Annotated in this window: 50 protein-coding genes (2 of these 50 cut by a window edge); 7 read left to right on the top strand and 43 right to left on the bottom strand. The window is 38.3% G+C overall.

All coding sequences use genetic code 11. The features are described from left to right. The 16 genes in view from ACJJVX_RS19360 to ACJJVX_RS19435 are tightly spaced (at most 23 nt apart) and all read right to left on the bottom strand, a layout consistent with a single transcriptional unit that may run on beyond the window. Positions 1-767 carry the 5' end (the start) of an H-type lectin domain-containing protein gene (locus tag ACJJVX_RS19360; RefSeq protein ID WP_064435810.1) on the bottom strand. 2,977 nt of this gene lie to the left of the window's left edge, so the window shows 767 of its 3,744 coding nt (coding positions 1-767); it begins with the start codon at positions 765-767; the stop codon falls past the left edge of the window. Then, positions 764-1,258, bottom strand: a complete 495-nt coding sequence (locus tag ACJJVX_RS19365) for a hypothetical protein (protein ID WP_054204839.1) — start codon at positions 1,256-1,258, stop codon at positions 764-766. Before ACJJVX_RS19365 ends, ACJJVX_RS19360 begins: the two co-directional genes overlap by 4 nt. After that, complete coding sequence (locus tag ACJJVX_RS19370; RefSeq protein WP_405633072.1) at positions 1,248-2,078, bottom strand: type II secretion system protein J; 831 nt, start codon at positions 2,076-2,078, stop codon at positions 1,248-1,250. The genes ACJJVX_RS19365 and ACJJVX_RS19370 overlap by 11 nt, the downstream gene beginning before the upstream one ends. Continuing rightward, positions 2,078-2,614, bottom strand: coding sequence for a prepilin-type N-terminal cleavage/methylation domain-containing protein (locus tag ACJJVX_RS19375; RefSeq protein WP_342883529.1), 537 nt, complete (start codon positions 2,612-2,614; stop codon positions 2,078-2,080). Before ACJJVX_RS19375 ends, ACJJVX_RS19370 begins: the two co-directional genes overlap by 1 nt. Beyond that, on the bottom strand, positions 2,601-3,092 hold the full coding sequence (locus tag ACJJVX_RS19380) for a type II secretion system protein (protein ID WP_054204842.1): 492 nt from the start codon (positions 3,090-3,092) through the stop codon (positions 2,601-2,603). Before ACJJVX_RS19380 ends, ACJJVX_RS19375 begins: the two co-directional genes overlap by 14 nt. Before the next feature lie 8 nt (positions 3,093-3,100). Beyond that, positions 3,101-3,637 (bottom strand): prepilin-type N-terminal cleavage/methylation domain-containing protein, encoded by a 537-nt coding sequence (locus tag ACJJVX_RS19385; RefSeq protein WP_054204843.1) that lies wholly within the window; start codon positions 3,635-3,637, stop codon positions 3,101-3,103. Between the two features lie 23 nt (positions 3,638-3,660). After that, a complete protein-coding gene (locus ACJJVX_RS19390) occupies positions 3,661-4,254 on the bottom strand; it encodes a prepilin-type N-terminal cleavage/methylation domain-containing protein (protein ID WP_169326870.1) in 594 nt (197 codons plus the stop codon). A 2-nt stretch (positions 4,255-4,256) separates the two neighbouring features. After that, complete coding sequence (locus ACJJVX_RS19395; protein WP_054204845.1) at positions 4,257-5,480, bottom strand: type II secretion system F family protein; 1,224 nt, start codon at positions 5,478-5,480, stop codon at positions 4,257-4,259. Then, positions 5,467-7,194, bottom strand: coding sequence for a GspE/PulE family protein (locus ACJJVX_RS19400; protein WP_054204846.1), 1,728 nt, complete (start codon positions 7,192-7,194; stop codon positions 5,467-5,469). Before ACJJVX_RS19400 ends, ACJJVX_RS19395 begins: the two co-directional genes overlap by 14 nt. Further along, on the bottom strand, positions 7,191-8,333 hold the full coding sequence (locus ACJJVX_RS19405) for a tetratricopeptide repeat protein (protein WP_405633076.1): 1,143 nt from the start codon (positions 8,331-8,333) through the stop codon (positions 7,191-7,193). The genes ACJJVX_RS19400 and ACJJVX_RS19405 overlap by 4 nt, the downstream gene beginning before the upstream one ends. Beyond that, positions 8,330-9,232 carry an ExeA family protein gene (locus ACJJVX_RS19410; RefSeq protein ID WP_405633078.1) on the bottom strand — a complete coding sequence of 301 codons (903 nt, stop codon included), beginning with the start codon at positions 9,230-9,232 and terminating at the stop codon, positions 8,330-8,332. The genes ACJJVX_RS19405 and ACJJVX_RS19410 overlap by 4 nt, the downstream gene beginning before the upstream one ends. 2 nt (positions 9,233-9,234) lie before the next feature. After that, a complete protein-coding gene (mshL, locus tag ACJJVX_RS19415; RefSeq protein WP_054454796.1) occupies positions 9,235-10,893 on the bottom strand; it encodes a pilus (MSHA type) biogenesis protein MshL in 1,659 nt (552 codons plus the stop codon). After that, positions 10,877-11,200: a hypothetical protein gene (locus tag ACJJVX_RS19420; RefSeq protein ID WP_064435812.1), complete on the bottom strand. Its 324-nt coding sequence runs from the start codon at positions 11,198-11,200 to the stop codon at positions 10,877-10,879. Before ACJJVX_RS19420 ends, mshL begins: the two co-directional genes overlap by 17 nt. Then, positions 11,178-11,864, bottom strand: a complete 687-nt coding sequence (locus ACJJVX_RS19425) for a type II secretion system protein M (RefSeq protein WP_054454794.1) — start codon at positions 11,862-11,864, stop codon at positions 11,178-11,180. Before ACJJVX_RS19425 ends, ACJJVX_RS19420 begins: the two co-directional genes overlap by 23 nt. After that, entirely contained in the window at positions 11,861-12,463 is a 603-nt protein-coding gene (locus tag ACJJVX_RS19430) for a PilN domain-containing protein (protein WP_152960621.1), read from the bottom strand. Before ACJJVX_RS19430 ends, ACJJVX_RS19425 begins: the two co-directional genes overlap by 4 nt. A gap of 4 nt (positions 12,464-12,467) precedes the next feature. After that, positions 12,468-13,385, bottom strand: a complete 918-nt coding sequence (locus ACJJVX_RS19435; protein ID WP_054204852.1) for a hypothetical protein — start codon at positions 13,383-13,385, stop codon at positions 12,468-12,470. A gap of 86 nt (positions 13,386-13,471) precedes the next feature. Here ACJJVX_RS19435 and ACJJVX_RS19440 point away from each other — a divergent pair, with 86 nt between their 5' ends. Further along, on the top strand, positions 13,472-14,380 hold the full coding sequence (locus tag ACJJVX_RS19440) for a 1-aminocyclopropane-1-carboxylate deaminase/D-cysteine desulfhydrase (protein WP_169326863.1): 909 nt from the start codon (positions 13,472-13,474) through the stop codon (positions 14,378-14,380). Positions 14,381-14,428: 48 nt separating this feature from the next. Here ACJJVX_RS19440 and ACJJVX_RS19445 read toward each other — a convergent pair whose 3' ends face one another. The 8 genes from ACJJVX_RS19445 to ACJJVX_RS19480 all read right to left on the bottom strand — a co-directional run bounded on the left by ACJJVX_RS19445 (position 14,429) and on the right by ACJJVX_RS19480 (position 30,419). Further along, positions 14,429-16,201, bottom strand: a complete 1,773-nt coding sequence (locus tag ACJJVX_RS19445) for an EAL domain-containing protein (protein ID WP_152960620.1) — start codon at positions 16,199-16,201, stop codon at positions 14,429-14,431. 372 nt (positions 16,202-16,573) lie between these two features. Further along, positions 16,574-17,344 (bottom strand): hypothetical protein, encoded by a 771-nt coding sequence (locus tag ACJJVX_RS19450; RefSeq protein WP_405633083.1) that lies wholly within the window; start codon positions 17,342-17,344, stop codon positions 16,574-16,576. 43 nt (positions 17,345-17,387) lie between these two features. Further along, positions 17,388-17,750 (bottom strand): hypothetical protein, encoded by a 363-nt coding sequence (locus tag ACJJVX_RS19455; RefSeq protein ID WP_405633086.1) that lies wholly within the window; start codon positions 17,748-17,750, stop codon positions 17,388-17,390. Positions 17,751-17,905: 155 nt separating this feature from the next. Next, on the bottom strand, positions 17,906-21,718 hold the full coding sequence (locus ACJJVX_RS19460) for an RNA-directed DNA polymerase (RefSeq protein WP_405633088.1): 3,813 nt from the start codon (positions 21,716-21,718) through the stop codon (positions 17,906-17,908). An 83-nt stretch (positions 21,719-21,801) separates the two neighbouring features. Beyond that, positions 21,802-25,620, bottom strand: a complete 3,819-nt coding sequence (locus ACJJVX_RS19465; RefSeq protein ID WP_405633091.1) for a type I restriction endonuclease subunit R, EcoR124 family — start codon at positions 25,618-25,620, stop codon at positions 21,802-21,804. A 19-nt stretch (positions 25,621-25,639) separates the two neighbouring features. Further along, complete coding sequence (locus tag ACJJVX_RS19470; protein ID WP_405633092.1) at positions 25,640-26,851, bottom strand: restriction endonuclease subunit S; 1,212 nt, start codon at positions 26,849-26,851, stop codon at positions 25,640-25,642. A 1-nt stretch (position 26,852) separates the two neighbouring features. Then, a complete protein-coding gene (locus ACJJVX_RS19475) occupies positions 26,853-29,471 on the bottom strand; it encodes a type I restriction-modification system subunit M (RefSeq protein ID WP_405633095.1) in 2,619 nt (872 codons plus the stop codon). Between the two features lie 84 nt (positions 29,472-29,555). After that, positions 29,556-30,419, bottom strand: a complete 864-nt coding sequence (locus ACJJVX_RS19480) for a WYL domain-containing protein (RefSeq protein ID WP_405633097.1) — start codon at positions 30,417-30,419, stop codon at positions 29,556-29,558. Between the two features lie 129 nt (positions 30,420-30,548). Here ACJJVX_RS19480 and ACJJVX_RS19485 point away from each other — a divergent pair, with 129 nt between their 5' ends. Next, positions 30,549-30,803, top strand: a complete 255-nt coding sequence (locus ACJJVX_RS19485) for an MbcA/ParS/Xre antitoxin family protein (protein ID WP_405633100.1) — start codon at positions 30,549-30,551, stop codon at positions 30,801-30,803. Positions 30,804-30,846: 43 nt separating this feature from the next. Here the strand turns inward: ACJJVX_RS19485 and ACJJVX_RS19490 are convergent, their stop codons facing one another. The 6 genes from ACJJVX_RS19490 to ACJJVX_RS19515 all read right to left on the bottom strand — a co-directional run bounded on the left by ACJJVX_RS19490 (position 30,847) and on the right by ACJJVX_RS19515 (position 38,704). Further along, positions 30,847-31,254, bottom strand: coding sequence for a hypothetical protein (locus tag ACJJVX_RS19490; RefSeq protein WP_405633102.1), 408 nt, complete (start codon positions 31,252-31,254; stop codon positions 30,847-30,849). Beyond that, positions 31,254-33,533 carry an integrase gene (locus ACJJVX_RS19495; protein WP_405633105.1) on the bottom strand — a complete coding sequence of 760 codons (2,280 nt, stop codon included), beginning with the start codon at positions 33,531-33,533 and terminating at the stop codon, positions 31,254-31,256. The genes ACJJVX_RS19490 and ACJJVX_RS19495 overlap by 1 nt, the downstream gene beginning before the upstream one ends. After that, positions 33,526-35,115 (bottom strand): site-specific integrase, encoded by a 1,590-nt coding sequence (locus ACJJVX_RS19500; RefSeq protein WP_405633107.1) that lies wholly within the window; start codon positions 35,113-35,115, stop codon positions 33,526-33,528. Before ACJJVX_RS19500 ends, ACJJVX_RS19495 begins: the two co-directional genes overlap by 8 nt. A gap of 16 nt (positions 35,116-35,131) precedes the next feature. Beyond that, the gene (locus tag ACJJVX_RS19505) at positions 35,132-36,442 is read right to left on the bottom strand and encodes a tyrosine-type recombinase/integrase (protein WP_405633109.1); all 1,311 of its coding nucleotides are present in this window, start codon (positions 36,440-36,442) and stop codon (positions 35,132-35,134) included. 154 nt (positions 36,443-36,596) lie between these two features. Next, positions 36,597-37,316, bottom strand: coding sequence for a single-stranded DNA-binding protein (gene ssb, locus ACJJVX_RS19510; protein ID WP_064435813.1), 720 nt, complete (start codon positions 37,314-37,316; stop codon positions 36,597-36,599). A gap of 20 nt (positions 37,317-37,336) precedes the next feature. After that, positions 37,337-38,704 (bottom strand): MFS transporter, encoded by a 1,368-nt coding sequence (locus tag ACJJVX_RS19515; protein WP_405633112.1) that lies wholly within the window; start codon positions 38,702-38,704, stop codon positions 37,337-37,339. A 164-nt stretch (positions 38,705-38,868) separates the two neighbouring features. On the opposite strand from ACJJVX_RS19515, the gene uvrA reads away from it, so the two are divergent. After that, positions 38,869-41,694 carry an excinuclease ABC subunit UvrA gene (gene uvrA / locus ACJJVX_RS19520; RefSeq protein ID WP_054204865.1) on the top strand — a complete coding sequence of 942 codons (2,826 nt, stop codon included), beginning with the start codon at positions 38,869-38,871 and terminating at the stop codon, positions 41,692-41,694. Positions 41,695-42,260: 566 nt separating this feature from the next. Here the strand turns inward: uvrA and ACJJVX_RS19525 are convergent. Next, positions 42,261-44,447 (bottom strand): winged helix-turn-helix domain-containing protein, encoded by a 2,187-nt coding sequence (locus ACJJVX_RS19525; RefSeq protein WP_405633115.1) that lies wholly within the window; start codon positions 44,445-44,447, stop codon positions 42,261-42,263. A gap of 274 nt (positions 44,448-44,721) precedes the next feature. Here ACJJVX_RS19525 and ACJJVX_RS19530 point away from each other — a divergent pair, with 274 nt between their 5' ends. Beyond that, positions 44,722-44,994, top strand: coding sequence for a hypothetical protein (locus ACJJVX_RS19530; protein WP_054204868.1), 273 nt, complete (start codon positions 44,722-44,724; stop codon positions 44,992-44,994). Between the two features lie 121 nt (positions 44,995-45,115). Here the strand turns inward: ACJJVX_RS19530 and trpS are convergent, their stop codons facing one another. From trpS to rpe, 3 genes are read right to left on the bottom strand one after another with little or no spacing between them, the layout of a single operon-like run. Next, positions 45,116-46,120: a tryptophan--tRNA ligase gene (gene trpS, locus ACJJVX_RS19535; RefSeq protein WP_405633117.1), complete on the bottom strand. Its 1,005-nt coding sequence runs from the start codon at positions 46,118-46,120 to the stop codon at positions 45,116-45,118. 48 nt (positions 46,121-46,168) lie between these two features. Next, complete coding sequence (locus ACJJVX_RS19540; protein WP_405633120.1) at positions 46,169-46,834, bottom strand: phosphoglycolate phosphatase; 666 nt, start codon at positions 46,832-46,834, stop codon at positions 46,169-46,171. Continuing rightward, a complete protein-coding gene (gene rpe / locus ACJJVX_RS19545) occupies positions 46,834-47,517 on the bottom strand; it encodes a ribulose-phosphate 3-epimerase (protein ID WP_054204950.1) in 684 nt (227 codons plus the stop codon). The genes ACJJVX_RS19540 and rpe overlap by 1 nt, the downstream gene beginning before the upstream one ends. 296 nt (positions 47,518-47,813) lie before the next feature. Here rpe and ACJJVX_RS19550 point away from each other — a divergent pair, with 296 nt between their 5' ends. Both ACJJVX_RS19550 and ACJJVX_RS19555 read left to right on the top strand, forming a co-directional pair. Continuing rightward, on the top strand, positions 47,814-48,104 hold the full coding sequence (locus ACJJVX_RS19550) for a hypothetical protein (protein ID WP_054204951.1): 291 nt from the start codon (positions 47,814-47,816) through the stop codon (positions 48,102-48,104). Positions 48,105-48,108: 4 nt separating this feature from the next. After that, positions 48,109-48,294 (top strand): DUF2970 domain-containing protein, encoded by a 186-nt coding sequence (locus ACJJVX_RS19555; protein WP_082355688.1) that lies wholly within the window; start codon positions 48,109-48,111, stop codon positions 48,292-48,294. On the opposite strand, the gene ACJJVX_RS19560 is transcribed toward ACJJVX_RS19555, so the two are convergent. From ACJJVX_RS19560 to ACJJVX_RS19600, 9 genes are all read right to left on the bottom strand, one after another. Then, the gene (locus ACJJVX_RS19560; RefSeq protein ID WP_054204871.1) at positions 48,257-49,108 is read right to left on the bottom strand and encodes a Dam family site-specific DNA-(adenine-N6)-methyltransferase; all 852 of its coding nucleotides are present in this window, start codon (positions 49,106-49,108) and stop codon (positions 48,257-48,259) included. The two genes, ACJJVX_RS19555 and ACJJVX_RS19560, sit on opposite strands and share 38 nt — an antisense overlap. Before the next feature lie 53 nt (positions 49,109-49,161). Then, positions 49,162-50,541 carry an AAA family ATPase gene (locus ACJJVX_RS19565; RefSeq protein WP_405633123.1) on the bottom strand — a complete coding sequence of 460 codons (1,380 nt, stop codon included), beginning with the start codon at positions 50,539-50,541 and terminating at the stop codon, positions 49,162-49,164. Next, positions 50,541-51,611, bottom strand: coding sequence for a 3-dehydroquinate synthase (gene aroB / locus ACJJVX_RS19570; RefSeq protein WP_405633125.1), 1,071 nt, complete (start codon positions 51,609-51,611; stop codon positions 50,541-50,543). The genes ACJJVX_RS19565 and aroB overlap by 1 nt, the downstream gene beginning before the upstream one ends. A 25-nt stretch (positions 51,612-51,636) precedes the next feature. Beyond that, positions 51,637-52,155, bottom strand: a complete 519-nt coding sequence (gene aroK / locus ACJJVX_RS19575) for a shikimate kinase AroK (protein ID WP_054204874.1) — start codon at positions 52,153-52,155, stop codon at positions 51,637-51,639. A gap of 454 nt (positions 52,156-52,609) precedes the next feature. Next, entirely contained in the window at positions 52,610-54,661 is a 2,052-nt protein-coding gene (locus ACJJVX_RS19580) for a type IV pilus secretin PilQ (RefSeq protein ID WP_405633184.1), read from the bottom strand. 22 nt (positions 54,662-54,683) lie between these two features. Beyond that, positions 54,684-55,220, bottom strand: coding sequence for a pilus assembly protein PilP (locus tag ACJJVX_RS19585; protein WP_054204876.1), 537 nt, complete (start codon positions 55,218-55,220; stop codon positions 54,684-54,686). Beyond that, positions 55,217-55,837, bottom strand: coding sequence for a type 4a pilus biogenesis protein PilO (locus ACJJVX_RS19590; protein WP_054204877.1), 621 nt, complete (start codon positions 55,835-55,837; stop codon positions 55,217-55,219). Before ACJJVX_RS19590 ends, ACJJVX_RS19585 begins: the two co-directional genes overlap by 4 nt. Further along, positions 55,834-56,400 carry a PilN domain-containing protein gene (locus ACJJVX_RS19595; protein ID WP_054204878.1) on the bottom strand — a complete coding sequence of 189 codons (567 nt, stop codon included), beginning with the start codon at positions 56,398-56,400 and terminating at the stop codon, positions 55,834-55,836. Before ACJJVX_RS19595 ends, ACJJVX_RS19590 begins: the two co-directional genes overlap by 4 nt. Further along, positions 56,388-57,467, bottom strand: coding sequence for a pilus assembly protein PilM (locus tag ACJJVX_RS19600; protein ID WP_405633129.1), 1,080 nt, complete (start codon positions 57,465-57,467; stop codon positions 56,388-56,390). The genes ACJJVX_RS19595 and ACJJVX_RS19600 overlap by 13 nt, the downstream gene beginning before the upstream one ends. A gap of 132 nt (positions 57,468-57,599) precedes the next feature. Here ACJJVX_RS19600 and ACJJVX_RS19605 point away from each other — a divergent pair, with 132 nt between their 5' ends. Continuing rightward, on the top strand, positions 57,600-57,671 hold the 5' portion of the coding sequence (locus ACJJVX_RS19605) for a PBP1A family penicillin-binding protein (protein WP_169326849.1). Its footprint extends 2,445 nt past the window's final position; the window shows 72 of its 2,517 coding nt (coding positions 1-72); it begins with the start codon at positions 57,600-57,602; its stop codon lies off the right edge, out of view.

The raw sequence follows: 57,671 nt of genomic DNA on the forward strand, positions 1-57,671 counted from the left end.
AAGTAATTACAACCATCACTCCAACCATCCACTTTATACCCAGTGAAAAAACTCTCCCATAACACTTCGACTTGATTATCATCCACAAAAGTACGGTTACTTCCTGGCTCCACAACAAGGTAGGCAATTGTCTCGCTTTTGATTAAGCCACTACTTGTCTCTGATGCTTCAAGCGCTATATTTACTCCCACTGATGTTAATGAATTAGTTTCAACAGCCACGGTTAAAAATGGTCTTAACGCATCTCTCGGAGGAGTTGTTTCCAAGCTATTGATTGTTTGTAGTGAATGAAAAAAATTTGGCCGTGTAGTAAATGGCATCGAGAAGGTAACGCCTTTATAGCTCTTCGGCAAAACATAATTAGATTGAGGCCCATATTGAATTTCAAGCAATATATCTGTGCTACCAACTTCCATGATTGTGCCATCAGGGAATTCATGTACGCCATATTCAACCGCTAAATAATGCGCCCCCATGGTAATATGCTCACCATCTTCTCCTGTAGGTTCAAGTGGTAGAGCTTCAAAGCCAGTTGTAGTCACATTGCGTATGCGTACTATTGCAGGGTTACCGCCTTGATTGGTCGAAAGCATAAACACCGCAGGCGGAACATCATATTCTTGTTGAAAATTTATTTTGGTCCAAATAGGTGAAACATACGTGTCTTGCAGTTCAATAAAGCGGCCTTCTATTTTTGGCGTTGCGGCTACACACACACAACTACAGCATAGCAATCCTAATAGTATTAATGTACGGTAAATCATCATGGTAAGGTCTTCGCTTCAACGCTCAATGTACGTTGTGTTTGCCAATAATCTTTTCGACAAGCCTCACCAATGGCGCATGCAATAGGGGCGCAAATAGCCGTACTTTGCAGATAAAAAATACTAACAGTACCAGCACTATTACTACTATCTGGCACAGCCAAGTATTGCTTGCAACTGAGTGTAACCACACAGTTTTCAAGATAAGTTACTTGCAAAGCTAGCGTCGTTGATACTGCCGCGCAATTCTGTGCAGGGTTATTTAACGGGAAAAGCTCTGTTAAAGCATTTTCTAACCCACTTTGGGCAGCCATATAAGCACGAGCGCCATAATACTCAATAATATTTTGTTGTGCTGATGCAGAAAGTATTTTCACTAGCGCTAAGCCCAACATCAAAAATACAACAATAATCACCAGTGTAACAACGAGTAAATTACCTTTTTGACGAGCGGCATTTTGACTTGCTTGATTCCTATTATTTTTAAGGTACATTGGGTATATGCACCTCATGATTAAACATCATTGCTTCACTATCATTAAACGTCATAATTGCATGAATATTTAATACAGAATTACGTGTTAACGCTGCATCATCTAAATTGAAAAACTCATTGCTAACTAAGTTGTTGCTTATATGAAGCGCAAGTAAATCTCGTTTTACCCCACTGCTTGCCTGTAGCTGTACTGCATTTAATTGGTTTACATTAAAACCATAATCTTGGTATCGATATAAGGCATTACCTTCAACACAAAAGCTCACAGGCTCAGCCAGTAAATAGATACGCTTTGATGACGACTCTTGCATAAATGCTTGGCTAAATTGCCATTGATCCAGCTCGCTCGTTGTTGAGCTTACAAACCCTGTTACTTGTAATCGTTTATTGTTTGCTACATCGTATAAATCACTGTGGTGTAATGGGTATACAGTGGCCCAATTTCCAATTGTTGGCTGTGCTAAATTATTTAATTCGAAGTCTACCGCTGTAACATTAAAAGGGGCTGACGTTGGTAGATAGTCGGTATAATGAGTCGCTGATTGGAAAGGAATAAACTCAAGACACTGATCAAATGTGCACCCTCCTTCACACTGTAACCGAAGAGAGTTTGGTGTGGCGTGCCGTAGCTCTTTAGCTAAGCGTGTTAGCATAAATCGTGCTTGTGCAACGGCTTCTTGACGCTCAACACCTTGGCTGTAGATATTTACCCCCGCATTAATATAAGCAACCGAAGTAACCCCTAATATCCCCACAATCACCATGACTATTAATAACTCTATAAGGGTAAACCCGCATTGTTTTATAAAGCTAAACATCAGTAATTACCTTTATAAGCACTAAACCCATATTGCTCTCCATTTGGAGCACTAACAATAAGTGTGATGAGCTTTAATGTTGTTCCATCATTTACGGTTGTACTATTACGGTCACTGTCATAAACCACAGTAACGGCAACACTAAAATCTTGATACTGCGTTAACTGCTCACCTAAGCTATTTGTTATAGGCTGAGCATTGAGTGCTAAATAATCATCCACATCATCATACGTAGTCCGGGTTTCTCCGCTATCGGCACCTAAATCGGCTACAACGGTGCAATTTGGTGCAGCCAAACCACTCTCTGAGCATCGTCTAAACGGCGGCGCACGTTCACTATGCTCATCAAATGCCTTACTTTGGATCTCATTCATTAATGATTGACCCAATTCATTAGCACGTAACTGTAAAATAGGATCCGCACTTTGACGCGCCTGCGGCGCAATTAAACCGGTAATAATTGTCAGGGCTATCGCAAAAATAACAATGCTAATGATTAGCTCAATAAGGGTAAAACCCGTATTAAGGACACGCATAAATCAGCCCCTCACCACTAATACATACACCAGCTAACCCCACATCTATTCGACATGTATTGTTGCAATTTCGATCACTTCGCCCCAATGGGTCAAAATTAATTTCAGTAAATAGCGATCCTTGACCATCTAACGCAGTAAATACTATTTCGCTACGTTGCGTGTCTATCTTCACTACCAAATCGTCTTGGTTGTTAGGATCCGCTCCTCCATTGCATGTATCTGTTGTTGGCCCAGCAATTAACACTGCGCTTATGTATAACTTATGGCAACTCGCTATTGCACTGTTTTGCATCGCTCGTAATTGAGTTGTGCGTAGTGCGGCCAATACGCGATCACGATATGAATAGGCGTCTTCGGTTGAACTACCTAAGAATTTGGGCCCTGCCGTTACCGACAGGATACCCAAAATAACCAAAGTAATTATCAGTTCAACTAAAGTAAAGCCACGCAATCGTTGCTTAGTCGAGCTTCCCATCTATATGATTAACATCCTGTAAGTATAATTGTTAATACTGGCGCCACAACTTTGACTGGCGGGGTACCATCGTTAGAGTCTTTAGCTTGTGTATATTCAATACGACAATCATCTGTGCTTACATAGCTGTTAGGAAAAATAATTGCAGTTCCAGTAGCGGCTTTAGTCGTGTCGTCTAAGTTAAAGTCACCCGCATCACCAGTTGCAAAGTCAACATCTAAGAAAGCTTCAAATGCAGCAGTACTCGCAGCAGGATAACCATAAATAGTATCAACTGCAGCGCCTGTATCAACCGTTACTGTTGCGGTTGGTTTTTTATGATCACTTGAGATTATTGATTTACCATTAACGATGTTCATACCGCTGCGAATAGAGCCCTGCAAACCTTCAAGTGTTGATGCATTTGCATCGCCTTGTAAGTTCAAAAAGCGCGGAGCAGCCGTTACCGCAAGTATGCCAAGGATCACGATCACAATGATCAATTCTACTAGGGTAAAACCTGCTTGGTTGTTCATTTCATTGCTATTCATTGATTGCGTTTTCATAAGTAAGCCTCTTTTGTTATTACTTAAGATTTAAAAATTTGCACTTTGCCTATTTTAGGAAAGTACGAAAACCCTTTGGTATCAATTAATTGCTTACCATTCTTAGGGATATTTTCAGCATCTAAAGAATGACTAAGATAGTAGATACACTGCAACGCATCTGCGTCGTACCTTACTAAAAAACGTACATCTTTAACCTCTGACACTGTACTACTTAGGGTACTGCTTGGCGCATCTTGTAAAATCACATTCAGCACCTGTTGGCATCTTGCACTACTCATTGCTAATGCCCGTGTGTCTTTTTGCTCTGTTTCATCACTAGTAGGAGTACCTGTTTCACCATCAACTCCTACAACCACACCTCCATAATTAATATAAGTAACAAACCGTGAAGCAGCGCTACCTTTAGGTCGTGCTTCTAATTCCCATTGCCCTCTGACAAACCCGACTGCGCTGGCAAAACCACCCGCTACAGCATCAATGTTTGCACTATGAGCCTGCTCTTTAACATTCATAAATTGTGGTACAGCTACACTCATAACTACGGCCAACAAAATCACAACTAAAACCATTTCAAACAGTGAAAAACCATTATTGTGTTGCGCCATATTGAGCATTATCACCCCCCCTTTATTGCTGACATCATATTCCACATCGGCATAAATATACCCAACGCTAAAATAAGGACCATAATGGCAACAAATACAGTTAAAATAGGTTCTATCTTCGCAGTTAAACTACGTAAATCGTAATCAACTTCTCGCTCATAATAATCAGCAGCCTCTTGTAGCATTTCATCAACACGGCCTGTTTCTTCACCCACTGCAACCATTTGTAATACCAGCTGCGAAAACAGCTCACTACTACGCGAAGCTCGCAATAAGCTATCGCCCTTTTCTATTTCCTGACGAATAGATAAAATAGCTTTTTCCATGTAACTATTATCAACGGCTTGTGCTGTAAGCGATAAGCCTGTAGTCATCGGTACACCTGAGCGCAGTACCATAGCCAAGCTTTGGCTATAACGAGCAAGAAGTGAGCGATGAATAATATGGCCTACAAAAGGGATTTTTAACTTGTAGTGATCCCAGTTATACAAACCTTGTTCAGTCGCTAAGTAGCGCTTCCAGAAAAAAATAGTCATTGCAATTATCAATAATAGTAACCACCAGTAGTTAACAAAAAAGTGGCTGGTTCCTATTAATATCTGCGTCATCAAAGGCAACTCAGCATTAAATCGAGCAAACATAGTGGCAAATGTGGGGATTACAAAAATGTTTAAAATCACCATGGCTATCACTAAAGCTGCGATAACAAAAATAGGGTAACGCATCGCTGTTTTAATACGTTTTCGTGTGTCTTGTTCTTTTTCAAAATAATTAGCAAGTTGTAAAAAAGCATCTTCTAAACGCCCTGAACCTTCGCCCACCAACACCATCGAAATAGTCAAACGACTAAACACTTTATTATGCATGCTCATTGCACTAGATAAATCTCGACCTTGCTCTAGCTGCTTAATAACCTCAGTTAAAACCGCTTTAAACTCTTTATTTTGTGTAGTATCTGCTAACCCAACAATGGCACGAATTATAGGTATGCCTGCTTTGAGTAATGAATACATTTGCCGAGAAAACATAATCATGTCGTCAAGGCCTACTTTTTGTTTAAATAGTTGTAAACCTGGAAATTGAATATCATTTTCACGCTCGATCAGTGTGATCGTTATTGGTATAAATTGACGACGCATTAAGTTATCAGCTACGCCGGCTTGATTGACCGCTTCAAGCTTGCCTTTTACTAATGTTCCTTTATGATCTTTAGCTTGGTAGCTATAAAGTTGCATCGTCATCTCCTATTATCTCAGGGATATATTCAGCAACTTTAAACACTTCATCCAATGTGGTTAGGCCCTGTTTTGCATACTCTAGTGCCATGCTTGATAAAGGTGTGAATTGAGCGCTATTTTTAGCCGCGTCAGAAAAACCTTGCGTATCATCTTGGCGTAATGCATCCATCATGGCATCATCCATTTCCAGTAGCTCAAACACCCCAACACGACCTTTATAGCCCGTATGGTTACACGCAGTACATCCTTTCCCACACCAAAACTGACTATTAGCAACATCAACTTTCAAATACTTTAACCAACTCGTTTCTTGATGATCAGGGTGGTATTGCGTTTTGCAGTTTTCACATACTCGCCTTACTAGCCGTTGAGCTATAATGGCACGTAATGAGCTGGCAACCAGATAGGCTGGCGCGCCCATATCAATTAAACGCATTGCACTGGTGATCGCATCATTGGTATGTAGCGTTGATAAGACTAAGTGCCCTGTTAATGCACCTCTTAAGCCAATTTCTACGGTTTCCTGATCTCGCATTTCACCAACCATCAAAATATCAGGATCTTGGCGTAATGCAGTGCGTAGAATACTGGCAAAACTGAGCCCTATTTTGTTTTTTATTTGCACCTGATTAATACGGCCAATTCGATACTCAACAGGATCTTCAACTGTAATAATTTTCTTTTCAGGCTGATTAAGCTCACTTAGCGCCCCATAAAGAGTGGTCGTTTTCCCGGACCCTGTCGGCCCTGTAACTAAAATCATCCCATGGGGGCGCTTTAAAATACTGCGCAAGCGTTTCAAAATATGCGTCGGCATACCTGTTTCATCTAAAGTTAGTAATCCAGCTGATTGATCAAGTAACCGCATAACTACCGATTCACCATACTGCACCGGCATCGTGGATAACCTCACATCAATACTATGTGTATGAACTTTAATATTAAATCGGCCATCTTGTGGTAGACGTTTTTCTGATATATCTAAGCCAGACATCAACTTAAGACGTAATACTAATGCAGAGGCAATTTTCACCTGATGTAATATGTGCTCTTGTAATACACCGTCAACACGCTGGCGAATACGCAACATACTTTCATCTGGCTCGATATGGATATCCGATGCCCTTACTTGTACTGCATCTTCAAAAATAGACTGTAGTAATTTAACAACAGTTGCATCTGAAGAATCATCACCGAGAGAGTTTAAGTCAAATTCTTCAACATCCTCGTACTCTTCATGTAACTGTTCCGCAAAGCTGGTTATCTCTTCCGTACGACGATAGACATTATCGAATGCAACCATAATTTGGCTTTCTTGCACTACCGCCAAATCAATTCTTTTTGGTGCAAATATTGGCCCTAGTTGATCTAACCCTCTTAAATCAGCCGGATCACTCATACCTATAAGTACTGAGTCGCCATTATCTTCAATTACAAGTGCACGGTAACGCCTAGCCATAACCTCTGATAGCAACTTAGACACTTCTGGGGATATTTTGCGTTGTGAAATATCTAAAAATGGCACTTTAAGTTGCTGGGCTAAAAATCGTAGTAACTGAGGTTCACTAATAAACTCAAGTGCGATTAACGTTGCACCGAGTTTACGCCCCGTTGCAGCTTGCGCATTAAGAGCCTCACTTAGTTGCGCTTCTGTGATCATCTGCTCATCAACTAAAAGATCCCCCAAACGCATTCTTAAACTAGGTCTCATGATACCTCCTTGATCGCTAACAAGCGTTGCTCTGCATGGCTTTGTATTACCGGACTCAACCCTCCCATTTTAAGAGCTGTTTGATAATAACGCTTTGCGTTTTGGTAATCCCCAAGCGCATCTTTAGAGGTTGCCAGTGCTAACCACCACTTACTTTCTTGCGGCTGTAATCGAGTTAGTTTTTCAAAACATCGCAATGCAACATCATGTTCCTCTAGTTGCTGCGCAGCAGTGCCTTTTAAAGTCCAAAATTGATTATCTGCTTGCGGTTCAAACTCATCGCCGAGAAGCTGTAAAACCATACTGTACTGACGTCGAGTAATGTAAATTTTGCTGAGCAATACGCGCCAGTGCAACACGTTAGGATCATACCCTATGCCTTCTTCTAGAATACTCTGCGCAGCAAGAATGTCCTGCTGTAAAAAGTAACTTGCCGCCAATAAATTACGCGCTTCAATATGCTCAGGGTCACGCTGTAAAATAAGTACCAGATCATCCGTAGCCTCTTGTTGTAAACCAAACTCTAGCGCATTTCTGGCTTGTGCCAACAAGGCTGAATTTTGCTGATCCATGGTCGTTATTACTGAAGCCTTTTTGATGCTAAAGGTATCTTCAGAGCTATTAATCATCGGTTTACTGATTGCAGCATTCACTATTTCAGGTGCACTGCTTTTCAATACTACGGCTGCAACAGCCCCCCCTGACTCACTATTACTTTTCATCATTGGCTGTTGGTTTATTGCTGGCTTTTGAAAACGTGTAACCTGATTAGCCCCACTATCATTAACTAATGCTTTTTCCTCTACATAAGATGCCGAATTCATAAGCTTATTTTTACCAGCGGTGACTAACGTGTTAGGTTTATCTAATACCTCACTCTTAATTAATGGATCGATAGCTACTTTGGTTGCTGATCTCTCTACAATTGAATCTACACGCTTAATTTTTTTATCAGCCGTTGGTAGATAAATATAAGCCAATACAATTGCTGTGATTGCGATTAAAACGACCCCACACTTCAGTGCAATTGTTTGGTAATCATAAATGGGGGCAACGACAATACTTTTTTGCGCAAACGGCAGTGTTGCACCACTTTCACGCTGCTCTATGCTTTTAAGCATCGAATTAATTACACTCATAGCCATTGCCTCCAAAACCAAATACCAGCAATCACTAACACACTGCAGCTGGCAACTATGTAACTCCAATAATTTATTAAGTGCGTATTTTGGCAATCTTCAGTGTCTTTTACCGCACTGTAAATGTGCAGCATCTTTATTTCATTCACCCCTTCACCGTAGGCTTGCAACAGTACTTTATGGCAAAGCACATTAACCAAACGCGGGACCCCACGGCTAGCTTTTGCTATGCGTAACCCTAACTGCTGCGTAAATAGTTGCGGCCCATTAAAACCTGCAACTTGTAGCCTATGATTTATGTAATACACAACTTCAGCAGGTGTCATTGCACGTAATTGATAGGAAAAACCAATCCGTTGACGCAACTGACGAACACGGCTATTCGCTAGTTTTTCATCCAACTCAGGTTGCCCAAATAGTACAACCTGAATTAGCTTCTCACTCTCGGTTTCTAAATTAGTAAATAAACGCAATGCTTCTAGCGTATCCCAGCTCAAGCACTGCGCTTCGTCGATCAATAACACCACTTTTTTCCCGGCCTGTTGCAGACTTAATAAATGATGATTAATTAATTGACTTAGGGCTTGCTGATCGAGCTCTTTATTTAGATCCATCCCTAACTCAACAGCTAATGCCCAGCGTAGTTCATCAGGGTTTAAGTAAGAGTTTGGTAAATAGGCTACCGTAAAGTCTTGCTCTATTTGATTTAACAATTTACGACATAAAAGCGTTTTCCCAGTGCCTACCTCGCCCGTTACTTTAATAAACCCCTCCCCCATTTCTAGCGCCGTAAGCAACACTTGCATCGCTTCATTATGCGGTGCAAGTGCACAGAAGAACTCGGTGTTTGGGGTTAAGGTGAAAGGCATTTCACTTAGATTGAAAAAGCTCAAATACATGATTAATTCTCATACCAAGTATTAAGTAATTGGCGACTGCGAGCTTGTTGCTTCTTCCACGTATCAGGCATTACAACAGTTGGCTTTAATAAAATAACTAGCTCTTTCTTCTCTTGACGCTTACGCACACTTCTAAAAAGATTACCAAATAATGGTATGTCGCCTAGTAGCGGTGTTTTTGATTCTTCATCCGTTGTGATCGTTTGCATTAAACCACCGATCACCACAATTTCACCACTTTGAGCACGGATCACCGTATCAGATTCACGAATATTACTTTGCGCCAGCGGTAGGATAAATTCGTCATTATTCAAAGTAATTACTTTTTGCTGTTCCTCTGTTTGTGTTACAGACGGATGAACATGTAAAATGACTGAGCCGTATTTATCAATCTGTGGTGTAACATCTAATGCAATCCCTGAGAAAAATGGTGTTAAATCAATTTCTGGTGTTGTTGTTGTTGCATTACCTGTAACCGTCGTACTTGAAACATTAGTAACAAAGTACTCATCCTGACCGACTTTAATTACTGCTTTTTGATTATTAGTTGCTGTTACCCTTGGGTTTGATAGCATTTGTACATCGCCTTGGGTTTCTAATAAGCTAATCACACCTGTAAAATCAGCATTATTGATAACTAAATTTGAAACGCCACCAAGCGTGGCTGAAATGCTGTTACTAATTTGCCCTGCGGCCGTTGTTGCAAATGACAAACTCGTACTACCTATAGAGCTTGCAATTTCATTCCAATTAACCCCCTGTTGATACTCATCTTTCAAAGTTACTTCGACAATCTTCGCTTCTAAAATAACTTGTCGTTGCAAGTTTTCTTGGCTTTGGCGTAAAAAATCTTTCAATTGCATAATTTCACTTGGCAAAGCATTTACAGTCACTAAACTTGCCTGAGGGCTGGCAATAACATAACGCCCCTCTCCAGTACCAACCAGTGTTTTTAAAGCGATCTCTAAGTCTTTCCAAAAATCATTTTGATTTGTGGTTTGTATACGAGAACCATTCAATTCAATATTCTGATTATTGCTGGATTGGCCATTTTGCTGGTCACTATCACTTGAGTTGTTACTTGATCTTGAGCTACTATTTCCCGCCATTTGACTCACACCACCAGCAACAACACTGACTGTAGATTGGCCACTTCGCTTCATCATTAAATAATTAACAGGAATAGTTTCTGTACGCATTTTTGCGGGAAGTACCTGTACAATTCGCCCTTCGTTAATAATATCAAGCGGATACATTCGTTTAATAACGGTAATAACCTCATCAAATGTTACGCTTTTTAAGGTTAAGCTAATTGTTCCACTTACCTCTGGGTGTACTGCAACACTGTAAGGTGTATCGTCCGTAAGACCTGCAAAAAAGGCTCGTATATCAACATTATTAGCAGATACTTCAAAACGCTTCACCGAAAGCTCGTTATTTAAACTCTGCTGAGGGCCCACTGAAGATAATAGGCTTTGAGCTAGCTCCTCAGGTACATTTAACGGTGCAACTGTAGGCGTATTATTTGGAAGTGCTTTTAACTCTTGCTCGATATGAGGCTTGATCCCTTTACCTGGTGAAAAGCTGTGACAACCATTTAAAATAATAGGTAACAGCAATAAAACAGCCAACTTGTGGGGAAAATTAATTTTTAATGTCATAGTCATATAAATCTAATTTTATTTGCTTGTTATCATTCGCTAGTACGACTCTTTTAGAGTTTATTGCTAGCACTTTGTAGCCATCTATCTGATCGCCAATGGCATATAATTGCCCAGAAATAATTGCTTTATACCCTTGCTGTTTCTTTATTATTGACTGCAATATCAAATTTCCAGTCAACACATTCCCGCTTCCCTTTGTTGTAATGGTTTGCGGTCTAGTCGGATCTTTTAAAGTTTGTGCAACCGCAGCTACACTGGCGCATATTGATATCAGCCATAAACTACAGTGAAAGAAATTTTTCATTCGCGCTTACCGTTGCTAACTGTATGGTTAATTGAGCATTTGGATATACTGTCACTTGATAATTAAACTCTTGGATCAACAACTTTTCTTGGTTTTTTTTAAGTGATTCAAGATAGTTTTGCAGGCCAAAGTACTCGCCCTCTAACGTCAAAATCATTTGATGTTCAAAAAATAAAACTTGCGCATCTTGCTCACCTAGCTTTGCAACATCAATCCCTTTTGCCGGTAGCACTTTAAAGCTCAATACTTTGACATTCGGATGACTTTTTAATAATCCTCTTAACATGTCAGGCACACTCTCAGCAGCTACAAAGCCTTGGCTAAACGCACTCAACCTCTCATCAGTATCTATTAATGCTTGTTCTGCATTGATTATTTGTTGACGAAGCGCTTTTGTATAGTCGGTATTTAACGCCTCCTCTAACATTGCAAACTGAACTTGAGACTGCTGTAACTCAACCTTAATGGCCTTTAACGAGTCTTGCTGTAATTTTGCCGACTCTTGCTGTGGAAGCACTAAAAACCAACAACCTAAATAAATAATCAAAAATAAACCAACAGCTAATACGGCATATTTTTCGCGTAACTGTAGTGCTTCAAATCGTGTTTGATATTTCACCCATAAAGGCCAACTACGTAGACTTTTTTTACTATTCGTCTTCATAGCGAATTCCCTTTAACAACTAACTCAGATGAAACATTAAATTCATTAATGCCATCCTCTTTTTTATTAAACTCCAATACTGAGAATTCTTTCCCTGCAAAGTAAGGTGATTGCTTTAAATTACTTAGCCAAATAGGTAGTTGACTTGATTCGGAGGTTTGTCCTTTGAGGGTAATTTTTTTCCCTGCAAATATCAGTTCAGTTAACCAAATGCTCGGCTCATGGTGACGCGCTAAATCAATCATTATTCGGCTATAATCAGTGCCCGATAATTCGTTAACTACTTTTAAATAACTGAATATTTGCTGCTTATGAGCTATTTCTTGCTCGATTAACTTTAACTTTGTAACTAACCGGTCTTTATTTTGTTTTTCTGCCAGCTTAATTTTTATTGCCTCAAGCTCTACATACAGACTATCTAATCGTTGCTGGCTTCCATCTTTTTCAGTTTTATTATGTTGTGTTTGTAATGTGAAGCCTCCCCAACTAGCTGTCACTATAAAAGCAACAATAGTCCATATAACTAAAACACCTTGGAGTGGCATCAAGTCACGACGCTTTCTTAATGATTTATGATAAAAATTAATCCTATTCTTCACCTGATTAATCCTTATTAGTCATCAATAGAGCCGCACCTAAAGCATAATAGAACTGCTTTTCAACACCTTTAGCCATATCTGAATTAGGTTGAAAGTCGACGACTTTAGTTTGTAATAACTCAGCAAGCTCTGCACGCACCGCTAATGAAGACAAACTGTCACACTGTAATTGCACACTACGGATCGGAGGTTGTTTTAATTGCGATTCAAAGAAATCCATTGAACGCTGTATTTCTAAAGCTAATGCATCAACAACTGCACTATCTTTATCTGTAATACCAATAAAGCCATTTAAGCGCCTAACCAAAACTAACTGACCATCTCGTACAATGAGTATTCTTGGTTCAGTATCTGCGTGTTGAACCACCAACATATGTGCATCTTTGTTTTTACCAAATAAAGCAAGCAGTACCATTTCTTCAGAAGTGAGCGAACGTAATACGGCGTCTGTATCTATAAAACAATTGATAAGCGGTATTATTTGCTGCTTATCAGTTATAAACACATTCATTTTTTTACTTTGCATCGGTAAAGCAATTGGATAATCAATAAAATCGGCGACAATATTTTCTGGGGCGATATTAACTAGATCTTTACTCGTCCACGGCAGTGACTGAATAATCTCTTCATCTGTCAGGTTAGGCTTTTCCATCTGCAAGATTTGATAAAAATAATGTGGTACTACTAAATTAACAGCACATGTTTGGCGACTTACTTCGTTTGTACAGGTAGTAATCGCCGTTGTATAATCACGAAGGTCTGTCACGTATTCTGTATGTGTTTTCTCAATTTGCCACAAGCCTTGTATTTGCTTCAAACAAACTGCATTCACGGTTTTAGCATATGTAGCAACACCTATTATGCAGTTAGGATCTATCCCTTGCTGCAACCATGGAAATAATGAAAAAAGCCTTTTTTTCATATAGCTACTTAAATATTAGTACGATTTTCTAAGTATTGTATATATTTCCTAGGTCGCAAGTATTGCAAAGAAATAAAGAGGCAATAATGTTAAAACTCAGCACGATAAATGAAAACTCACCGTTAAAACAAATAGATGGAGATAACTTAAAAAAAAGAAATTTATTTTTAAGTATTAAGCGTGACGATCTGCTGCACCATTCTATAAATGGCAATAAATGGCGTAAATTAAAATATAATTTATCTGCTATGCAGGCTCAAAAGAAAAACGAATTACTTACATTTGGAGGGGCTTTCTCAAATCATATCCATGCATGCGCAGCAGCTGGGAAGCTTCTAAACTTTAAGACACGCGGAATTATTCGTGGTCCTGAACTCGATCTAAATAACCCTACATTGCAGTTTGCTCAACACTGCGGCATGCAATTACATGCAGTTACCCGCTTAGAATATAAAGAGCGTAATAACACAGATTATATTACCCAACTTCAAAAACAGTTCCCAAACGCCTACATCCTACCGGAAGGAGGAACAAACAAAGCAGCCCTTCAAGGAGGAAAAGAATTGGCACAATCCCTACCAGTGGCCGACTATATTATTTGCCCTACGGGCAGTGGCGGCACTCTAGCGGGGCTCATTGAAGGCAGTAATAAAACCACTAAAGTATTAGGTATTGCGGTGCTAAAACAAGCGGAATATTTAATAAATGAGATAAAAATACTCAGCCAAGCCGCACGAGAACAAAATAACTGGCAATTACTAACTGAGTTTCATGGTGGTGGTTATGGAAAATTCACGCCTGAACTTTGGCAGTTTTGCCAGGCGATGCAAGTGCGGTATCAGCTACCTTTAGAACCAATTTACTCAGGTAAAATGATGTATGCGCTTTGGCAATTAATAGAACAAGATTTTTTCCCCGCAGGCAGTCGAATTATTGCTATACATACTGGTGGACTTCAGGGGTTAAACGGTTTGCGCTATCGAAAACTCATTTAAATCATTTTTCGAATTGATGTACTTTTAAGGGTGTTCTATAAGTAACACCTAACTAGATGTTACTTGATTAAATTCTTGCAGTGGTTCAGTAAAATAAAAGCCTTGCGCCGCCACTACGCCTAATTTTTTTAATGTATTGAGCTCCAATTGTGTCTCAACTCCCACTCCATATACGGGTAGATTAATACGTGTACTTTGCAAAACAATTTGGCGAACAGCTTTTTGCTGTTTTAGATTACTATCTATATTATGGATCAGCTCAAAACTAAGCTTTAAGCCTTTCACTATTTTATAAGGCTCCAGTAAACCTATTTTATTACTGGTGGTCACATTATCAATTAATACAGTACCACTGATGGCTTTAATAGCGCTCAATGCAGACGTTAGTTTAGGGAGATGTTGGTAAAAATCATCTTCTAAAATCTCGAATTGAAGCTTATTCGAGCCTTTAAAGCTACGCATTTTTTTATCAAACCATAACCAAAATTGACGACTAAACCAATTAAGTGGGTGCACGTTAATACTCACCGTTAACGAGCTAGGCTCAGCTTCTAATAATTTAATTACCTGCTCAACAACCGCCTGATCCAATTGCACTATCGCTGTCTCATTCGTTAACTGTGGGATAAACTGTCGAGCAGATAGCATTCCTAAAGACTTATGTCTAATGCGTATTAAAGCCTCATGCTGTAACATTTCGCCTGTTGCCAAATCAAACAAAGGTTGAAAAAACAACATAAACTTTTTCTTCGTTATGTAATCAGGTAATGTATCCGCACCTTCAGCTAACTCGATTGAACGAGTATAATTAAATGGAATTCGTTGAATATGCTGCCACGCACTTTGTTTAGCCTGCACTAATGCAGATTTAGTTAATTGATAAACAATCGTTTGATCAGCACCATCACGGTAATTACACACACCTACTTTTACATCTTTACGGGACAAGTCACCACGGTATACCAGCGCAGCTTGGAATATTATTTGATGTAAGCGCTTCATATAATTATCAACATCTGTCTGGGAAATATTCTCTAAGGTAATAGCCAAACCGCCTGAAGGCAGAAGTTTTACTGAAATTTTAGACAGTTCTTTAAAGCCTTTTACAATAACGAGCTTAAAGTGGTTTTCTAAATCAATATTATGTGGAAATGGCTGACCACAGTAAAATAACGCAAAAAGATGATTATAATTATTCTGTATAGCATACAAGGTCGTGAGCGCGTTCTCTGGCGGAAGTTGTTTAAGCTCTTGATTACTTTTATCTATATGCGGTTCTTCAATTTTATCTTCAACAGACTTAGCTAATGTAAATGGTAAATCATCTTGAGGTGCACTCAAAACAGGCTTAAGCTTACTTTTAAATAAAACACACCACCAGCGATAACTCCATACAGCGACTCCTATTAATATTAGATTCAATAAGATAAATAAATAACTTTCAACAATCCATGAAGGCCAATGGTATAGCTTTAAGCTCACTGATTTATAACTGAACACCTCGCTTTCCTCTGCCATGAATGCAGAAAAGTGCAGTGGTGCCTCGTGTGGTTCGAGCATAAACCCATGATTTTCAGCAAGCGCTGCTATTACATCTCGTTCAGTAATAACATCTATTTTTAAATCATAAACTTGCTTTGCCAACTGCCCACCTGTGTGGTGAACTTTTTGATGTAAAACTTCCCCTAGCATAATATTAAATATGCCAAGTAACAGCGTAAAAGCAATCACATAGATGCTCAGCATACGCATTTGTGCATTCCTCGATTCAATCACTTTTATTATTTCGCTATTATTTTTAATAGCTAAAGTGTTGTTCAAGATCCTTATTAACACAAGGCTACAGCTGGATTTAAAGAAATTTCCTAGCAGATACTGTGGCAGGTTTATATTGCGGGGTTAAACCACAGTCATGTATTTGGGTTTACGCAAAGCGGAGCTCATACGGTATGACTACTTTCTAATAAAACAAAAAAAGCCGCTTAATAGCGGCTTTCAATAAAACTTTTCAAGTTAACCATGATTTAGAACGGTTTCCCTTACTAGAAACATAAAATAAAAGTGTAAACTTTAATGTAGAATGCTGTTTTATATGAAAATAATTACAAAAAAAACAATAAAAAATAATATGTATGTAACGATTTCCGTTAAATATACTATATTTAATGATGCTTTTTAGTAAAAACAGACCTATTACCATGTAGCATTTGCTAATTCACAAGCATCATATCCATAGTATAAAGGTCGTTGCTCCTTATACTTTATACCTACTTCAGAATCTTTCATTCTTCTGATTAGCTCATCATAAAAATCCACTTTGGGCAGTTCTGCAAATAACTCAACATCAATTTTAAAGTAATCTTCCACTAATGTGTTGAAGTCTTTAATACTAATGTCTGTATCATTTAATAGTTCATTCACAGTACTGCAATGGCTGAAATCATATGACTCTAATAATGCATTAGCCCTTAAAGTATCTAATTGGCTTTTTATATTCAAGTATGACAACGAAAAATGATGAATAGGAACTGTTTCATAATTATGGGAAGACTTAATCTTACGTCTAGATTGCTCTGGGTTATCCTCTAAAGCTGAAATAGCATCCACAACGCAAGAGCTACAAAGCTCAGCATATATTGAAATATCTTTAATTGATTCATCTCGATAGGAAAAGCCAAACTTATTCAGATAACTAATTAAATCATCCAACCTTGAATCAAATATTAACTCACTATCGAATTCTTGGTTACTACTTAAAAAATTAGAAGTTGAACTTTCAAATATGTATTTGAAGTTTTCTTTAATGAAATTCGGCGTATCACTGCTATTACAGATAGGGCAATTCATAATAATCCTCAAACAAATAAGGCCTACTAAACGCTTATTTGAATTAAATATTATAAATTGTTCGGGTGCATCGACTTTGCCGCTGTTTAAAGTAGGCGCAGGCTGCCCGACAGCCAAGTTTTGATTCTATATCTTTTTGGAAGAAAATACTTTTGATTATTTAATTTTGATTGATGGCACTTTCAAATTCGTTTTTAGGCATATTTAAGATACAAGCTATGACCTCTGTACGATCAAAACTTTCGAGGTACTCAACTTTATCTAAGGCATCATTAATTTTTTCCCAATTACGCTGAAGGCTAATTAAACACTCTGGCGATGAAGAGAATTCTAATAGGTTTATTGTATCTCGTTGAGCTGCGCCATTTTCCAAGCTCAATTTTAAGTCCTTTAAGGACTTATACCCGTAGAAATCAATCGCAATGGTTCTCTGTGCCTGATTCAATTTACATTCAGTAAAATTAGCTAAACGGCGAGCTTGTCGTTTAAGTATTTTTTCATATTGTGATTTTTCTTCAGGCACTAAAAGTCTCCATAAGTACCGAAGCATCCACAGCATATTCGTTACTTAAGAAGTCTTTTAAATTTTAATAATGGGCTTTCGCTTCGTTTTTGTGGTCACAGGCCGCCATTACAGCCTTATATGCATATATAAAAGTAGTTTAATATACTTCTTTATCATCCAGCAGGTTTAGTTTTAACTTTCTTCCCACTCTTAAAAGAGGCTCCCCCATTTCTAAAATCAAACATATTCATTTTAAAGCTTGAAATAGAAACTTGCTGAGCTCCGTGGACATGAGTAATTAGCTTTTCATGTCTCTCTTTATATGGTGCTTTAGCGACAGAACCACCAAATTCACCTGTGTTAACCAAAATCACATGTTGGTACATATGATAAAAAAGAGCATCAACCATAGAATCAAAGGTACTAACATCCATGTTTAATGCTGGAATTAAATAAGCGTTAGACTTGTTCTTTAAATCAGCACTCATTGCAATGTCAGTTGAATCAAAGCAAATAGAGCCTGTTAATCGGAACCCATCTTCATTTTCAAATGCAGGGTGAAGTAATTCAATAAATAGCTGATAAGGTCTCCAAGGTTTTATATGTTTTACCTCGTCCTTCATCATATGATACTTCCCTTGAAGCCTTTCTATAAACGATCTACCACTGGCTAGTTTATTAGGAATTATCCATTTAGCTACGTTATTCGGCCCGTCTACATTAGGAATATTAGTAAAATTTAATCCTGTAAATATTATTGCCCCAGTTTTATCAGAGAGTCTTTTCAAAATATCAATATCTTCAGTATTTACTGCTAGTTCAGGCCAAACAATTAAGTCTATCTTTCCTGAAGTATCATTATTTAGAGATTCATGGCTATATTTTTTGTGCAAAATTAACTCTGCGACCGATGCTACATGGCGTCTATGCTTAACACGGTACTCCTCTGTATCTAAATGTAAACCGTGTTCAACAAAATCGGACTTCTGAGGCAAAAGCGACTGCACCATCACAACATCAAGATCTTGTTTGTTCTTGTCCCATCCAAGGTTTATTTTTTCTACGTAACCTGGGATGCCTGATAGTTGGCAGAACATATCTTTTTGTTGCTCAATTCTAGCTTCAATTAACTTTTTAAGGGAAGTTAAGTCCCAATTAGTCGGCCATATACGCTCTTTATCAAATACCTCTAAGCCTGGCCATTGAAGTAGGTTAAATAGTAAACCAGATAACCAGCTGCTCATAGGTGCGACTTCACCATTAATACTTTCAGGAGAATGCATCATTCCGAACTGGCGTTTTAAATACCCTGACTTAATACCACTATATTGCCCTTGCTTATTGCTATATGAATTACCCAGTGACCAATCTAATGAGCCAGTTAGACAATTACGAATAAACATACCGATATGATATAAAGGTTTATGCTCTTTTGAGACCCAATCAGGAGCTTCAAACAGTGGAAATTCATCACTGATAATATTCACTTCTAGCCGTATTTCTGATGCTAGGCTTTGAATTGAGGACCAGTTTGAACATTTTACCTGAGAGTTAATTAAGTCTATCGGCTTTTCAAAATCAAAACCTTTTAGGCATTCATGGATTAGTAACAGAACAGCGTTTTCATGCTTAAATGGGTTCGAGTTATGCTTGATCACCCCCATTATTGGGTATAGTCTGTCAGGGGTTTTGTTACTAACTAGAACTTCTTTTTGGTATAGGCCTGCTTGCTTGCAGATTGAATTATCAGCCTTATGCCAACTAAAGTCATTTTTATTACTATACTCGATTAAGTCTGAAAATAAGGATGGTGACTCCCTAGCAATTTCAGTCATTAAGTCTGTAATATTTCGCTTATTTAATTGTTTGACACCTTTTTTAATAGCTCCTTTTTTACCGATTTTTTCTAAGAAGTTCGATAGAGATCTAATAACATTTTCATTACTCTTTGAAAGTTGATGCGCAATAAGAGCATTCGAAATATACTCTTCATGGTTCATGTCATTCGCTATAGTTCTATGACCTTTGATCATCTTAGATACAATATTGAAGTCCTGATCATCCTTATCTTCATATGACAGTAAACTATCGTTTCTAACTAGTAGTAAGAAGCGAGCCTGCTCCTTTACTCCTTCAGAATAACTTCCAACCCCTTGGAGAATATCAACGGCTAAGCATTGGAGATATTCGAAAAAATCCTGATGATTTGAATGAGCAGGAAAAGACCATTTTGATTTACTATGGATAACTGTAGCACTATGCCTAAACACTTCGCCTAAACAATACTCCATGACAAAAGACTGCCTGCAATCCTTTCTATTCCTTACAAAATTAAACTGTGAAATCAAAGCCTTGATGATTTTCACATCAGGATAAAGCTCTAAACCTTTTTTGAGTAATAGAACTAAAGATGGATCTTTAGTCCAACAAGCAATGAACTTTCGTGCCATTCTTTCTTGTAAAAAATCCCAACTACCAGGAACCAATTCACTTTTTTCATTTAACTCTTGAGTATAAAAGCTTCGTTTCTGTTTTAGTAAATTATGAATTTTATTAGCAGCAAACCTAACCAATGTGTCTTCTCTTACATCATGATTTGGAGCTTCAATAAGAGCGAGAGGGTTTGTACTTAATAAGTTGGTTGGCACAGCACGAATATAATCAGCTAAATTAATTAATCCTTCTAAATGACCTAACTGTTCATCTACTTCACTGTTAGAAATTGGACCGCTTACTTTCCCTTGAATGGTTTTTAACTTTTGGGATATACCTGTTCTTTTTAATTGAAAGGGTTCAACTTTAGTTTTCTTTTTATTTAGCTTCAACCCTAGTTCTTTCAGCTCATTATCAATAAAAGACTCTAGTTCGTCTTTAATTGACTGGCTTTCATTGGTTTCAGAAACTATTACCAAACGCATATCATCAACGTAGCGACTGTAATCAACTAATCGGTATTTATCGGCAATTGTACTACCAATTAAGTCTGCAAACTTTTCATCAAAGTCTAATAAATAAATATTGGCAAAAAAACCTCCGGACACTAAACCTTGTGGAATACCCATTGGAATGGTCTCTTGATCTTTTTGGCAAACATCTTCATATAACTTTGAAGAATTTGAGTCCCATGACCAACGTTCAAAAGAACTAAGTAAATAACTAAGTATTGGAGATTTTTCCTTATCAAAATCCTCTATAAGTTTAGTTATTCTCTCTGTTAGTTTTTCACGATCAATGTAGTCATAAAAACTTTTTAGATCCAAATGAACTTCAAAAACGTTTTCTTTATCTACTTTTGATTCGATAGCCTGCTTTGCAAAATAGTAAGGGCGCTCTAAGAACCTCTGGTAATCAGTAAAATACTTACTATATATGGTGCTATTTCCCCATGGGAAAACAGCTTGTTCGTTTATAAAACGACAAAATAATCGATTACCATAATTAACTATTCTTCTTTCATGAACATCATCTAATTTCGTTGAAGTGTCACCTTGCATTGTTTCAACTTGATTTGCTAGACACATCATTAATGCTGTAAATAATGTTTGCTCTTTAATTGGAACATGTGCGAGAGGTCTAAGGGGAGGAACAGTTCGCTCTATTTCTTCACTTTCGTCCTTTTTTATTCCTATCGGTTGCCAAGTTTGATTTAATCCTTCTACAGCTTCTGCTTGTCCTAATATTTTTGTAGGTTCATTAACTGGTGGAAAAAGTATAGATTCAACAAACTCCCATTTGGTAGATTTTGGCGCTGGTACTAGCCTTAAAGGGGTCAAATTATAACTTGTCGACTCTAGTTCCTTTTTCCAGCGTTCCAAATTAGAGGAGAGTGATAAAGTCGATTGATCTAACTCAAAAGTATTTGCATACCAGTTTGTAGAACGAATATAACTTTGCGCTTTCTTCCATGCCTGCGCTAAAACAATTTTGTCGCATAAATACGAGTCTGTAGGTTTTAAGACTCGATATTTTTTATCTAATAATCCCATAAATATCCTAAGTTAATTCGTTATTTTTCTACTAATCCTGATGTAAAAAATCAAATACGTAGTTGCTTCAAGCCACCAGTTTATTAATCGTTATGCTTTTTTTGCTTGTCCACTAACCTAGAGGCTAACCGAAAATCAACAACATTTGGTGAATTTTCAATTTGATCTTTTTCAGCATTATTTTCTTTAACTTCTTTTCGTTTCTTTTTGAGTTTTTCTGCTAAAAGCTTAGGTAATGAAATGAAAGCAGCACCAAAAGCCATTTTCCCTACATCATAAATGGCACTTTCAACGTAAGTTCTAAAGCCTTCATCTCCTGCAATTTGAACGGCATAGGCTACAAACTCATCAAGCCGGCTACCTTCGCTAGTCTCTTTTAAAGCCCAAACAATGCCACTTTGGCCATCTTGGTATAAAGGGATGTCTAATTCTTTGGTTATTTGTTCAAGTTCAATTAAAGCAATGATAGTGGTATCTAATACGCTATTTGAAACAATACCTAGTTCTCTTAGTTCGGCATAATAGCCACTGCTCATCAATGAAGCTGGGTTATCTTCATATGGTAAGTCCGTTTTTAAAATAACCGATCCAACTTCTTCAGTATTTTCAAGCTTTGAAATTTGAGATGCCCGATATAACTTCTTATCACCAAGCACCAAAGGAGATGGAAGCGTTGTCTGAGTTTCGTCAATTAACTCAGCTGATACATCACTAAATAATTCTTCAGATTGTTCAAGAATAAATTGCTCTAGAAACTTATCTATACGGATGTTTAGTTTAAATGGAGGAATTGTGCTGCCGTCTTTCTCTTCAAAATAAGCTTTAGCTTTTGCTTTATCTACACTATTTTTAAGCGCATTGAATCGCCCAAAGTCACCGATGTTTTTCTCGTTAATATCGCTTTTAATTAACTCTATAAGCAACTCTTTATCAAGCCCAAGCACTTCCACAACAGCGTTAATTCGAGCATTTTCCGCATTGTCTTGGTAATCATTAATATAGTCTCTAAAGCTTTTTTCTTCAGATAACTGCGCATCACCACGCTGTAAATCATGTAAAAACAATTTAGCGTATTTTTGCTCGCTTTGAGTAAGTGATGAAAATGATTTATGCAACTCGTTAAGTGTAAGTTCAGTAGAGGCTTTATCGTAACCTTGGTCTAATTCTTTTAAATATTTATCAAAGCGACTATTCATGTAGTCGGCATCAATTTTACCGGTATAAAACTCGGTCAAATAGCCACTAATATCAAAGGCAACTTCAGCTCCACCAGTGCTAACATTTTCTGCTTTACTTGCTAACTCTTTGTAACGTTGTACAAGGCTAATGTATGTTTGCTCATTTAGTGCAAGCGTTACCTCGCGTTCATTATTTTCACCACATGGATATGTCAGCTTATCCCAGCGCAAACCTTGCACCTTTGCCGACTCTAAGTGTTGGTTAAATGTTTTGAATAATTTGGCAAATTTAGCACAAGCTGCTGTGTCTTCAGGTAATTGTTCGAAGTTTTCAATACCAGTACTTTCAAACAGCTCAGCAATGTCAGCCGATAAATCATTCATGGCTTCAAGATTGCTTTCTATACGGTCTACAAATAAACCAATAGGTCGGTCACCAGAATAGAGTTTTACAGCATCATTTATGTGCTGTTCCATAGTGTGTGGGTAGCGGTAATAACGAATAATGCCATGTGGCTTATCGGGGCCAAATAAGCGGTTGGTACGTGAAAATGCTTGAATAATATTTTGGTATTCCATTACCTTGTCCAAATACAAGGTATTGAGCCACTTGGAGTCAAAACCGGTTAGCATTTGGTTGACTACTATCAGCAAATCCAATTGCTGTTCAGGCTCAGTATGAATACGTTCGTAAGGCTTTTTATGAGCAAGGCGTGCGGCTAAATCCTTTTTAAAGGCTGCATGGCGAGCAAAGTCAAACTTCTTCCCGTAACGTTCATTATAGTCGGCCATTATTTCGTCTAGGCCATCACCTTTAAACGTTGGGCTGCGATCGTTTCCACCATCATTATCAATATTAGGGTCAAATAAAGCTGATACTTTCAGTTCGGGCTTCGCTACCTTCAGCCTACGGTAGTAATCAATCGCCTCACTAATACTGTTAGTGGCTAAAATCGCGTGAAATTTATTACCTTGGCTGAGTACACCCCATTGTTCTAAAATATCACTCACCACTTTTTCTTGGTGGGCATCAGTTAAATATTGGCTTTTAGGAATATAGTCTTCAATGCCTTTATGATATTTACCCATGGCGTCTTTGAAGCCAGCCATAGGCACGTCATTGATAAATTCGTTAAACTTTTTTGTTTTTGCAGGAACAGCCCAAACCTCATCTTCCGAGGCAGCTTTAGCTTGTGCTAAAGCAACCGCTTTTCTTAAGTCACTATCTTTAAAGGTTGGCACTTTATAAGGGTCAAAACCTAATACGTTGCCATCGCGAATTCCATCAGCAATGCTATAACGATGTAGCTCGTCACCAAAAACATCTGCGGTAGTGTTTTTATTGACTTGGTTTTCATCATGAATTGGTGTGCCAGTAAAGCCAAAAAATAAAGCGTTAGGAAATGTCTTTTTAATCCTAATTAACATACCTTCGTTATCTTCTTTACCCGCACTCATGGTAGAGCGATGCGCTTCATCAATAATGAATACAATGCGTTTTGCACGCATTATTTCAAGATCTGCTGAGTTAGTAACTGTGCCCTCATCATCAACGGCGTCAGAAATGTTACTTACTTTTTGAATCGAGCTAACAATTAAGGTATCAGATGGTTTAGAGCTTTTTAGTTTAGTCACTAATACATCTGTATTTTCAGTAGCTTGCACCTCTTCACCATCACCAGCAAAGTTGCGATACTCTTCTAGCGACTGGGTACCTAGCTCAATCCTGTCCATTAAAAACAGAACTTTATCAGCGTCTTTAGACTGTGCAATGAGTTGGGCTGATTTAAAGCTGGTCATGGTTTTACCTGAACCCGTGGTATGCCATACAAAACCGCCTAATCGGTCACTATTAGAGCCTATTTGCTTCCATTTTGTTTTAGCCACTTTATCGGAGATAGCTTTGGCGGCTGCTATTTGGTAACTGCGCATTACCTTTAGCACGCCATCAGTATCATCGGCCACGGTATAAAAGCCTATTAATTCATGTGCCATAGGAATCGACAACAGATCAGATGTAACATCTTTCCAGTTGTTTTTGGGCTCGTTCATAAAATCAGCCCAGTTAAATTGATAATCAGGGTTAAACTTACCGTCTAGTCCCGGGTTAGCAAAGTATTTGGCTTCGTTTGGTTCCATCGCCACAAACACTTGAATAAGTGAAAACAGACCGCTAAAAATGCCTTCTTTGCTGTATTTTTCAATTTGATTTACCGCTTGGCTTACCGGCACACCGCTACGCTTAAGCTCAACATGAATCACCGGCATACCGTTAATCAATAACAATACATCGCCACGCCTGTCGTTACGAAGTGGACTACCACGTTCAAACTTAGGTTGCTGCACTATTTGATAGCGGCTTTGGCCTGCTGCTATTTCTTGGCGGTCATATATTTTTAAGCTGACTTCTTTACCTAAGTGGTCAGGATCGGCAGGGTTATCACGTTTAATAGCGACCGTTTTACCATTAATTAAACCATTGAGCTTGAGCGGCGTTTTCAGCTCTTTTATTTGCTCAATAATTTTCTGCATTTCGCTCATCGTAAGCGGTACATCATTTAAACGGTCACGTTGGCGATTATTTTCAAATAAAATGGTCGCCCAGTTTTGAAGTAAATCAGCCTCAGTTTTGTTTTTTAGAACAGGATACTCACCCCAGCCCTTTTGCCTAAGAATTTCAATAAAAGCCTGTTCAAATTGTGCTTCGGTTTTAAACGTGATCATGTTTTTTTACTGCTCCCTGCTAAACAAACATTTTTTTCAAGCAGGCCTGCTTGACGTTATTCAGTTTGGTAATTTGTTGTTTCTGTTGATTGATAAGGGTATCTAGTTGTTTGAGATAGCTACCAATTTTAGCTTGCTCATCTATATCTTTTGGAACCTGCAAGATATAGCTACCGATTTCTGATAGAGAGATATGTTTGATTGTTCCACCGTGTGAGATGGTGGTCATAGTTTCTAAGAAATCGCCTGTATTTAATGACTGATAGAGAAATTCGGTATTCTTTTTAGCAACTAAACGCCCAACCCGTTGAGCAAGTATTTGGTTTCGTTCTATAACTTTAGCTGTTCGCCCAACAGAACCATCCATGGTGACTAAAATGTCTCCAAGATTGAGCTTGTATTGGATTAAGGATGGAACTTTATCGCTCGATATTCTGTTACCCACTTTTCCGGCAACAGCCGAGGAATTGTTTTGAATATTACCGTTTGTAATAACTAATAAGTCACCATCTTCAGAAAAATCAGCACTATCGAAGGGGTAACCTGTATTTACAACGGCCTCTTCCGCTAATGAGCTTTCCACCCACTCTCCACTAAAGCCTTTAAAACGAATTTCCGGAATCGTTTCGCCTTGTTTAGGGAACATTTTTTCCAGCATCGCTTTTTTAATGTTGCTGAGCTTGTCATGCTTTTGTTGATGTTGGTTAATTAGGCTGTCGAGCTTTTGGAAGGTGTTGCCTATTTGGGTTTGTTCTTCTTTGGAAGGCTTCTGAATTTTTGTCCCTAGGATAGTTCGGTTATATAGGTGCTTAATTGTGCTTCCTTCTATCCCTTCCCATTCCACGATAGAATAAAATTGTTTTAAAAATGAATTTACAATAGCGCCATCATGCTTAAGCCATACAACATTTGAATCTTGAAAATATTCGTCTTCACCCGTATATTCGACAACTCTACCTATGCTACCTATCACTGAAAATAATAGGTCTCCTTTTTCAGGAAACGGATATCGCTTTTTATAATTATCAAAAAGTTCTTGAGAGATAAACAGTTTTGGCTCCCTGCCAAAAGTACCAATCTTATAAAAAGGTACATCGCCGATTAACGAAGTTTCATGAATAAAAATACGCTTATTTGTTGCAACTGAACCAAGTTCTCCTAATGTGAAACGCTTCCATTCGTCATCGAAACCTTTAAATCGTATTTCAGGAATTTTCTTTTCTACATTCATATTATTCGCCCTTCAACAAGTTGGTCAGTTCTACCAAGCCTTGCTGATCAAACTCATTACCCGTCAGTTCGTCCATCATTTCGGCTAACTCTTGTTCGGTGCTTTTAATTTCACTCGCTACTTGTGAATAAGTTGTCGCATACTTATCGGCAAGGGCTTGCACTTGAAGGGTAAGTTGGCGAATAAGATTGCTTGGTATAGCGTCTAGTTCTCGACTAAGTGGCTCTATCCACTTTAGGTGTAGCAGCTCATTCACTTGTTCATCGGTTAAACTTTCGATGGTGTTTTTTGTTTTAAGGTGCAAGGCCATTGCTGCTTCTTTAACTGCTTTTTTAACTGCTTTTTCTTCGTTAATTAGTTTATTAGCTGAAATTATCTTTGCTTCGTAGCTTTCCTGTTCAAACTTAACTTTGCTGTCTTTTTGCTCTTTTAAGAATGCTTTAGCTGCTTTACCAACTTCAGCATTCACAAAACCGTCCTTGCTTTCTTTGACAGTATCTTGCCCTTTATCTTCTTCGCTTAGAGACTCTAAAGTTTCTTCCAATGCACTGGCTATTTCGCTTAAACGAGTTTCTTGTCTTGCCAAGGCTTGTAATTCTTCGCTTAGGTGGGTCTGTTGTACTAAGTCAAAAGGTAGTATGTGGCCTTTCCAAGGAGTGTTAGGCTCTTGCACCTCGGTATCTTTACCTGCCTTCTTCTTTATCACCATGTTGGCATCCACTTGTTTAGTGGCGGCAAAGCTTTCGGTTTGCATCATTTCTAAGTCAGCGCTAATGATTTGCCATTGGTTATTTTGATATTGGTAAGCTTGGTATTTATCAACAAGGGCAATAGGTGCCAGGCGGCTGAACAACTCTTCACTAAGGTCTGCTTCGATTTGGTTACGGTTAACTGTTTGCCACCCTTGAATAAGGGTAGTATTTAAATAGTCATCATAGCCGCCCTTTTCATTAATCGTAGAAAACGCTTGATTATAAGTGGTAATAAACTCCAGCACCTGCGGGTGTTGGCTAATAGTAGTGTTTACCGATTCTTTGGTAACACTAAGCTCACTGTAAGCGGCAGACTTAGGCTTAAATAAAGCAGCGTGTAGTTGGGGTAATGCTTGCCAATAGTTTTGTAGACTATCGATTTCACTGTTAGGGATACCGCCCAACATGGTGGCGTGTAAATCCCAACTTTCTGCTTCAGCAGAAGAATCAACATAACGCGGTATATTTAAGTTATATCCGTTGTCACAAATGGTTTTCTTGCTTACTACTTTTGAGAATTTGTCATTACTTTCACGATTAATTACAACATCGGTAATGCGCTTGATATCAGACGCTTGTAACTTGTTATTTTTACCTTCTTTAACAAAGTGTTTAGAGGCATCAACAATCAGTACATCGGTGTTTTGTCGCTCCTGTTTAAGCACAATAATAACGGTTGGAATACCCGTGCCAAAAAAGATGTTAGCTGGTAAACCGATAATCGTATCAATGTGGTTTTGCTCAATTAACTGTTCTCGAATTTTGCCTTCTTCACCGCCACGGAATAATACGCCGTGTGGTAATACAATAGTCATAATACCATCAGGTTTAAGGTGGTATAGGTCGTGTAATAAAAAGGCAAAATCAGCTTTGGTTTTAGGCGCTAAACCAAAACGTGAGTAACGAGGATCACTGTCTTTAAAGCTTGGATCCCAGCTTTGTGAATAAGGCGGGTTTGAAACTACCGCGTCTACATACAAAGGTTCGTAAGTTGCTAGTGGGTCGCTTTCATCAAAATATGGCCAATCATCTTCTAAGGTGTCACCATTTCGGGTGGTGATGTTGTTTGGTTTAATACCACGCATGATTAGGTTCATACGGGTTAAGTTGTAGGTAGGTTCTTTTAGTTCTTGCGCGAAATATTGAATATCGTCTTTACTTTTTGCGTATTTAGCTACAGAGCTACCTATATTTATCAGTAATGAACCTGAGCCAGAAGTTGGATCGTAAATTTTAATTTTGTCTTTATGTTTTAACTCATGAGCGGTGATTTCGGACATAAGTAGTGACACTTCGTGTGGCGTGTAAAATTCGCCTGCTTTTTTACCTGCATTTGAGGCAAACTTTTCAATTAAGTATTCGTAGATATAACCCAACACATCGTAGCCAAGCTTACTATCCATAGGAATGCTTTTAATTAGGTGTAATAGGTCACTTATGGCTTTAGTACGTTTACCTGCACTTTCACCTAACTTACTCAGGCCTGTTTCAAGAGTGGTGAAAATTCCTTCAAACAATTTTTTGTGATTAGGGTGGATAAGCCTAGCAAAAGCAGATAGAGCATCGCGCACGTTTGATTCATCAAAATCTGCTTTTGGGTCAACCCAAGTAGAAAATAAATTATCGTAAGAGATAAAATAACCTAGCTCTTTTTTCACGTATTCTAGGGTTTCTGGATCGTCTTCACTTAAGGCCTTAATATCATCTTCAGTCATACCTTGTTCTTTTACAAAGCTGACTAACTGATCACTTACATACTTATAAAAAATAAAACCTAAAATAAAATCTTTGTAGTCGTTCGCTTCAATTTTCGAACGCATCTGGTTGGCTGATTCCCAGATTTTGGCTGCTAGTTGTTGCTTATTCATATATAAAACTGTTCCTAATTCTTAAGTAGAGCGTAAACACATTTAGTTGTTTGTTTACGCTTCAAAATTTTTCGTTGCTTTTACTCAGACGTAACCCGGCGCTATTGCGAGATTTTCTGCGCCGTAAAGTGTTTGATTGTTTTTCAAATAGAGCTGATATTCTGCCCCTTTAAGACTTGCACTTTCAGAACAATCCACGTTCCAACGTCTTAATAAATATCCTGCCATTGCTGCACGCACGTTAACTTCTAACATGCCTTTTTCCATACCAAAGTCGAGTTTTATGGCAGTTGGGTGCTTAACGTTATTTGGATGTGGAATAATTTGTAATGGCACCATACGCATCCACTGATGATCTTCTAACTTATCTTCTTCAGGGGATGGTTTCTGTGCTTGAATGGTAACTTTAGTGATTCGAGTTAATACAAAGTCTCTAAATGACTTTGATTTACGATCATACGCTCTTAAATGCCATCGTAAGCCGTTATCTACAATTGAGTGAGGCACGAGTTCTCTTGCACCCGAACCACTGCTTAAAGACGTGTATATAACGCTAATAGGCTTATGGTTGATAATTGCTTGAGATAACTTAGCGATAATATCAATGTCAGGCACGTTTAAAGGGCTTGGTGATTCAATAGGGAATGATGTATCACCAATAGAATCAAAACCATCGCTAATGTTATTCGCTAACTTAATAAGCGTGCGGCGTGCATCATGTTTAAATATGGGCTTGAATTGCGTTGTGATGAAATATTTTTTTTCTACGTTGTCATACGCCATATTCTCAGGCGCATTGTCTTTGTAGAATTTTAAATCTCTGGTTGCTGCGGCAAGGCCTAATTCGAAATGGCTGACTATTTCACTGCGAGTTACCATCCCAGTAAAATAGAGCTTAAAGTCGATATAAGCTAAGCGCTGCTTCTGTGCAAAACTAAATTCGTCCATTCGATAAATCTGATTCTATTGACATTTTCTATTCGAGTTGAAATAGTATGTCTCATTATGAGTTAGACAGCAAATAGATTTTATGCTTAAGTGTTGATATAGAACATCACTATTTAAAAGCTCAAATTTATGCCTAATCAAAACACCAAAACCTCGATAGAAAAACTTATCAATTCACCTGAGCTAGAGTTTTTAAAATCTGAGTATTTGGGTATTTATCAAGAGCTGATGAAGCAGTTTAAATTTGATGATCGGGCGTGCGTTGAATGGCTGACTAAACCCAAGCGTCCTTTGCAAGGTAAGTCACCGTTTGAGCAATTATCCATAGATGCTGATGAAGTGATGGATATGCTAGTTCGCATGAGAACGGGTGACTTTTCGTAAAGATGAAAACTAAAACAATCAATCGCATACGATATAGAGAGTTCTAATTTCTTGTTTTATCAGGCAACGGTTGATTTAGCTGTCCCATTTTCATGCCATGAATATGTGCATTGTATTGCCAAACTACAAACTGCTCTAACAAGCTTGAATTTTCTCTTTTAAGTCGTTCATTCTCTCTTTCCAGCTTCTCAAGTTTACCAGCAGCCACTTTTAATGAGCTTGGTAATATTTTCTTATTTCTCGGCTTTGTACCTGAAGCGTGTTCTTTAACGCTTTTATAAGTATCCTTGATACGTACATATTTTTGTAACGTCTGCCTAGTATAATTTAAAGATAATTCTTCATTAATTGCATTACATAACTTATCCCACGTTAAACTAACAGTGAGATCCCACTCATCTAAAAATTCAACGATGTTATTTATATCTTTATCCGTAATGTGCTTTGCCATTATTCATCATCCTCTAAGTACACATTGTTAAAAACTACTTCGTCATCGTTAGCTTTATTTATGGGAATTTCTGAAGTAGGTGGAACTAATTCATCAAATGTAAGTATTTCTACTGTTGTAACCTTTTTATTCTTGGAAAGCATACGTTGATAGTTTTCGATTTTTGGAAGTGCCTTTTTACCGTTAGCAATTAACGCTCTATCTAGGTGTGTAACGTCTACAATATCTGCTAGTTTAATACGATCACCAACCTTTACATCTGGATTATTAAGCCACTCTAGAATTGTTTTTAGCCTTTGAACGGTAATACTTCTTCTTTCATACCACTGCAATGCACCGTTAACTCCCTCGTCTAGGGCTTTTTTATCCCCTTTAAGGAGTAGCTTTTCACGTTTGAATTTACCTTCTAAGTTTTGGAGGTGCTCTTTATTGCCTTTTATACAAATATGCTCATTACAATTGACACAATCTCTATGCTTTAGGCATGGGTGTTCATAGTATGAACTTTTGCACTCTCCCATATCTGTGAGCAGCATGGCTAGGCTAGTACGAGTATTAAACTGTTGTAAAGATCTTGCACTGCCACTTGCTATTTGTACTTTAAAAGCAGACTTCATATTTTCGGAATCTGTAATCTCTTGCGAGCTTTGCTCTTCTAGCCAATCATGGTTATATTCTTCTTCGGTCGTATGGTTATATGCCCGGTTATGCTTAGGGTCTGCTCTACCAGCCCACTTTGAACGTAAGGTGTCACTCATACCATTTACTGACGCTATGGTATCGAGTAAATGACGAGGTTGATGAGTTCTTAACTGGATATCTTGATAACCATGCCTTTTAAAAATCGACAATGTTCCTTTAGATATCTCACCTGTAGATCTATTTTTTTTCTTGGTTGGTTTTAAATCTTCATTAATAGTCGTAATATTTGGCATCCAAAGCTCTGTTTTTACTGTGGCTTTACCTAAATCAAATTGATTAGCAAAGGATGCGTATAGAGCTTCAGACCATTTGAGTTTAACTTTACCTTTTTTAAAAGGTATATAAGGCCAACCAGGCGGCAAGCGACTCCTTACTAGTTTATTTAACTCTCCGAGCGTTACCACATAGTCCTTTCTTTCAATTCCCCTATTTTTTAAAAATGGATTAATATAATTTCTGATATTTTTTGAATTTAAATTCGAAGTATCAAAACCAAGAGCGTTACATACTTGAATTTTAGTTAATAACTCATCTTCATCGACATCTGGGCATAATGGATGCCTTGGAAAATCATCTGTGTCTTCTAATAATTTTGCAAAGTTTCGAGCTTCTCTAGATGATTCTTCTAATCTGCGAATAGCTTCCTTAACAACCGGGTTCATGACTTTAGGAACGCTTTTATTTTCAAAACCATAACCTTTGCCTGAATACCACTTAATACCTACCTGCTCTTCATTAACGACATCATCTTTTTCATCTGTTTTTTTATGCAGTAAAACTTCAACACCATCTACTTGCTTCACTGTTCCAGGAGGCTTATCTTTAGATAAAGCTTGAGGTTTAACACTCCTGATATCCAAACAATCATATCTCAAAAATAACGGTTCAGAACCTCTTTCTGGCGCTGACATAAATAAGCTAAAAGTAGATGAAGTAAAGATATCTCTATCTGACAATGAACAGGTTGGCTTTGAAAATATCTCAGCTATTGCCATTATTGCATTTTCATCAGGCATTTTATCTTCGCGGTACTTTTGTCCTTCTTCACCTGTCAGATCTTTTTTATCTTTTGGCTTACTGAATGGGTTTTTCCAATCGAATGGTTTTATAAGTTTATTTTCAACCAAAAATTTCCGTAAGGTATTTAACTTTGATCCTGCTTGATACGTTGCACCTTCACCTAAACTGTTTTTGGCATCTTGCGCAGCACTATCAAAGTCACATGGAAGTAAAGATACAATATTAACCTCTCCATAAGCTTTCATACATGCACTCTCTAATGCTCGAATAGCATAAAAATGAGCGTACATAGAAGAACCACTTTTTATTGCCTGATATTTAATGTAAGCCTTAGCGAATGGAAGAATAGATTTATCTAGTTGGTTTTTAACATCTCTATTTTTGGAACTAATACCCATTTTTGTAAAGTTGCCAACTTCAGGCCAATATTGGGTGTCATAATCCATTTTATCGTTCGGATTTTCAGCCAGTTTTACAGTGTGAACAAAGTCTTCAATATTGACTGAATAGTTTTGTTGGTGCTTAGGTATAAATAGTAAAATATTATCTTCAGACATTTTGTTTCTCTTCTTCACATTGTTTTATAACCTGAGTAGCAGCCAATATTGCACTATCATTAATCGATACAACTTTAAAATCACAATGTATATTTGAGAGTCTTTCTCGCTCCTCAAGTAGCCATTCTAAAACTAGATGATGAGGTGCGTCTCGCCACGGTCTAAACTTAGTACACAGGTAGCAAGCGACAGGCGCATAATCGGTGCAAAATGCGCTACTACCACAACTGCCTACATCACACCCCTTTTCTCTGCACGGTATTCTAGTAGCACCTGGGTTTTCTTCGTTTGCTTCATTTTCATTTAAAACAATTTTCCCTTGAAATGCATTTGCATAACGTGCCATCGGGTTATTCATTATCTCCGATATTTTCAGTCCTATCTCTGGTGAATTAGCAATATAAATTCCTGCATTTTGTGTATCTAAATGATCTAACAATTCGGAGATAGTTACTAGACCAGCACCTGACTCGGCAGCTCTAGTTCCACCGGTATATCTAAATCTATAGCCATCAACATAAAGTAATTCACCTGTTCGCTCGGATATAATATGAAGCTTGCTAACAGCTTGAACCAACTCTTTAGTCAAATTACCACCAGACATATGTGGAATTTCAGATTTCAAAAAATCTAAAGCTTCGTTCGGCGCTAATAATTTTAAGTTTTCAGCTACGTTACCATCAAAAAAAATAGGGAGCTCTTTAGATTCATCTAGCGTCAACTTTCGACCAATGTCTATCGATAATTGTTTTATTGATTTTGCAATATGTTGAGTTAACACTAAGCCAATACTTTCAATTACAGCGTAAGGTTTAAATTGGCTGCGAAACCTACGGCCAGTTCCTTTAGCCCTAGGTATGTTCAGTAGATAAATGGGTTGCTTAGTAATTAGTGCTTTTGAAGAGGCTGCAAAATCTTTCACTTTAAGCTGCTTTAAATTGGTTGGTCTTCTCATTGTTGCAGCAAAAATCTGCACAATTGAATATTCACGGTCTGAGAGAACACCTTCTGCATATTTATAATCTAAACCTGATTTTATAGCTCTAAATTCAAGTGTACTAAACGGGCCTGAAACTGGATCTTGCGTCAATACAGGGATACCTTTATCGTTCCCTTTAATCACCCATGAGTTTATTTCTTTAATAAACTTTTCAGGTAATTTAAAACCCAAGTATTCCATTTTTTTGAAAAAGACTCTGAATCTAGCACAATACTCATTAACGCTTCTTTCAGGGCAATTAGCTTTAAAATTGAGTAACCCTTGTAAACATAATTCAGAATGACCTTCTAAATATCTTTTTAAAACAAAAGCTATTGCATTTGTATGTTTTGCAGACCTATGTTCAGCAAAGTGAACAAGTGTTTTTCTGATATTACTTTGATGCTTTATAGGGAAATCATGAATGAATAAAGTGTAAACATTAGTTTCGGAATCCAATCCCCATATTGAAAATTCTGCATCAAATTCAAATTTAGCAAACGACTCACGAATATCATGCCTAACCTCTTCATTGCTTGAGGAAGCTTGCTCGGTGATGTTCTCATTATTTAAAAGGCTGTCAGGTGTATTTTCTTTTATCATTAAAACATTACCTTAGTTATAGAAGCACATCATCGTCATAAATTAAGCTTTCTTTAAGATCAAAGTCTTCATCTTGTAGCTTTAAAGAGTACTCCATCGCTCTTTGGGTATTATGTCTAGAAGAGTAAACCTTAGACATTGTTGAGCCTTCAGCCCATCCCATAAGAAGACAACGATCCATTTCAGACTTTTCTTCAGTTGTCTCTCCTTTAGCAATACGCTTATCAGCAGATTCACTATAGCGATCATTCCATGTGTGTCTTAAGCAATGCGGATGAAGATGAAACGCCATAATTGAACTGAATTCCCGAAATATTTTTTCAACAGCGCTGATAGAAAGCGGATTAATTTTATTATTTCTTTTTCTATGTGAAACAAACAAATATGGGCAATGAGCGACCCCATCTAATAGTGCTCTATGTTCATATATATATTCTTGGATAATTTTATACAATTTAGGGGTTAGTGCTAAAGCTCTGCTATTAGTCTTAACACTAGGCTGTTTAGCTCTTGTTTCATCAATATCACTGGGGTTTCGTTTAATAAGCACATAAGGGGTTCCGTCTTTAGATATTAAGTCTTCCAATTTAACATTCAATAATTCCCCAAGCCTTAATCCGCAAGAATATAAAAGCATTGCTATAGCATAGTTTCTGCATTTAACACCTTCATCATTCCAAGGGTTTTCTGGGTATTCAGGTCTAATCCGGTCAAGGTAAATATTTCTATGTAATTTATTGAGGGATTTAAAAGTAAGTAGTTCATGCAATTCTGAGAAGGTTAACCCTTCATTTTTTGCAGGCCTTTCATCAAAGAAGTATTGTTTAGCTTTATTATCGGAATAGGGAAAATGGTATCGCTGTAGCCAATCTAAATAACGACCAAAGACAGTAAGCCTATTATATTTGGTTTGCCAAACAACTTTATTTGCCTCATTTTCAATGCGAATTGTATGACGAGCAGTTTCTAATCGTTTCGAATTTACGCTTTTAATCGAACTAACATTGTTTTCTTTATTGTTGATGATTAACTTTTGAAGTGCTGACTTTTGAGTAAGTCCTGTATATCCAGATATATTCTGTATTTCTTCTTGAGATAAAAACGTTTCTGTTTCACATCGTCTTTCTATATCAATGCTTAGCCCTTCACATACAGTGTAAAAATATACAAGATGTTCTGCTGCTTTTTTACATGAAGTAGCTGCTTGGTCATCATTTCTATACATTGATGTAATAAACAAGTTTGGATAAAGCAAAGGAAATCCTTTTGTATCTACTAATATAGATAACCTCTCTCCACTATTTGAAATAAATGATTTCGACCTCATAAACTTTACAAAACTCTAAGTAAGGATAAACCTAAAAATAAACTATAAAAAAAGTTTACAATTAAATCAAATTAATTTGTAAACTTTTATTTTAGGTTCTTATTTTTATTAAGCTACAGAAAGAAACTTAACAAAAGCTACTCTTTAGTAAGGGCTAGAACGGGATATCGTCGTCAAAATCAATTGGTGGTTCCATCGGATTTGACGCGCCGCCTTGTGGGGCACTTTGTGGTTTAGGTGCAAACCCACCTTGTGGCTGTCCGCCGCCTTGTGGAGCATATCCGCCACCTTGGCCACCTTGATATTGATTACTTTGCTGTGGTGCTGCTGCAGGCGCTGACTGTGGACGAGCCGCAGGTGCTTGCTGTGGAGCAGGTGAGTAGCTTTGTTGTGGTTGTGCTGCTGGTGCATTTGCTTGTTGGTTATAACCACCTTGTTGTGGTGCATTTTGCTGCTGATAACCACCTTGAGATTGACCACCGCCTTGCTGACCACCTTGATAGCCACCACTTTGTTGGTCGCCGCCACGTGCGCCCAGCATTTGCATTTGGCCAGTGAAACCATCAACAACGATTTCTGTCGTGTATTTTTCCTGGCCTTGTTGATCAGTCCACTTACGTGTTTGAAGTTTACCTTCAACGTAAATTTGCGAACCTTTACGACAGTATTCACCTACAATTTCAGCTAGCTTGCCAAAAAACACTACGCGGTGCCATTCTGTTTTATCAACCATTTGACCGGTATTTTTATCTTTATAGCTATCTGAAGTAGCTAAAGTAATGTTCGCTACACCGTTGCCATTAGGCATATAACGTACTTCTGGATCTTGACCTAAATTACCAACCAAGATTACTTTATTTACACCGCGTGCCATGGACTACTCTCCTATAAACGTTAGATTAAACCAGCCATTTTTCGGGCTTGGTCTAGGTCAAATTTTTTGTCATCAATCTTTAAATAACTGCGATTTTCATCACAAACTACTGTTGCTTCAATTACGCCCGGCAAAGCAACTAAACGAGAAGCGAGGGATTGCGCTTGCTCCTCGTTACTTAATTCTGTCATTAAGCTTATCATTTTACTTTTTGGCGGGACTTGCATATTCCACGCAAGGATAAGCCATATTACCCCAACAACTGCGGCTGCGGCAAACACTGCTTGCGGGGTTGTTGATTGCGCAACGTAACCCCCTAAAATACCACCTAAAAATGCACCAAAAAACTGCCCCGATGAAAATACCCCCATCGCAGATCCTTTTTGATTAGCTGGCGCTAACCGCGAAACCAAGGCGGGCATGGTGGCTTCTAAAAAATTAAACGCAATAAAGTATGCCAACATACATAACGCCATGCCTATTACTGAGTTTACGCCAAACGCCATTGCCAACATGCTCAGTGCCAGTAAAGCGATAGAGCCAATAAACGCTTGTTTTTCTTTTTCTTTACGAATGGCAATAATCATCACTGGCGCCATTAATAAAAATGCTAATATGAGTACGGGAATATACACTTGCCAATGTGATTGTGCAGCTAACCCCTTGGCAATTAGTTGTCCTGGTAATGCAACAAAAATAGTCGTAAGCGTTAAATGTAACAACATAACCCCTAAATCTAAACGAGCTAATTGGGGGTGTTTAATCAATTTTTTAATATCAGTGAAGCTTGCCAATGTATCGCCCTTTGGGGCTTTATTTACGGCTTTTGGGACTAAAAACAGCACGATAAAAATACCCGCAACAGCCAAAATAGCGGTAAGCCAAAATACACCTGCAATTCCCCAAGAAGCAGCAACCATCGGCCCAAGTAACATGGCTACAGCAAAGCTCATACCAATACTCATACCAATCACAGCCATCACCTTAGGACGTTGTTCATCACGGCTTAAATCGGAGGCAAAGGCAAGTAAAGAACTGGCAATAGCTCCCATACCTTGTAATGCACGACCTACGGTAACCATTTGAATAGAATCAGCCATGGCTGCGATAACAGAGCCCAAAGCAAATACACATAAGCCACCAACAATAACTTTTTTGCGGCCGATTTTATCGGAAAGCCAACCCATGGGAATTTGTAATACAGCCTGCGTTAATCCATACGCGCCAATTGCAAAACCAATCCAAAGCGGTGAAAAACCAGATAAATCTTGCCCATAAATAGCCAGTACTGGCATTAACATAAATAGGCCAAGCATACGAAATGCAAACACGCTCGCTAGGGAAACTGCGGCGCGTTTTTCTCGTGAATTGAGTGAAGATGCTGTCATGATTCGCGTGTTCTTGCTGTCTATTAAAATTCGAGCAGGGATTCTACCACAAGCTCGCTAATAAATAATCGCCTCTAAGCGATGATTTTTCATTGATCAAGGATTAATCTTCTGTCGTATTATGAGATACTCAGTAAATCAATTTGGTAATGAAACGAGATAGCATGGAAAACATTGAAGTCCGAGGCGCCCGAACGCACAATTTAAAAGACATCAGCCTAACCATCCCCCGTGATAAATTAATTGTTATCACTGGCCTATCTGGTTCAGGTAAATCGTCTTTAGCATTTGATACGTTATATGCAGAAGGGCAACGTCGGTATGTTGAATCTTTATCGGCCTACGCCAGACAATTTTTATCTTTAATGGAAAAACCCGATGTTGATCATATTGAAGGCTTATCACCCGCCATTTCAATTGAGCAAAAATCAACGTCGCATAACCCACGCTCAACCGTTGGTACCATTACCGAAATATATGATTACTTACGTTTAATGTTTGCCCGTGTTGGTGAGCCGCGTTGCCCTACACATGATTTACCCCTTGCTGCGCAAACAGTGAGCCAAATGGTCGACACTGTTTTAGCGTTTCCTGAAGGCAGTAAATTAATGTTGCTTGCTCCCGTAGTAAAAGAGCGTAAAGGCGAACACGTAAAATTACTTGAACAGCTTTCGAGCCAAGGTTACATTCGTGCCCGTATTGACGGTGAAGTATGTGACCTATCAGATCCCCCAACTTTAGAATTACATAAAAAGCACACGATAGAAGTTGTGGTTGATCGCTTTAAAGTAAAAGATGGCCTACAACAACGTTTAGCTGAGTCATTTGAAACAGCCTTGGAACTTTCATCAGGCGTTGCAACTATTGCCTCAATGGATGACCCTGATAGCGAAGAGCTGCTTTTATCTGCTAATTTTGCTTGCCCAACGTGTGGCTATGCAATGAGTGAACTTGAACCGCGCCTGTTCTCATTTAACAATCCCGCAGGAGCATGTCAAAGCTGTGATGGTTTAGGCGTTCGTCAGTACTTTGATCCTAATCGCGTTATACAAAACCCGGAACTTAGTTTGTCAGGTGGCGCTATAAAGGGCTGGGATAAACGCAGCTTTTATTATTTCCAAATGCTGCAAGCCGTTGCCGATCACTATAAATTTGATTTAGAAGTCCCTTTTCAAGAACTCACTAAAGATGCTAAAAAAATAATTCTTGAAGGCTCTGGCGATACCAAAATCGCTTTTAACTACCGTAATGACCGTGGTGATTTAATTACCCGTAACCATGAGTTTGAAGGCGTGCTCAATAATATGAACCGCCGCTACCGCGAGACAGAATCAAACTCTGTACGCGAAGAACTAGCAAAATACCAAACAAGCCAAGCATGTCCAAGCTGTAAGGGATCACGCTTGCGCCAAGAAGCGCGTAGCGTATTTATAGGTCAAACTAATTTACCAACCATTACTTCAATGAGTATTGGTGAAGCCATGGCCTTTTTTGAAGGGCTAAGCTTAACGGGTCAAAAAGGCCAGATCGCAGAAAAGATCTTAAAAGAAATTCGCGATCGTTTGTCATTTTTAATCAATGTTGGTTTAAATTACCTCTCACTTGAGCGCAGCGCCGATACCTTATCAGGTGGTGAAGCACAGCGTATTCGCCTAGCGAGCCAAATTGGTGCAGGTCTTGTCGGTGTTATGTACGTACTTGATGAACCTTCAATTGGTTTACATCAACGCGACAACGACCGCCTATTACAAACCCTTATTCACTTACGTGATTTAGGCAATACAGTTATTGTCGTAGAACACGATGAAGATGCTATTCGTGCGGCTGATCATATTATTGATATTGGTCCAGGTGCTGGTGTGCATGGAGGTTATGTTATAGCTGAAGGTACTCGTGATGATATTTTAGCAAGCGAAGAATCTGTCACTGGCCAGTTTTTATCTGGTAAACGTAAAATTGAAGTACCCGCACAACGCCACCTTATTAATGATAAGTGGTTAGAGTTATTCGGCGCTACAGGCAACAATCTTAAAAATGTAGATTTAAAAATTCCATTTGGGTTAATGACCTGTATTACGGGTGTGTCTGGCTCAGGTAAATCAACGCTAATAAACGACACTTTATTTAAGCTTGCACATACTGAGCTCAATGGTGCCACAACCGCAGAAGCCGCTGCATATAAATCAATTAGCGGCCTTGAACACTTTGATAAAGTCATTGATATCGACCAGAGCCCAATTGGCCGTACTCCGCGCTCAAATCCTGCAACTTATACCGGTATATTTACAGGTATTCGTGAGTTGTTTGCCGGCACACAAGAGTCACGTTCTCGTGGTTATAAAGTAGGTCGTTTTAGCTTTAACGTTAAAGGCGGACGCTGTGAAGCTTGCCAAGGTGACGGCGTAATCAAAGTCGAAATGCACTTTTTACCGGATGTTTATGTCCCTTGTGATGTATGTAAAGGGCAGCGTTACAACCGCGAAACTTTAGAAGTACAATACAAAGGCAAAAATATTCATCAAGTACTTGAAATGACTGTTGAAGATGCGCATGACTACTTTGATAAAATACCAGCAATTGCACGCAAACTAAAAACATTGATGGATGTTGGTTTATCGTATATTCGTTTAGGTCAAGCTGCTACCACACTCTCTGGCGGTGAAGCACAGCGAGTTAAACTCGCTCGAGAGTTATCAAAGCGTGATACCGGCAAAACCTTGTATATTCTTGATGAGCCAACCACAGGGCTACACTTTGCCGATATTGAACAACTGCTTGTCGTTTTGCATCGTTTACGTGACCATGGCAATACGATTGTTGTCATTGAGCACAACTTAGATGTGATCAAAACAGCAGATTGGATTGTTGATTTAGGTCCTGAAGGTGGCGCCGGTGGTGGTGAAATTCTCATTGCTGGTACGCCAGAAGAAGTCGCTGAATGTGAGCGCTCACATACGGGCCATTACTTAAAGCCCTTATTATTAAAATAAGGGTTTTAAAAATTGTGGCAGTCTTATTTTGACAGCCCATAAAGCAGGCCACAATAAGAAAACATCACTCTATGTTTGTAGTAAACTACTTTCTTAAGGTTGGCCAAGTAACCAAATTTGCTTATTTATTTAGAATTGGCGATTGAGAGTTGACCGTCACAGCAAGGCGGTCAAAAAGAACACAACTGTCTATTGTCAAAGTTAAGGCCTATTTGTTTTAGCTTTAATTTCTGTAGCATGTCTTTTTGCTTTGAAAGGCAATGCAGCGACATACATTGATACTTGCAATAAAAGCATAGCAAAAAACACTATTACAAAATTTATTGCCATTTCGATTGGAAACGGCGTTACTTCAAAACCAAACCGCATAAATTTAGCAATTGAATGTGCATTATTGTGTATCAACACATCAAAGTAACTACCAAGTAAAAGCAGGAACAGGCTGATACTTAATGAAAAAAAGATAAGAAAAATAGCTTTATCGTTGACACTTTACTTTTAAGGTGTCGAACAATCAGATGTATCCATAGCAGCAAAACACGTAAAAACTGGCTGCAGGCGACGAGCTACCAACTCACTAACTTTATCTGTGTGTCTTTAACATCACGGCGGTTAAATAACAGCTCGTTATTGTCGTTTACGTTAAAAGAAAATGATTTAAAATTAACGTGCACTTCTTCCGTTTCACTATTCGCCAAATTAAATCGAGCCACGCGCGAGATGCCATCGCTTATATATAAATACTCTGTATTAATTGCGTGAAACGAAGTCGCTTGCTGTGCTTTGGGGATCTGCCAACGTTTATTATCTGCTAATCTTACTAATTCTTCATTTGTCACAGCAAAGCTTTTTCCCTGGTTATTATTGATCAAAGTGTAAGGGGCTATATCATTACGTTTATTTAGCTCACGCGTTAGCAGGTTAAACTGCCATAATTGATAGCTTGTAGCCTGCTGCTCAATAAACCATATTTTCTCGCTATTATCTGACCAAGCATAGCTAACAATTTTTAATCCTTTTAACTCCTCTACTGCATGTAGCTTATTAGTCTGAAGGTCGAAAAATGTTAACTCTTTATTGATCTTTAATAGTAAAAACTTGTCGTTCCCTGACATTCGCACAAAGCCAAAGCTAGGCGTGCCATGCTCAACAGTAAAATCACTTAGTTGGGTTTGTTGCCCTTGTGTATCTGACCATAACTGGGCGCTTCCTGAACGACTAGAGACGAATAATGTACTTGCATACCCATCCTTATTAAAGGGAGCCGCATTATAATTATTACCTTGTGATTCATATAACCGCTGTCCTTGCATCTTTTGCGAAAATAAATCGGTTACCTTGAAAATCGAAAATTGCTGTGTTTGTGATGGAGAAAAATAAAAGCTATTTAAAGATTGAGCTGCAATATAATAAGGTGAAATATAAGGTGATATCTTACGAACAGTTGTTTTATTGTCAGCTATATTGACAGTGGTTAATCTGTCATTTTCAGAGATATGTACACTTTCTTCATCAGGTATCCAATCAAATGCGAAGCTAATACTTTTCGCCTCTGCTTGGAACAAGCGTTTAGTCTCTGTTGTCTGCAAATTGTAGGCAAAAAGTGAAAAAGGTTGTCCTTGCGTAGCTTGAATATAGCCTACATATTTACCTGAAGGAGAAATGCGTGGAATCAGCACACCAAACATCACTTCAGAACTTGGCACTAACGTTGTTTCTTGTTTTGAAAAGGTGTTATATCTGTAAAGCCCCGCTCCGCCTTGCTTGTTTTTATATTCAGAATAATATAAAAACTTACCGCTTTCATCAAGCTGTGCATAACCTGTATAGCGTAAATCGCAGTCACGTATAACTTGTTTACTACCTACATTAGGAAACTCATGTAAATCGATTAACACCATTAAACATTGTTGTTCTGCTAATTTAGTCGCTTGTAGCAATACACTGTGCTGCTTATGCTGCCAGGATAATATAGACACATCGTAATCTTTGTAATCAAGTTGGATTTCTCGTTGATCCGTTATCCGCTTCACATATGCGCGAGATTGCTGAGTCATCATATCACTATTGCTGTAACCTAAAAACTGCTTATCAAAGGACAGTAAAGGCACTGATTCCGCCCCTATATTCCAAGTACTTGGGGTGATTTTTGTGCTGGTGTTAATCACACTAAATTGCGCTATATCCTCTGATTTAACTGGCTTTTGTATTACAAACCAGCCTATAACGGTAAGAGTAAAGAAGATAATTGACACCAAGCCATACAGGCCGTATTGCTTACTTTTATTCGACTTCACAACATCAAGTGATTCTAGATTATTGTGCTCAGTAAGCGTTTCTATAACCGTGGATCCTACGTTTTTGCTATCTAAGGACTCCTTTATAGCTGTTTTTGAGGGCAGCCCTATTTTCGCTTGCTCAGTTGTCGTTAATTCCGTTGCCGTTAACAATGTCACCGCAACGCTCAAGCTATAGCCTTTACGATAGTGAGTTTTTAATAAAGGTGCTTTTTCTACAGGGTGAGATAGTTGCTTACGAAGCTCTGAAATAGCGCGGTTGATGGCATTATCATCAACAAAACTTTGCCGCCATACCTGCTCAACCAGCTCTTGGCGAGCAATAATTTGTTGTGGCTTACTAATAAAGTGCATGAGTAATTTAACCAGTAACGGATCTAATTCTCGTTCTATATTTTCTGCAACGACAACACAGCGACTTTCAATAAATTGCCAAGGTCCGATTTGATAATTCATAATCATTATTTCTTTTTTTGTATGCTGCAACCCTAGCACAGGGACGAGTAATTATGTAGTGAAACCTTATCTATAAATATAACATTTAAAAGTAACACCATGATTTTAAATGATAATAAAACAAAGAACCTTATCAATTAATTGCTTATATCTAGATAAGCGACTTTAGTAAATCCTAGCGCTATTCTTATCACCGTCAACAGCAAACCTAACCGCTAAACTATTCGCAGTTAACTTTTGCTCTTATATATTAAATAAACAATAGGATTCTATTATGAAAAATTTAATCAAAAAAACACTATCAGCATTAATTATCACGGCGGCATTTACTTCATCTGCGACAATGGCGGCGGGTAAGCCTGAGTTAGTAATGCAACAACTTAGCAGTGCTCACCTCCCTAAATCGATAACACAATACTCACATACAAAAGAACAAGCATTTCAAAGCAGCTTAAGTACAAAACTAGATATGAGCTTAGAAAAATCAATGAGCGACATACACAAAAAAATAAACAAAGAATTATCAGATAAGCTCGATAACCTATAACGCTGTTTAATAAAAGCTACACAGCCAATATGTTAGTGTAGATAGAATACGATTTGCTTAAAAATAAAAAACCGCTTTCGAAATAGTATTCGAAAGCGGTTTTTTATCGACTAAAGCGAGATTACGGGCGTGGTATAAATCCTAGTGCATTGTAAACTGCCTTTAACGTTACCTCTGCACGTGCGCTGGCTTTTTCGGCTCCTGTCCTCATGATGTTATCAAGCAATGTTTGATCTTCACGAATTTCTTTAAAGCGCGCTTGAATTGGCTCAATCATGCTAACAACAGCATCAGCGGTGTCTTTTTTCAGATGACCATACATTTTATCTTCGTACTCTGGCACTAACTCTTCAATTGAACGTTTAGTTGCTACTGACATAAGAGTAAGTAAATTAGATACACCTGGTTTTTCAGTACGATCAAAATAAATACGCGCTTGCTCGTCTGAGTCGGTAACGGCTTTTTTAAGCTTTTTCTCAATCTTTTTTGGTTCATCTAACATCATGATAAACCCATTTGGGTTGTCATCTGATTTTGACATTTTTTTCAGCGGATCTTGCAAGCTCATTACGCGTGCACCAAACTCAGGAATGTAAGGTTCTGGAATAGTAAAAACCTCACCATAGACGTTATTAAAGCGTGTTGCAATATCACGAGTCAGCTCTAAATGTTGTTTTTGATCATCGCCAACAGGTACTTGTGCCGCTTGATACAATAAAATATCTGCTGCTTGTAATACTGGGTATGCATATAAACCAACATTCACATTATTGGTGTTTTTTGCTGATTTATCTTTAAACTGAGTCATACGATTCAACTCGCCCATTTGCGCATAACAGTTTAATACCCAACCTAGCTGTGCATGTTCAGGCACTTGTGATTGTACAAATAACGCGGCTTTTTCAGGGTTAATACCACAGGCAACATATAAAGCGATGCCATCGAGCACTCGCGAGCGTAACAATTCAGGGTCTTGTCGTACAGTGATAGCGTGTAAATTAGCTAACATAAAGTGGCTATCATAGTCTTCCTGTAGCTTTACCCACTGGTTAATAGCGCCAACATAGTTGCCTATCGTCATTCCACCGGTTGGCTGCATGCCACTTAACACTACTGGTTTACTCATGATGTTCCTTTATATTACTAAAATTAAAATACTAAAATTAAATGTCGTTTACCGCTGATTAAGCACCGGTAGTATATCTAAGAATGTACCGCAGAGGTACTGCGGATTATAATCACTTAAACTCTCCCCTTGGTTATAACCATAAGTCAACGCAACCACGTCTATCCTGGCTGCTTGCGCCGCTAAAATATCACTTTTTGAGTCACCGATCATAATTGCTTGGCTCGCTTGTACATTTAATTGCTGACAAGCAAACAACAGTGGCTCAGGTGACGGCTTTTTAGCCATATCATCACCACATACTATTACATCAAAATGACTTGTTAAAGCCAACTTATCTAGTAGCTTTTCAGTGAAGCGTCGTGCTTTATTAGTGATTAACGCTTTTGGCATACCGCGTAATGCCGCCAGACCTGTTTCTACATGTTGATATAATACGCTGTACTCGCCGACCAGCTGTTCATAGTGACCATAGAAAAGTGCAATCGCTTTATCTGCAAGCGCTGAGTCTAAATGCTCACTTATTTGCATATCGCCACTTAAGCCTCGTTTAACCAAAACATCAATGCCATTACCCACCCAACTTTCGACTAAACGCTGGCTTACAATCGGAAAAGCTAAGTCAGATAAAGTCAGATTCATCGCTATATATAAATCATACACACTATCGACAAGGGTGCCGTCTAGATCAAACAAAGCGGCTTCATATTTCATTATTTAACAACCTGTAATTGCTCACGCATTTGATCAATAACCACTTTATAATCTGGCTGATTAAAAATTGCAGAGCCCGCAACAAACATATCAGCACCAGCTTCTGCAGCAGCACCAATATTATCTACTTTAATACCACCATCAACTTCTAAACGAATTGCACGGCCTGAATCATCAATAATTTTTCGTGCTTGGCGTAACTTTTCCAAAGTATGAGGAATAAAACTCTGTCCGCCAAACCCTGGATTAACCGACATAAGTAAGATCACATCGAGTTTGTCAATCACATGCTCTAAATAGCTTAAGCTCGTAGCTGGGTTGAATACTAAACCCGCTTGACAGCCGTGATCTTTGATCAACTGTAAAGTGCGATCTATATGCTCACTTGCTTCTGGATGAAAAGTAATAATGGATGCGCCAGCTTCGGCAAATTGCGGGATCAAGCTATCTACCGGTTTTACCATTAGATGCACATCAATTGGCGCTGTAATACCGTAATCTCTCAACGCCTTGCAAACCATAGGGCCGATGGTTAAGTTTGGCACATAATGGTTATCCATGACATCAAAATGGACCACGTCCGCACCTGCGGCTAAAACACGATCAACATCTTCTCCCAATCGCGCAAAATCAGCTGATAAAATTGACGGAGCGATTAAATATTTTGGCAAAGTATCTAACATAAACAAACCCATAGATTCGATTGTGGCTAACTCTTTATGAGTCACAGCCTAAATTGCATGTATGTGCCTAATGTAACCCAAATAGCGAAGATCCCCAAGGATCATCCCAATATAGAACATATGCTCTATTGCAGATATCTAAAGAGCAATTAAAAAACAACTTTTTTAAAACATTACATTTACCTTAAGCTATTAATTATATTAAACATTTATATTTGTTAAGTATAAATTAAGGTTGTTATTTAAGCATTCTTTATGTATGCTTGGGTAAGTCATACCACTTTGGGTTAGATAAAATGCGTGCTTTTAAAACTGGGATCTTAATTGCTACTGTTGTCACTACTTTAACAGTAACCTATTTTTCTCAAAATGATGATGTAATCATCGCTGCCAATCATTGCCAAAACAATGCAGAGGTTATCTCTGTCGTACCTGTTCACTGTATGCACCTTGAACAAGAGTCTAGTTGGATGTCTTGGATCACTGGCGACAGCCGTAGTGCACAATTTCATTACTTAGATTTATTAGAATTGCTTACCAGCTCAGATGAACCAAAAAAAGCACGCTCACTTAGCCCGAACTTTTAATTAAATGCGACAACTACTCGATGCTCTACAAAGTGTCGTAGCGGCTTTTTTTGGTGTGCAATCTGAAAAAAAGCGCCAATCTGACTTCAAACAACACTCCCCATTGAGTATTATTCTCATCGCTATTGTTTTATTTGTATTTTTTGTAGCCGCTATTTATGGCGTGGTGACTTGGGTGCTAAATACATAGCCATTAGTTCATTTACTTTATTGCGTGAACCACCTTTTGGGCTGATAGTCCGCTTTACTTGAATTTCATTCAGCGTTGCTTGACTGTATATTTTTCGCGTCCAGACAGTATCATGGTTCGAAATCAATACCGGTGTCTTTTGCTCAAAGGCTGCTTGCTCAGCTAAGTTCGCTAAGTTCGCTTGATCATCTAAATTAAAGCCCCCTTTAGCATAAGAGGTAAATGACGCTGTTTTACTTAAAGGCACATACGGTGGATCGCAGTAAATTACCGCATTGCTGGGTACTAACTTAAACACATCATCATAACCTAGACAGGTAAATGTGGCTTGCTGCGCTTTCTCAGCAAAAAAGTACATTTCTTTTTCAGGAAAATAAGGACGTTTATACTTACCAAATGGAACATTAAAAATTCCCTTCAGATTATAACGACACAAACCATTGTAGCCATGACGATTCATGTACAAAAATAAAATAGCACGCTCATAAATGTCATTACTTTGATTAAACTGCACACGGTAATCATAGTAAGCATCAGCATGGTTATTAAGATCTACAAACAGTTTTTTTGCATCACTTATAAATTCATCTGGCGAGCTTTTTAATTCATTATAAAGATTGATCAGATCAGCATTTATATCATTTAAAATATAATGCTTAAAATCAGTATTTAAAAATACTGAACCAGCACCCACAAACGGTTCAACTAATGTGTCAGCATGCTTGCTCGCTAGATTCAAACGGGCACTAATATCTTCAACTAAGCTGTATTTTCCGCCGGCCCATTTAAGGAAGGCTCTGGTCTTTTTCTGCATCGGCTCTTTACTTCAAACGTGTGTAGCGCAATTTTACACTAATCAGTACTAATTTACTGATCTAGTAATGCAATTTCTTGTTTTATTTTGGCAATTTTTTTATAAAAAGGCTGATTTTTACGAACTTGCTCAGGTAGGCTTGGTAACACAGCGCGCGCTGCTTGCATACTTGGATAATTACCATAGGTGACAACCCACCACAGCTTTCCATTGCGCCATGTTTGGTACACTTTAGCATTTGCTTGTAATTGCTGTTGGGCAATAAATTGCTCACTAACAGACTGCTGAGTAACGGCTAATAATTGAATAACTACATTGTTGTCCGTTTGTGATAAATACCACGCATTATCTGCTGGTAATTCTGCAATCGAAACGTCGATTACCTTGCTTGGTTGTTCAACAATATTTACTGGATCTTTCTTTTGCTCACTTATGGCTAAACTATCTAAAATAGCCGCTACGTTATTTTTATGAGTGGCAGAGGGTGACTCAATTGCATCAAGCTCAATTGGTGTATCGTTGGCGATAGCATTAACTTTACTACTCTTTGTTTCAATACTTTCATCTACAAGCAACTGCTCACTATCCGTATTATCGGCCAATGTAATTACATCTGTGTTCTGTCTATCCTCAGCACCTGATTTAAACGTGTTAACACTTAATGCGGTAGGAATTGCTTGCTCAGGCTGCACCTGATAAACGTCTTTCCACCAACGGGTCATATCTGACTGGTATAAAAAACCAATAATCAATAACATAATAATCAGCATTAATGTTACTAAATGAATTGGCCATGATGGCTTCGCTTTTGGTTCAACTTTTGCGCTATGCAGGGTCGGCTCCCAAGCTAAGAGTAAACTAGGATTACCGTGAGTTTCATGCAAAAAAGTTTGAAAAACAGGATCTTCATTTATCGGGAGATCTTTAAAATACCAGCTCATAAGCTGCTTACTTTCAGCAATTGATAACGCTTCAAGATGAATTTCTACACTACTACTAAATTGTGCCACAACCTGTGTGGCAACTAAGATATACAACGTAGTGGGACTTTGCTTTGCAAGTTTAACTAACTCTTCAGCCATTTCATCTGACAGGTGTCTTCCACCATCGAGAACCCATAAACACGCACCACAATTTTGCTGCTTCGCAAGCTGATAAAAATTCTCTGACAAACTAAGGTTTTGATCTATTAATGGTGCACGAAAGCTCTGTTCAAGTAATTCACCCATTAATTGAACGTCGGTCATTCGAGCCGATAGCTGAACAAATGCTTTATTAAAGTCGCTATATTTATCTGTAATGAAGGTTTCTAGAAGGTAACTTTTACCAAGCCCTGAAGAGCCTAGCAGAGCAATAAGACTTTGCCCGTATTCAAACTGAAGGGCAATACGATCAACCAAAGCCGCACGGCTTGGTAAGATTTGCGATTGCATTAGCGCCCTATTAAATCTCGGACTTGCTGATCTGAGACATCATCAACCAATGCACATTGGCCAAATTGAGTAGGTAAAATAAAACGAATAGTCCCTTTTTTATTCTTTTTATCTTTACGCATATGATGCAAAAAGTGCTCACTAGTCATAATCTCAGGGATCACAACAGGTAAATTATACTTGCTAATCAAGTCACACACTCTTGTCACTTCTTGCTCGGTTAAATCACCTCGCGTATGTGCAAGTTGCACAGCTAATACCATACCTGTCGCTACAGCTTCGCCATGTAGCCACTGTCCGTACCCCATTTGAGCTTCAATTGCATGAGCAAATGTATGACCCAAATTAAGTAAAGCCCGCAGACCTGCTTCTTTTTCATCTTGTGCAACTATTAACGCTTTGATTTCACAACAACGAAAAATAACATGCTGAATTGTTTCTTCATCCAAAGCTTGTAACTGAGCAACATTGTTCTCTAAAAAACCAAATAGCTCAGTATCGTAAATTAAACCATATTTTATGACTTCAGCCATACCGGCTGCAAATTCACGAGCAGGAAGTGTATGCAATGATTTAGTATCGATAAACACGGCTTGTGGCTGATAAAATGCCCCAATCATGTTTTTACCCAAAGGATGGTTAACCGCTGTCTTACCGCCAACTGATGAATCAACTTGCGATAGTAATGTAGTTGGTACTTGAATAAACGGAACACCGCGTTGATAACACGCAGCAACAAAGCCAGTAAGATCACCTATAACACCACCACCAAGAGCGATTAAACAGGTATCTCTGCCACAATTATTTTCAAGTAGGAATGCTGAAATTTTCTCAAACCATTCTAGTGATTTATATTGCTCACCATCTGGAATTATAAAATTTAGCGGATTTAAATCAGCTAATAACGCCATTGCATCACTTAAGTATAAAGGTGCAATGGTGTCATTAGTGATAATGATAGGTCGACAATCACCAATATGATGAAGTAGCCTGTCAGTCTGTTGAAGTGCAGATTGACCAATATAGATAGGATAACTTCGCTCGTCTAAATTAACAGTTAATTCAAGCATCGCTAGCATCCTTTCTTATTGGTATTTAAAAATCTAATTTCTCAATGATTTGATTAGCAACAACTTTAGCGCTTTGCTCATCAGTGCGTACAGTAAAATCAGCAACTTCTTTATATAACGGTTCGCGTTCTTCAGCTAAGCGCTCTAATACATCACGAGGTGCTTCTTCTGTTTGCAGTAATGGGCGACGCTTGTCGCGCTGCGTGCGTGCAACTTGCTTTTCGATAGGTGTCTCTAGGTATACAACGATACCTCGAGCCGAAAGCTTATTTCGAACTTCTTTACTCATCACGGAACCACCACCAGTTGCAAGTACAATACCTTGCATTTCGGTTAAGTCACCAATGACGCCTTCTTCACGAAGTCGAAAGCCTTCTTCACCTTCAAGATCGAACACCCAGGCAATATCTGCACCGGTACGGCGTTCGATTTCTTGATCAGAATCGACAAATTCAAGGTGCAATTGGTCAGCAATGTGACGACCAATTGTGCTTTTGCCAGCCCCCATAGGACCAACTAGAAATATATTACGTTTCTCAGCCATATCTTTTAGTACAAACGAACTCTAAAATTTGAAATAAAACCCCGCCTAACGACCTGGCCCCAAAATTAAGGAGGGGATTATCTCAGTAATTGATTAGGTATTTCAAGTCAAATAGAACAAAAAGCCAACTAACGAGCAATTAAAGTGAATAAATGCTCATTGATTAAGAAAAAACCGACCAAAAATAGGTTCGGCTAACATTTTGCGGTCAAAAAACATCCAACCCAAAGTGCTTTTATTGTGGTGTGATACCTAAGCCATAACTTTTCTATGGCTTAATAACACAATATTTCCACCATTCTCTCTATTTTTACCCACATTTACATTTCAATATGGGTAAAAACATTCTCATATTATAGCCGTTTAAAATCCAAGTTGGTGAGTATTTAAGTACGCACCAACTAAAAAATAAAACGCTACAAAAATATTAAACTAACACAAGTCGAGAGCGAAATTAATCAACTTGAATCTTAGGTGTTACAAATATCAACAACTCTTTTTTCTCATTAAACTCACTGGTACTTCTAAACAATACGCCTAAATAAGGAATATCGCCCAATAATGGTACCTTTTTGGTTGAATTAATGATCTGTTGTTGGAATATTCCACCCAGTACAATTGTTTGGCCATTTTCTACCAATACTTGCGTTTTAATTTGCTGTGTATCAATAGCAACCGCTTGGCCTGTTCCCGTCTGTACTGTATCACCACGTGTATCTTGGGTAATTACTAAATCGAGTATCACTTTATTATCTGGTGTGATGTGAGGCGTCACCTCGAGACTTAGTACTGCCTTTTTAAATGTTACGGTTGTTGCACCACTTGAAGCTGATTCTACATAAGGTATTTCAGTACCTTGTTCAATCCTCGCTTTTTGTTGGTTTGCAGTCGTAATACGTGGACTTGCGATAATCTCACCGCGATTTTCTTCTTCCAACGCCGTTAACTCTAAATCTATCAAAGTACCATTTGCCAGTTTAGCAACGTGCATACCAATACTGCCCGCTGGGTTCGCAATAGGTAAGTTGATATTTAAGCGATCGGATACACCTGGTATTGTGCCATTAGAAATTGTATTAGCGCCTTCTAAAGTCCCTGAAATACCATCACTGCCTTGCTGATCACTGAATCCCCAACGAATACCCAAATCTTCTTTTACATTATCACGCACTGTTACCATACGAGATTCTATTAAAACCTGCCTTACTGGGATATCTAGCGTTTCAACCATTCGGCGAATACTTTCAATACTACCAACCGTATCTTTAATTAGAAGCGTATTAGTACGCTTATCAACAGATACACTGCCGCGCTGACTTATAATACTGTTAGTATCCGTTTTTAATAAATCAGCAAACTCTTCTGCTTTTGCATAATTTAAACGAATGTACTCACTGTATAACGGCTCTAACTCTTCAACTTGTTGCTTTGCTTTAAGCTCTTTCGCTTCACGCTCTGCAAATTCTTCTGATGGAGCAACCATTAAGATTGAACCATCCATACGCTTATCTAGGCCCTTAACTCTTAAGACTACATCTAAGGCTTGATCCCAGGCAACGCCATCTAAGCGCAAAGTAATATTTCCCTCAACAGAATCACTCGTTACCAAGTTAAAGTCGTTGTACCCTGCAATAATTTGCAAAACGGCGCGTACTGAGATGTCTTGAAAATTTAGAGTCATAGGACGACCCTGATATTCCTTGCCACCATCTAAATATGAACGTTGAGTATTATCTTTTTCTACACTTAAAGTAAGAATGTTTTCTATTTGCTGGTAAGTAAATTTAAAAGCTGCATTAGGTGCAACCACCATTCTACTTACACTACCTTCTTTAAATGTCTCAATTGAGCTGACGACCGTACCAAAATCAAGCACATCCAATTCATACAAAAGCTCATCGAGAATATCTGTATGATGGAAGTCTACAATAATCTTACCACCACTTTCATGTACATCAATAGCCGCTTGAGTGTCCTTTAAGAAGACAAGAACGCGCGCCTCCCCTTTTTCGCCACGGCGAAAATCAATCGATTGAATACTGTTTATATAACTGCCATTGGCGTCACTAGCCTCACCTTCTGGAGTCGCCTCTATTGCTAAAGGGTTATCTGAAACATGCAGTGATAAAAGGTTATCTTTTACTTTAGTTTGATAAATTTTTAATCGCTCTAAGTGAACAGTAACAACTAAATTACCATCAGTGGCAACACTGCTAACTTTCACTATACCTGACTGGTTGATTTGCACGTCACCAAGATCATCGTCAACATCCATTGCGTTAAAACGCATTTCAATGCGAGCTGGGTTATTAAACACCTGAACTTTAGGTGCTTGTTTTAACTCTTCGTCAAATACTAGCTGTAATTCCGTTTCTCCAGCTAATAAAGGATTATAACGAATATCATATAACAGCGGTGCTGCGATCGCTGACTGTGTTATAAACAGGGCTACAACAACAAACATGACATGATGAATGCGACGACTCCAAGATACTCCCTTATACATTTTATTTTTACCTTTTTGATTTTTAACTCGCGTCATTCTTTGGCGCCTCTAACATTTCAAGCTTCGTCAGGCGCTCTTTCCAACAACCAGACCCATCGGGAATTAATTCTAACAATTCTATAAAATCACTTTTAACATTTTGAACTTCGCCATGATACAAACCTAAATAATCCCCAACAGTCACTCTATGCAGGGTTTCGTCTGCGGCTCTTATTAATGCCCACATTTCACCACTTGACCCTAATGTTCCTTTCATCGCTAAATTATCCAAAGGGTATTTTTCTAAAGGTTCACGCATACGCTTTGGATCTGGGTGTAGGCAGTTTTTTACTTGTATCATATTATTTTGAATAATTTCAGGCTGTGGTGCAACAAAAGGACTACGTAGTTGTCGCGAGTTATATTCAAAATGCTCAAACTGAATTAGCTTAGGGATTGCCTCAACTTTTGGCGTTGTACTGGCTTTAACCTGATCAATAAACTCTTTTTGTTCAGAGGTATCATCATTACATGCTGTGATCAGTGCGGTGGCAAAAAAGATAAGCGCTAACTTTTTCATTTTTTAGCCCCTACTTTTTTGGGTTCACTCTCGTAGCGGTATGTTTTCGCTACAACACTAAATATTAGCTTTCCTGAGCTAAAACTATTAACAGAAAAGTCATGCAGGCTTACAATACGCGGCAGTTGAGCTACCTTTCCGACAAAGTCTCCAAATTCATGATAAGTCCCTACCACTTCAATTTTAATCGGTAACTCGGTATAAAATTCTTTTTCAACTTCTGGTAGCCAACCAATTTTTAAAAAGGTTAAACCACTTGTAGTGCCTACATATGATAAGTCATCTAGCAAACCAGGCGTTTCATTCGAGGTGGGTAATCGCTTTAAAAGTAGAGAGAACTTCTCTTCCATTTCAACCATTTGTTGGCGATAAATTTCTAAATTGCTGGCTACAGCGTACTTAACACGATAAGTGCTTCGTAGCTCAACTTCTTGCGAAACAGAGCTATGATAACTGTCAATCTCATCAGAAACCAATAAGCTGTAGCTAAAAAACAAGACTAAGGCAGCAATAAATGCACAGCAAATTATTTTCACTACAATTGGCCAATCACCAATATTTTCTAATTCGATCTCATTCCATTCGATTTCTGTCAATGCTTTGATATCAAGGCTCATTGCTTAACCTCTCCAATTTTATCAAAGGCTTTTACATAAAATTCCATATTAAAATCACTCAACAGACGTGATGACGTTTCACCCGCAACAATACCTTGCATGGTGGGCTTTTCTAATAAATAGGAGCCTTGCACTTCGCGTAGCATGGTCGATAGACGATTATTAGATTCACTACGCCCAACCACATGAATTGTATTACCGCGGCGCTCTAACTTCGTTAGATAAACTCCGGCTGGTACAATTTTGGCAACTTCATCCATAATTTGGGTGCCAAGATTTCGGTTACTCTGCAACTCTTCAATTAGTCGCATACGCTGCTGCAAGCTTTCTTTCTTTTTATCTAACTCTCGTATTTCACGAATCCGCATGTCTAACTGAGTTATTTCAGTACTTAAATAATTATTCTTAATATTTTGACCATCTCTAAGATTGCCATAATACGTGCTCAGCATATACATGCTCAAAAAGCTCACAAACACCACCAAAAATAAGATCGTAGCAAACTTGTTTTGTGATTGCTTTCGTTGCTGTTCACGCCATGGCAGCAGATTTATATGTGGCATGATGAAAAACTCCTTAATGCCAGTCCTGTTGCAATTGCAAACTGCGTACGATGACGCTTGAGCACATTGCGGTCAACTTTAGGTGAAACATCCATATTTTCAAAAGGCTCAGCAACAATAGTATGTATGCCTAACTCTTCAATTAACAATCTATCAAGACCATCTATCATGGCTGTGCCACCAGTCAAAACAATGTAATCTATTTGATCTTTGCCACTGGTGGTTAAAAACATTTGTACAGCACGTCGAACTTGCTGTAACAACGAAGTTTGAAAAGGCGCTAGAACCTCAAAGGTATAATTAGGTGGTAAATCCCCCGTTGTTTTACCTATCTCGGCCTCATCAAAGCTTTTGTTATAGTAAGCTACAATACTATTAGTGTATTGATCACCACCAAAAACTTGGTCTCGCGTATAAATTGTTTCACCGCCGAGCACCACGCTGACCAACATCAACACCGCACCTATATCAACCACAGCAACACATTTGTTAAATGCATCACTTGGTAGTTGTTGATAATAAACGTCCATAGCACGGCTTAATGCGTAGCTTTCAACATCTACAACCTTGGCAATCAAACCTGCAGTCTCCAGTGCACCGACCCTCGCTTCAACACTCTCTGTTCGAGCTGCTGAAAGCAATACGTTCATTTTTGATGGGTCTGCTTCATTGGTTGCCAGTTTTTCAAAATCAAGGCTAACTTCATCAAGTGGGTAGGGAATAAGGCTATCTGCTTCTATTTCTATCTGTGATTCCAGTTCGGCATCACTGAGCGTAACATCCATAAAAATAACTTTCGTGATAACGGTTTGCCCAGATACTGCAACCGCTGCATATTGAACAGCTTTAGGCAATTTGCGCTTTAATTTATTTATAATGTTCCCAATAGCTTCAATATCTTGAATGCTACGTTCGGACATTGCGCCTTTGGGCATGGGCTCAATTGCTAACGCCTCTAGCCGATAGCCACTGTCCGTTTCATTCAGTAACACCGCCTTGATAGCGTGTGAACCGATGTCTATCCCTATCATCACAGATGACGACTTATTAAAGAATTGGCTTAACATGTTTGCAACTTTGCCTTTGTTTTAATAATAAACAAGTTATAATTTTTGTCTGAAAAAATATTATTCATTTTTTAATCAATATATACTATCAGTCTACGATTCTAATTGGGAGTCCATTTCGGGAAAATATACGTGATTTTATTCAAACGAACTTTACAATTTTTTATCATTTGCACATTTCTTGGGCTTATTACTTTACTAAGC

Origin of the sequence: Pseudoalteromonas sp. Ld20 (assembly GCF_045064175.1) — a bacterium.
In the GTDB taxonomy this organism is placed as follows: domain Bacteria; phylum Pseudomonadota; class Gammaproteobacteria; order Enterobacterales; family Alteromonadaceae; genus Pseudoalteromonas; species Pseudoalteromonas neustonica.

Bases quoted from the DNA above. Each gene is read 5' to 3' on its own strand.
- ACJJVX_RS19390 (WP_169326870.1), bottom strand. From the start codon at position 4,254: ATGCTCAATATGGCGCAACACAATAATGGTTTTTCACTGTTTGAAATG.
- trpS (WP_405633117.1), bottom strand. From the start codon at position 46,120: ATGAGTAAACCAGTAGTGTTAAGTGGCATGCAGCCAACCGGTGGAATG.
- ACJJVX_RS19425 (WP_054454794.1), bottom strand. From the start codon at position 11,864: ATGAAGACGAATAGTAAAAAAAGTCTACGTAGTTGGCCTTTATGGGTG.
- ACJJVX_RS19385 (WP_054204843.1), bottom strand. From the start codon at position 3,637: ATGAAAACGCAATCAATGAATAGCAATGAAATGAACAACCAAGCAGGT.
- ACJJVX_RS19400 (WP_054204846.1), bottom strand. From the start codon at position 7,194: ATGAGACCTAGTTTAAGAATGCGTTTGGGGGATCTTTTAGTTGATGAG.
- ACJJVX_RS19420 (WP_064435812.1), bottom strand. From the start codon at position 11,200: ATGAAAAATTTCTTTCACTGTAGTTTATGGCTGATATCAATATGCGCC.
- ACJJVX_RS19555 (WP_082355688.1), top strand. From the start codon at position 48,109: ATGCGACAACTACTCGATGCTCTACAAAGTGTCGTAGCGGCTTTTTTT.
- ACJJVX_RS19590 (WP_054204877.1), bottom strand. From the start codon at position 55,837: ATGAGCCTTGATATCAAAGCATTGACAGAAATCGAATGGAATGAGATC.
- ACJJVX_RS19580 (WP_405633184.1), bottom strand. From the start codon at position 54,661: ATGTATAAGGGAGTATCTTGGAGTCGTCGCATTCATCATGTCATGTTT.
- ACJJVX_RS19500 (WP_405633107.1), bottom strand. From the start codon at position 35,115: ATGATAAAAGAAAATACACCTGACAGCCTTTTAAATAATGAGAACATC.
- mshL (WP_054454796.1), bottom strand. From the start codon at position 10,893: ATGACATTAAAAATTAATTTTCCCCACAAGTTGGCTGTTTTATTGCTG.
- ACJJVX_RS19585 (WP_054204876.1), bottom strand. From the start codon at position 55,220: ATGAAAAAGTTAGCGCTTATCTTTTTTGCCACCGCACTGATCACAGCA.
- ACJJVX_RS19405 (WP_405633076.1), bottom strand. From the start codon at position 8,333: ATGAGTGTAATTAATTCGATGCTTAAAAGCATAGAGCAGCGTGAAAGT.
- ACJJVX_RS19395 (WP_054204845.1), bottom strand. From the start codon at position 5,480: ATGCAACTTTATAGCTACCAAGCTAAAGATCATAAAGGAACATTAGTA.
- ACJJVX_RS19550 (WP_054204951.1), top strand. From the start codon at position 47,814: ATGCGTGCTTTTAAAACTGGGATCTTAATTGCTACTGTTGTCACTACT.
- ACJJVX_RS19365 (WP_054204839.1), bottom strand. From the start codon at position 1,258: ATGTACCTTAAAAATAATAGGAATCAAGCAAGTCAAAATGCCGCTCGT.
- rpe (WP_054204950.1), bottom strand. From the start codon at position 47,517: ATGTTAGATACTTTGCCAAAATATTTAATCGCTCCGTCAATTTTATCA.
- ACJJVX_RS19435 (WP_054204852.1), bottom strand. From the start codon at position 13,385: ATGAAAAAAAGGCTTTTTTCATTATTTCCATGGTTGCAGCAAGGGATA.
- ACJJVX_RS19475 (WP_405633095.1), bottom strand. From the start codon at position 29,471: ATGAATAAGCAACAACTAGCAGCCAAAATCTGGGAATCAGCCAACCAG.
- ACJJVX_RS19490 (WP_405633102.1), bottom strand. From the start codon at position 31,254: ATGGCAAAGCACATTACGGATAAAGATATAAATAACATCGTTGAATTT.
- ACJJVX_RS19595 (WP_054204878.1), bottom strand. From the start codon at position 56,400: ATGCCACATATAAATCTGCTGCCATGGCGTGAACAGCAACGAAAGCAA.
- ACJJVX_RS19495 (WP_405633105.1), bottom strand. From the start codon at position 33,533: ATGTCTGAAGATAATATTTTACTATTTATACCTAAGCACCAACAAAAC.
- ssb (WP_064435813.1), bottom strand. From the start codon at position 37,316: ATGGCACGCGGTGTAAATAAAGTAATCTTGGTTGGTAATTTAGGTCAA.
- ACJJVX_RS19565 (WP_405633123.1), bottom strand. From the start codon at position 50,541: ATGCAATCGCAAATCTTACCAAGCCGTGCGGCTTTGGTTGATCGTATT.
- ACJJVX_RS19505 (WP_405633109.1), bottom strand. From the start codon at position 36,442: ATGAGGTCGAAATCATTTATTTCAAATAGTGGAGAGAGGTTATCTATA.
- ACJJVX_RS19560 (WP_054204871.1), bottom strand. From the start codon at position 49,108: ATGCAGAAAAAGACCAGAGCCTTCCTTAAATGGGCCGGCGGAAAATAC.
- ACJJVX_RS19440 (WP_169326863.1), top strand. From the start codon at position 13,472: ATGTTAAAACTCAGCACGATAAATGAAAACTCACCGTTAAAACAAATA.
- ACJJVX_RS19485 (WP_405633100.1), top strand. From the start codon at position 30,549: ATGCCTAATCAAAACACCAAAACCTCGATAGAAAAACTTATCAATTCA.
- aroB (WP_405633125.1), bottom strand. From the start codon at position 51,611: ATGCTTGAATTAACTGTTAATTTAGACGAGCGAAGTTATCCTATCTAT.
- ACJJVX_RS19515 (WP_405633112.1), bottom strand. From the start codon at position 38,704: ATGACAGCATCTTCACTCAATTCACGAGAAAAACGCGCCGCAGTTTCC.
- ACJJVX_RS19375 (WP_342883529.1), bottom strand. From the start codon at position 2,614: ATGCGTGTCCTTAATACGGGTTTTACCCTTATTGAGCTAATCATTAGC.
- ACJJVX_RS19600 (WP_405633129.1), bottom strand. From the start codon at position 57,467: ATGTTAAGCCAATTCTTTAATAAGTCGTCATCTGTGATGATAGGGATA.
- ACJJVX_RS19465 (WP_405633091.1), bottom strand. From the start codon at position 25,620: ATGATCACGTTTAAAACCGAAGCACAATTTGAACAGGCTTTTATTGAA.
- ACJJVX_RS19460 (WP_405633088.1), bottom strand. From the start codon at position 21,718: ATGGGATTATTAGATAAAAAATATCGAGTCTTAAAACCTACAGACTCG.
- ACJJVX_RS19540 (WP_405633120.1), bottom strand. From the start codon at position 46,834: ATGAAATATGAAGCCGCTTTGTTTGATCTAGACGGCACCCTTGTCGAT.
- ACJJVX_RS19480 (WP_405633097.1), bottom strand. From the start codon at position 30,419: ATGGACGAATTTAGTTTTGCACAGAAGCAGCGCTTAGCTTATATCGAC.
- ACJJVX_RS19410 (WP_405633078.1), bottom strand. From the start codon at position 9,232: ATGTATTTGAGCTTTTTCAATCTAAGTGAAATGCCTTTCACCTTAACC.
- uvrA (WP_054204865.1), top strand. From the start codon at position 38,869: ATGGAAAACATTGAAGTCCGAGGCGCCCGAACGCACAATTTAAAAGAC.
- ACJJVX_RS19470 (WP_405633092.1), bottom strand. From the start codon at position 26,851: ATGAATGTAGAAAAGAAAATTCCTGAAATACGATTTAAAGGTTTCGAT.
- ACJJVX_RS19530 (WP_054204868.1), top strand. From the start codon at position 44,722: ATGAAAAATTTAATCAAAAAAACACTATCAGCATTAATTATCACGGCG.
- ACJJVX_RS19370 (WP_405633072.1), bottom strand. From the start codon at position 2,078: ATGTTTAGCTTTATAAAACAATGCGGGTTTACCCTTATAGAGTTATTA.
- ACJJVX_RS19380 (WP_054204842.1), bottom strand. From the start codon at position 3,092: ATGGGAAGCTCGACTAAGCAACGATTGCGTGGCTTTACTTTAGTTGAA.
- aroK (WP_054204874.1), bottom strand. From the start codon at position 52,155: ATGGCTGAGAAACGTAATATATTTCTAGTTGGTCCTATGGGGGCTGGC.
- ACJJVX_RS19525 (WP_405633115.1), bottom strand. From the start codon at position 44,447: ATGAATTATCAAATCGGACCTTGGCAATTTATTGAAAGTCGCTGTGTT.